Annotated in this window: 51 protein-coding genes, 1 tRNA gene and 2 pseudogenes (2 of these 54 cut by a window edge); 12 read left to right on the top strand and 42 right to left on the bottom strand. The window is 55.0% G+C overall.

Translation table 11 applies throughout. From position 1 onward, the window contains the following. The 23 genes and pseudogenes from C2U30_RS22255 to rfbB all read right to left on the bottom strand — a co-directional run. Positions 1 to 568, bottom strand: the start of a protein-coding gene (locus C2U30_RS22255; protein ID WP_103244598.1) for a DEAD/DEAH box helicase. Its footprint begins 3,263 nt before the window's first position; 568 of the gene's 3,831 nt are visible here — the first part of the coding sequence; the start codon lies at positions 566 to 568; its stop codon lies beyond the left edge, outside the window. Positions 569 to 754: 186 nt separating this feature from the next. Continuing rightward, positions 755 to 1,408 (bottom strand): YceH family protein, encoded by a 654-nt coding sequence (locus tag C2U30_RS22250; protein ID WP_049637067.1) that lies wholly within the window; start codon positions 1,406 to 1,408, stop codon positions 755 to 757. 136 nt (positions 1,409 to 1,544) lie between these two features. Next, positions 1,545 to 1,994, bottom strand: a complete 450-nt coding sequence (locus C2U30_RS22245) for a glycine zipper 2TM domain-containing protein (protein ID WP_052447009.1) — start codon at positions 1,992 to 1,994, stop codon at positions 1,545 to 1,547. Between the two features lie 172 nt (positions 1,995 to 2,166). Further along, positions 2,167 to 3,882 carry a PglL family O-oligosaccharyltransferase gene (locus C2U30_RS22240; protein ID WP_103244597.1) on the bottom strand — a complete coding sequence of 572 codons (1,716 nt, stop codon included), beginning with the start codon at positions 3,880 to 3,882 and terminating at the stop codon, positions 2,167 to 2,169. 90 nt (positions 3,883 to 3,972) lie between these two features. Continuing rightward, entirely contained in the window at positions 3,973 to 5,049 is a 1,077-nt protein-coding gene (locus C2U30_RS22235; protein WP_103244596.1) for an LPS O-antigen chain length determinant protein WzzB, read from the bottom strand. 142 nt (positions 5,050 to 5,191) lie between these two features. Continuing rightward, positions 5,192 to 6,621, bottom strand: a protein-coding gene (locus tag C2U30_RS22230) for an IS66-like element ISAeme23 family transposase (protein ID WP_103244595.1) whose coding sequence is annotated in 2 segments (ribosomal slippage) — positions 5,192 to 6,435 and positions 6,435 to 6,621 — 1,431 coding nt in all. Because the reading frame shifts where the segments join, the coding sequence is not laid out codon by codon here. Positions 6,622 to 6,740: 119 nt separating this feature from the next. Beyond that, complete coding sequence (gene wecA, locus C2U30_RS22225) at positions 6,741 to 7,793, bottom strand: UDP-N-acetylglucosamine--undecaprenyl-phosphate N-acetylglucosaminephosphotransferase (protein ID WP_103244756.1); 1,053 nt, start codon at positions 7,791 to 7,793, stop codon at positions 6,741 to 6,743. A gap of 140 nt (positions 7,794 to 7,933) precedes the next feature. Beyond that, on the bottom strand, positions 7,934 to 8,884 hold the full coding sequence (locus C2U30_RS22220; protein WP_103244594.1) for an IS1595 family transposase: 951 nt from the start codon (positions 8,882 to 8,884) through the stop codon (positions 7,934 to 7,936). A 218-nt stretch (positions 8,885 to 9,102) separates the two neighbouring features. Next, positions 9,103 to 10,002, bottom strand: coding sequence for a glycosyltransferase (locus C2U30_RS22215; RefSeq protein WP_103244593.1), 900 nt, complete (start codon positions 10,000 to 10,002; stop codon positions 9,103 to 9,105). A gap of 26 nt (positions 10,003 to 10,028) precedes the next feature. Next, a complete protein-coding gene (locus C2U30_RS22210; RefSeq protein WP_103244592.1) occupies positions 10,029 to 11,165 on the bottom strand; it encodes a glycosyltransferase in 1,137 nt (378 codons plus the stop codon). Continuing rightward, entirely contained in the window at positions 11,165 to 11,755 is a 591-nt protein-coding gene (locus tag C2U30_RS22205; RefSeq protein WP_199767310.1) for a DapH/DapD/GlmU-related protein, read from the bottom strand. Before C2U30_RS22205 ends, C2U30_RS22210 begins: the two co-directional genes overlap by 1 nt. Further along, positions 11,752 to 12,513: a hypothetical protein gene (locus tag C2U30_RS22735; protein WP_158654938.1), complete on the bottom strand. Its 762-nt coding sequence runs from the start codon at positions 12,511 to 12,513 to the stop codon at positions 11,752 to 11,754. Before C2U30_RS22735 ends, C2U30_RS22205 begins: the two co-directional genes overlap by 4 nt. Before the next feature lie 20 nt (positions 12,514 to 12,533). Further along, the gene (locus C2U30_RS22200; protein WP_103244591.1) at positions 12,534 to 13,532 is read right to left on the bottom strand and encodes an EpsG family protein; all 999 of its coding nucleotides are present in this window, start codon (positions 13,530 to 13,532) and stop codon (positions 12,534 to 12,536) included. A 160-nt stretch (positions 13,533 to 13,692) separates the two neighbouring features. Then, positions 13,693 to 14,733, bottom strand: a complete 1,041-nt coding sequence (locus C2U30_RS22730) for a hypothetical protein (protein ID WP_158654937.1) — start codon at positions 14,731 to 14,733, stop codon at positions 13,693 to 13,695. A 91-nt stretch (positions 14,734 to 14,824) separates the two neighbouring features. Beyond that, entirely contained in the window at positions 14,825 to 16,075 is a 1,251-nt protein-coding gene (locus tag C2U30_RS22195) for an O-antigen translocase (protein ID WP_103244590.1), read from the bottom strand. Further along, positions 16,072 to 17,175, bottom strand: coding sequence for a DegT/DnrJ/EryC1/StrS family aminotransferase (locus C2U30_RS22190; protein WP_103244589.1), 1,104 nt, complete (start codon positions 17,173 to 17,175; stop codon positions 16,072 to 16,074). Before C2U30_RS22190 ends, C2U30_RS22195 begins: the two co-directional genes overlap by 4 nt. Before the next feature lie 2 nt (positions 17,176 to 17,177). Next, positions 17,178 to 17,324 (bottom strand): annotated as a pseudogene (locus tag C2U30_RS23215) (DapH/DapD/GlmU-related protein); the annotation flags it as partial. 225 nt (positions 17,325 to 17,549) lie between these two features. Next, positions 17,550 to 17,639: pseudogene (locus tag C2U30_RS23210) on the bottom strand (N-acetyltransferase); the annotation flags it as partial. A gap of 2 nt (positions 17,640 to 17,641) precedes the next feature. Beyond that, on the bottom strand, positions 17,642 to 18,043 hold the full coding sequence (locus C2U30_RS22180) for a sugar 3,4-ketoisomerase (RefSeq protein ID WP_103244587.1): 402 nt from the start codon (positions 18,041 to 18,043) through the stop codon (positions 17,642 to 17,644). An 8-nt stretch (positions 18,044 to 18,051) separates the two neighbouring features. Further along, positions 18,052 to 18,594 carry a dTDP-4-dehydrorhamnose 3,5-epimerase gene (gene rfbC, locus C2U30_RS22175; protein WP_103244754.1) on the bottom strand — a complete coding sequence of 181 codons (543 nt, stop codon included), beginning with the start codon at positions 18,592 to 18,594 and terminating at the stop codon, positions 18,052 to 18,054. A gap of 97 nt (positions 18,595 to 18,691) precedes the next feature. Next, on the bottom strand, positions 18,692 to 19,567 hold the full coding sequence (rfbA, locus tag C2U30_RS22170) for a glucose-1-phosphate thymidylyltransferase RfbA (protein WP_103244586.1): 876 nt from the start codon (positions 19,565 to 19,567) through the stop codon (positions 18,692 to 18,694). 123 nt (positions 19,568 to 19,690) lie between these two features. Continuing rightward, on the bottom strand, positions 19,691 to 20,578 hold the full coding sequence (gene rfbD, locus C2U30_RS22165; protein ID WP_103244585.1) for a dTDP-4-dehydrorhamnose reductase: 888 nt from the start codon (positions 20,576 to 20,578) through the stop codon (positions 19,691 to 19,693). After that, positions 20,578 to 21,663 carry a dTDP-glucose 4,6-dehydratase gene (rfbB, locus tag C2U30_RS22160; RefSeq protein WP_103244584.1) on the bottom strand — a complete coding sequence of 362 codons (1,086 nt, stop codon included), beginning with the start codon at positions 21,661 to 21,663 and terminating at the stop codon, positions 20,578 to 20,580. Before rfbB ends, rfbD begins: the two co-directional genes overlap by 1 nt. Before the next feature lie 958 nt (positions 21,664 to 22,621). On the opposite strand from rfbB, the gene C2U30_RS22155 reads away from it, so the two are divergent. After that, positions 22,622 to 23,296: a response regulator gene (locus C2U30_RS22155; RefSeq protein WP_010675337.1), complete on the top strand. Its 675-nt coding sequence runs from the start codon at positions 22,622 to 22,624 to the stop codon at positions 23,294 to 23,296. A 23-nt stretch (positions 23,297 to 23,319) separates the two neighbouring features. Beyond that, a complete protein-coding gene (locus C2U30_RS22150; protein WP_103244753.1) occupies positions 23,320 to 24,678 on the top strand; it encodes an ATP-binding protein in 1,359 nt (452 codons plus the stop codon). A 376-nt stretch (positions 24,679 to 25,054) separates the two neighbouring features. Here C2U30_RS22150 and glk read toward each other — a convergent pair whose 3' ends face one another. Beyond that, complete coding sequence (glk, locus tag C2U30_RS22145; RefSeq protein WP_103244583.1) at positions 25,055 to 26,023, bottom strand: glucokinase; 969 nt, start codon at positions 26,021 to 26,023, stop codon at positions 25,055 to 25,057. A 348-nt stretch (positions 26,024 to 26,371) separates the two neighbouring features. On the opposite strand from glk, the gene C2U30_RS22140 reads away from it, so the two are divergent. Beyond that, positions 26,372 to 27,226 (top strand): MurR/RpiR family transcriptional regulator, encoded by an 855-nt coding sequence (locus C2U30_RS22140; protein ID WP_167332173.1) that lies wholly within the window; start codon positions 26,372 to 26,374, stop codon positions 27,224 to 27,226. A 160-nt stretch (positions 27,227 to 27,386) separates the two neighbouring features. Then, complete coding sequence (gene pyk, locus C2U30_RS22135) at positions 27,387 to 28,826, top strand: pyruvate kinase (RefSeq protein ID WP_103244582.1); 1,440 nt, start codon at positions 27,387 to 27,389, stop codon at positions 28,824 to 28,826. Positions 28,827 to 28,892: 66 nt separating this feature from the next. On the opposite strand, the gene C2U30_RS22130 is transcribed toward pyk, so the two are convergent. From C2U30_RS22130 to C2U30_RS22115, 4 genes are all read right to left on the bottom strand, one after another. Beyond that, a complete protein-coding gene (locus C2U30_RS22130; protein ID WP_103244581.1) occupies positions 28,893 to 29,939 on the bottom strand; it encodes an efflux RND transporter periplasmic adaptor subunit in 1,047 nt (348 codons plus the stop codon). Between the two features lie 15 nt (positions 29,940 to 29,954). Beyond that, complete coding sequence (locus tag C2U30_RS22125; RefSeq protein WP_103244580.1) at positions 29,955 to 33,020, bottom strand: efflux RND transporter permease subunit; 3,066 nt, start codon at positions 33,018 to 33,020, stop codon at positions 29,955 to 29,957. 161 nt (positions 33,021 to 33,181) lie between these two features. Continuing rightward, positions 33,182 to 35,506, bottom strand: coding sequence for an acyl-CoA dehydrogenase (locus C2U30_RS22120; protein WP_103244579.1), 2,325 nt, complete (start codon positions 35,504 to 35,506; stop codon positions 33,182 to 33,184). 47 nt (positions 35,507 to 35,553) lie between these two features. Continuing rightward, a complete protein-coding gene (locus C2U30_RS22115) occupies positions 35,554 to 36,207 on the bottom strand; it encodes a TetR/AcrR family transcriptional regulator (protein WP_103244578.1) in 654 nt (217 codons plus the stop codon). A 470-nt stretch (positions 36,208 to 36,677) separates the two neighbouring features. Here C2U30_RS22115 and C2U30_RS22110 point away from each other — a divergent pair, with 470 nt between their 5' ends. The 3 genes from C2U30_RS22110 (at position 36,678) to C2U30_RS22100 (ending at position 38,926) form a co-directional block, all read left to right on the top strand. Continuing rightward, the gene (locus C2U30_RS22110) at positions 36,678 to 37,418 is read left to right on the top strand and encodes a phosphatase (RefSeq protein WP_103244577.1); all 741 of its coding nucleotides are present in this window, start codon (positions 36,678 to 36,680) and stop codon (positions 37,416 to 37,418) included. A gap of 86 nt (positions 37,419 to 37,504) precedes the next feature. Continuing rightward, positions 37,505 to 37,580, top strand: a tRNA-Thr gene (locus C2U30_RS22105). A 314-nt stretch (positions 37,581 to 37,894) separates the two neighbouring features. Beyond that, positions 37,895 to 38,926 carry an IS630-like element ISAhy2 family transposase gene (locus tag C2U30_RS22100; protein ID WP_001809438.1) on the top strand — a complete coding sequence of 344 codons (1,032 nt, stop codon included), beginning with the start codon at positions 37,895 to 37,897 and terminating at the stop codon, positions 38,924 to 38,926. A 188-nt stretch (positions 38,927 to 39,114) separates the two neighbouring features. On the opposite strand, the gene C2U30_RS22095 is transcribed toward C2U30_RS22100, so the two are convergent. Genes C2U30_RS22095 through C2U30_RS22080 form a run of 4 tightly spaced genes read right to left on the bottom strand, consistent with a single transcriptional unit; the run spans position 39,115 to position 40,620 of the window. Beyond that, entirely contained in the window at positions 39,115 to 39,372 is a 258-nt protein-coding gene (locus tag C2U30_RS22095; RefSeq protein WP_103244576.1) for a hypothetical protein, read from the bottom strand. Beyond that, positions 39,369 to 39,956, bottom strand: coding sequence for a hypothetical protein (locus C2U30_RS22090; RefSeq protein WP_103244575.1), 588 nt, complete (start codon positions 39,954 to 39,956; stop codon positions 39,369 to 39,371). The genes C2U30_RS22095 and C2U30_RS22090 overlap by 4 nt, the downstream gene beginning before the upstream one ends. A 5-nt stretch (positions 39,957 to 39,961) precedes the next feature. Next, the gene (locus tag C2U30_RS22085; protein WP_103244574.1) at positions 39,962 to 40,195 is read right to left on the bottom strand and encodes a hypothetical protein; all 234 of its coding nucleotides are present in this window, start codon (positions 40,193 to 40,195) and stop codon (positions 39,962 to 39,964) included. Further along, positions 40,192 to 40,620, bottom strand: coding sequence for a hypothetical protein (locus C2U30_RS22080; protein ID WP_103244573.1), 429 nt, complete (start codon positions 40,618 to 40,620; stop codon positions 40,192 to 40,194). The genes C2U30_RS22085 and C2U30_RS22080 overlap by 4 nt, the downstream gene beginning before the upstream one ends. Before the next feature lie 252 nt (positions 40,621 to 40,872). Here C2U30_RS22080 and C2U30_RS22075 point away from each other — a divergent pair, with 252 nt between their 5' ends. Further along, positions 40,873 to 41,082, top strand: coding sequence for a superinfection immunity protein (locus C2U30_RS22075; RefSeq protein WP_103244572.1), 210 nt, complete (start codon positions 40,873 to 40,875; stop codon positions 41,080 to 41,082). 93 nt (positions 41,083 to 41,175) lie between these two features. On the opposite strand, the gene C2U30_RS22070 is transcribed toward C2U30_RS22075, so the two are convergent. Continuing rightward, entirely contained in the window at positions 41,176 to 41,418 is a 243-nt protein-coding gene (locus tag C2U30_RS22070) for a hypothetical protein (protein WP_103244571.1), read from the bottom strand. Between the two features lie 275 nt (positions 41,419 to 41,693). Here C2U30_RS22070 and C2U30_RS22725 point away from each other — a divergent pair, with 275 nt between their 5' ends. Continuing rightward, a complete protein-coding gene (locus C2U30_RS22725) occupies positions 41,694 to 42,290 on the top strand; it encodes a hypothetical protein (RefSeq protein WP_143237799.1) in 597 nt (198 codons plus the stop codon). Between the two features lie 213 nt (positions 42,291 to 42,503). On the opposite strand, the gene C2U30_RS22065 is transcribed toward C2U30_RS22725, so the two are convergent. The 9 genes from C2U30_RS22065 to C2U30_RS22020 form a co-directional block, all read right to left on the bottom strand. Then, a complete protein-coding gene (locus tag C2U30_RS22065) occupies positions 42,504 to 43,403 on the bottom strand; it encodes a hypothetical protein (protein WP_103244570.1) in 900 nt (299 codons plus the stop codon). 724 nt (positions 43,404 to 44,127) lie between these two features. Next, positions 44,128 to 45,132, bottom strand: coding sequence for a hypothetical protein (locus C2U30_RS22060; RefSeq protein ID WP_103244569.1), 1,005 nt, complete (start codon positions 45,130 to 45,132; stop codon positions 44,128 to 44,130). Between the two features lie 178 nt (positions 45,133 to 45,310). After that, a complete protein-coding gene (locus tag C2U30_RS22055) occupies positions 45,311 to 45,613 on the bottom strand; it encodes a hypothetical protein (protein WP_103244568.1) in 303 nt (100 codons plus the stop codon). Further along, positions 45,610 to 45,834, bottom strand: a complete 225-nt coding sequence (locus C2U30_RS22050) for a hypothetical protein (RefSeq protein WP_103244567.1) — start codon at positions 45,832 to 45,834, stop codon at positions 45,610 to 45,612. Before C2U30_RS22050 ends, C2U30_RS22055 begins: the two co-directional genes overlap by 4 nt. 413 nt (positions 45,835 to 46,247) lie before the next feature. Further along, positions 46,248 to 47,561, bottom strand: a complete 1,314-nt coding sequence (locus C2U30_RS22040; RefSeq protein WP_103244565.1) for a tyrosine-type recombinase/integrase — start codon at positions 47,559 to 47,561, stop codon at positions 46,248 to 46,250. Positions 47,562 to 48,030: 469 nt separating this feature from the next. Continuing rightward, on the bottom strand, positions 48,031 to 49,026 hold the full coding sequence (locus tag C2U30_RS22035; RefSeq protein ID WP_103244564.1) for a sulfate ABC transporter substrate-binding protein: 996 nt from the start codon (positions 49,024 to 49,026) through the stop codon (positions 48,031 to 48,033). 342 nt (positions 49,027 to 49,368) lie between these two features. Then, positions 49,369 to 50,784, bottom strand: coding sequence for an efflux transporter outer membrane subunit (locus tag C2U30_RS22030; RefSeq protein WP_103244563.1), 1,416 nt, complete (start codon positions 50,782 to 50,784; stop codon positions 49,369 to 49,371). Continuing rightward, the gene (locus C2U30_RS22025) at positions 50,777 to 53,926 is read right to left on the bottom strand and encodes an efflux RND transporter permease subunit (RefSeq protein ID WP_103244562.1); all 3,150 of its coding nucleotides are present in this window, start codon (positions 53,924 to 53,926) and stop codon (positions 50,777 to 50,779) included. The genes C2U30_RS22030 and C2U30_RS22025 overlap by 8 nt, the downstream gene beginning before the upstream one ends. A 17-nt stretch (positions 53,927 to 53,943) precedes the next feature. Next, on the bottom strand, positions 53,944 to 55,137 hold the full coding sequence (locus C2U30_RS22020; protein ID WP_103244561.1) for an efflux RND transporter periplasmic adaptor subunit: 1,194 nt from the start codon (positions 55,135 to 55,137) through the stop codon (positions 53,944 to 53,946). 152 nt (positions 55,138 to 55,289) lie between these two features. Here C2U30_RS22020 and C2U30_RS22015 point away from each other — a divergent pair, with 152 nt between their 5' ends. The 3 genes from C2U30_RS22015 to C2U30_RS22005 form a co-directional block, all read left to right on the top strand. Beyond that, positions 55,290 to 55,931, top strand: coding sequence for a TetR family transcriptional regulator (locus C2U30_RS22015; protein WP_059168626.1), 642 nt, complete (start codon positions 55,290 to 55,292; stop codon positions 55,929 to 55,931). A gap of 99 nt (positions 55,932 to 56,030) precedes the next feature. Further along, entirely contained in the window at positions 56,031 to 56,699 is a 669-nt protein-coding gene (locus tag C2U30_RS22010; RefSeq protein ID WP_103244560.1) for a class I SAM-dependent methyltransferase, read from the top strand. Between the two features lie 117 nt (positions 56,700 to 56,816). Continuing rightward, a protein-coding gene (locus C2U30_RS22005; RefSeq protein WP_059168628.1) for a dicarboxylate/amino acid:cation symporter crosses the window boundary here: on the top strand, positions 56,817 to 57,671 show its 5' portion. It continues 324 nt past the right edge of the window; 855 of the gene's 1,179 nt are visible here — the first part of the coding sequence; its start codon is at positions 56,817 to 56,819; its stop codon lies off the right edge, out of view.

Genomic DNA, 57,671 nt, shown 5'->3' with positions numbered 1-57,671 from the left:
CGCAGAGCCACTCCCACTCGGTGGCCAGCGCCTCGACCCGCGCCGCCAGTGCAGGGGCGCAAGGGGTGACCAGGGACGCCAGAGGCCAGCTCGCCTCCGGCTCGGCATCCAGCAGGGTCTGCAGGGCGAAGTGTTCGAGCAGCAGGGTTTGCCAGGCGGGGCTGGAGCCAGGCAGCAGGCGATGGGCGTCGGGCAGATCCAGCAGGCTCAGGAGCTCCGCGCTCTGGTAATAGGTCGGGATCTGCCCCGCCTCCCCCAGGCAGAGCTCGCGCACCACCCCTTGTGCCACCTCCTGCCCCGTGACCGAGGGCACCCGGCGCCAGTCCGGCATGGGGCAAGCCCCCGAGCGTACCGCCAGGATCAGGGTCAGGGTCCCCTCCGCCGTCAGGCTCCACTGCTGCTTCGTGCGCTGGCGGATCAGCCCGAGCCGCTCCAGCCGGTTCAGGGTGTCGGTCAGCGAATGCTGCCCATGCAGCGTGTCTTGCAGGTAACGGGTGCTGGCGGCGCGCTGCAGTTGCAGCTCGCAGAGCAGGGCATGGCAATCCGAAGAGAGGGTGAAGGCTGACATCGGAACTCACGGGCAGATGCAAAGGCGGAATTTTAACGGGAAAGCGGCGGCGGCTCGACCCTTAAGCGCGAATTAGCACAAAAAAAGCGGCGCAGGGATCTGGAAGCGCCGCCACGGCCAGGGCTCAGGCTGCCGGCGCCATAAAAAAAGCGCCGCAGCGCCTCTTGATTGAGCCAGGAGTCACCCTCAGCCTTCGAGCCGTGCCAGGCGGGATTCCAGCGCCTGCAACTGCGACTTGAGGCGTTCGACTTCCTCTTCCAGCTGGCTCAGGCGATCGGCGGCAGGAGAGGCATGGCTGACTGCCGGTGCGCTCTGTGCCAGGGCCTCCAGGTCTATCTCCCCGCCGAACAGGTGGGCGTAGCGGGACTCCCGCTTGCCCGGCTCCCGGGGCAGCTTGACCACATAGGGCCCCCGCTCGACGAGGCCGGCCAGCACGGCATCCACCTCGGTCACGTCGTCGAAACTGCACAGGCGATTGGTGCGCGAGCGCAGTTCACCCGGGGTCTGCGGGCCGCGCAGCAAGAGTTCGCAGACAATGCCGAGCTCCTGGGCCGTGAACTTGAGCTCGCCAAATTCGGTGTTGCAGAAGCGGTGCTGATAGCGCGGCACCCGGGCGTTGAAACCGGCGGTATTGACCACCAGGCGGCGGCGGATCAGCTCGTCGATCACGGCGCGGATGTCCAGCTCGGCGAGCTCCAGCACGGGCTCGCGGTTGCTCTTCTGGTTGCAGGCGTTGACCAGCGCATTGAGCGAGAGAGGGTACTGATCCGGCGTGCAGATCTCTTTCTCTATCAGGCAGCCGATCACGCGCGCCTCTAATGGGCCTAGTACTATCTCCATGTCATACTCCCTTGCCAAACAAGACGTTAAGACGGTTATCTTAGCCAAGACGCTCCCGCCGTCCAGCACTCAAGCCCGTTTTTGCGAGCCGATGACCCCCTTGGTGCAACCTTGTACAGCTCCTGCCCCGACGTGGCTATACAGACTTGTCGACCCGGGTGTCCGCTCCCGTGGTCAGGATGCGCACCCTGTCCCCCTTGGCGAAGGTGAGTGCGGGATCCTGCTCCTGCACGACGTTGAGCAGTTTGCCCGCCTCCGTCTTGATCAGCAGCTCGACCGTCTGCCGGCCCTGCCCGCTCTGCTGGTTACCCTGGCGGCGGCGGGAGACTTCGGCCCCCGCGACGGCCCCCACTGTGGTGGCGACGGTCTGGCCGGAGCCACCGCCAAACTGGCTTCCGACGGCGGCTCCCAGCGCGGCCGCCCCTATGGTGCGAAGGGGCCGGGTAGTTCCCTGCCGGGGCGCCTCCTGGGTGAGGAGGCGGCTCTCCTGTACCGTGCCGTATTCCACCTGGGCGCTGGTGCCCGCGACAGCGGGCGAACCCGTCAGGGCGAGCAGGCTGATGACGATGAATGCACTCTTCTTCACGATATCCACTCCGGTGACGACCAAGACCCGATGACGCCGACCCCGCCTTGGGCCACGCCATCCCCCCGGGGAGACTACACCACCAAAGCTGACTGCCAGCTTGCCCGAGGTGGAAATGAGCACGGCCGCGAGGCGGCCGTGATGGAAAGACACCGAGGGCTGTCACTCCGGACTATGAAGAGGGCTTGCGCTCCAGGGTCGCGGCAACGGATCTCGCCGCCGAGCCGGTGAGCAAGGGCTCACCTGGATAAAGCACCAGGGCCTCGGCCCGCAGGCGATCGGCCTCCTCACGCCTCCCCAGGGCATTGAGGGCGATCACCATGTTGGCGTAAATATTGGCCCTGGGGGTATGGCGCACGAACCCCTGTCCCCAGTCGAGATAGGCCTCCAGCTCCCCCTTGTTGTTGCTCTGCAGGCCCACCATCAGCCGCACCGCGTTCACGTCAAACTCCACCCGGGTCAGCCAGGCCATGGGATTGACGATGTCGAGCAGAAGCGCCGGCTGCTTGTAACCGCCCCGCTCATACTTGGTCACCACCCAGGCGGTGTGCAGGGCCGTCAGCATAAAGGGCACGACTATGAGGGGAATGGCGATGGCCGCGAAGCGCAGCAGCAGCCAGGGGCGACAGACATGCTCCCGCCAGTTGGCGTGGCCGGCCAGCCCCTCCTCCTCCACTTCCGCATCCACCACATGGATGAGCAGCAGCAGCGCCCACCACAGGGCAATGGCGTGGTAGAAGGGATATTCGGTCTGGGTATGCAGCAGGATGGGCGTGACCAGGGCCAGCAAGGCCGCCCCCCTGACGATGCCAGCACGACCCAGCCGCCACAGCAGGGTGCCCCCCATCAGCACCATGCCGAGCATGGGGGCCATCCCCCCCTCCACCGCCCAGTAGAGAAACTCGTTGTGGGGGTGATCCAGGTTGTATTCGATCTGCACCATGGCGGGGTTCAGCGCCTTGTCGGCCATGTAGTGCTGAAGAAAAACGGACTCGAAGCTGCCGTAGCCCCAGCCGGTCCAGGGTGCCTCGGCGATGAGCCTGGCAGCATAGGGCCAGTAGACCGAGCGCATGCCGCCGGACTGGTATATCTCTAGCCCCCGCTTTGCCCCTGCCATCCCGTACTGGGAGGCCAGCCCGAGCGCCACACCCAGGGCCACCAGACCCAGCACCCGGCCCAGCAACCGCTCGCGGTGCAACCGGGGCACGAGCAACAGCAAGGCCAACACCCCGCCGAGTTGCCCCACCCTGGATTGCACCACCACCAGCAGCAGGGACGTTGCCAGGATCACCCCATAGCGCAGCCCCCTGAGCCAGGGGTGCCCATGGCCCCGCAGCTCCAGCCAGATGGCCAGCGACAAGCCGGTCGCCATGAAGCTCGCCATCACGTTGGGTTGCTGGAAGATGCCGTAGGGGCGGTTGACCTTGGTGTCATAGCCTATCCAGTTGCCCGGCACCAGCAGGTAGTACTGCACCAGGCCGAGCAGCGCCTCTATGGCGACGGCACCCAGCAGCAGATAGAGCAGCCGGTCGCGTGCGCCGCGATCCAGCCGCCACTGGTAGAGGCTGGCGAGGAACAACAGGCCGGCAAACAGCCCCAGCAGCCGGGGAATGGCGTAATCCTTGAGCTCGAAGCCGGGATAGGCCATGGGCAGCAACAGCAGCAAGCCGCCAAGCCACAGGGCCGTCAGCAGCGGCGAAACCATCAGCCGCTGGTTGAGGGTGACCTGCCACAGCCCCAGGGCCATCACCAGGCTCGCAAAGATCCAGCCCCAGGCGTTGAACGGCAGATAGAGCCCGGCCCCGCCGGGGTTGTGCATAAAGAAATGCATGCCCAGCAGCCAGTACAGCACGCTGATCACCCCAAAGGCCCTTGCTGTTGAAGTCATCTTCCCTGACCTCCATGCATTCATGTTCATAACACTATCCCCCAGGCAACAAAAAGGGGGCAGAGCCCCCTTTGATGCACTTGGCAACGATTATGCCTGTTCTGGCTCGGGCTTGCGAAACGCATGGCGCACCAGCACGATGCCCACCCCCAGCATGCCGCCGAGCAGGGTGGCCAGCACCACGACCAAGGGGCGCTTGGGCTTGTCACGGCTCTGGGGTTCGTCGGGTGCGTCCAGATAGGAAAATGGACGAAAATCAATCCCCTCCAGAGAGATGCGCTTCAAGCGATCCATCTGTGCCTGCAACTTCTGCAACTCGGGTTGATAGACGGACAAATCAAGGGACTTCAGCAAGGCCAGCTTTTCTTCCAGTCCCTTGGACCCGAGCAAGATGGAGAAACGTTCCTGACTGCTAGTCCGTTCCAACGGCGTACTCACACCCGCAGCCTTGGCCACGCGGTTGGCAAGCGCAACCTCAGAGACCTCCTGCTGCAGCGCACGCTTGGCCTCTTCCAGCATCACGGTATAGCGTGTATTCATCTCTCCCAGTTGCAAATCACGCTGTGCACCTAGCCGCTCGATCAATTTCTGCTGCTGTAATTTGACGATGTAACCGACATATCCTTCCAGCATCGCCAGCGACGTTTCAGCGGCAGGAGCCGCAAAGGTAATGGCAATCCCTGGCTCTTCTCCCTTCTTATCTACAGGTTTAGCCGTCGCCAGATTGGCCCAGTCACGCAGCCAACGTCTCTGAGCCTTGGCATCCAAAGCTGATTCCTCTATCTGCTCAGCAAACAGCGGGCTGGTTTTCAGATAATCCCGACGATTTTCATAGGCGTTGAACTCTTGTACAAATTCCTGATAGAGGCTTTTTTCATCTGGAACCCCTGTGAGCCCCAGTGCAGAGGCTTGTACCGATATCTTATTCAACGGTAGCAAATCTTCCGGCTTGGGCTCCGCAATCACCGCCTTGGCGGACCACTGTTGGGGAGCTGTCAACGCATAACCTACACCCACAGCGGCGAATAACACCGTAATCAGCAGAATTAGCACCTTCTCACGCCACAACACCAGGATCAGCTCGTGCAGGTCGATTTCATCAGAAGTGGCTTGCCAGCACTGTGGCAAATGAGCTTCAGATTTGGGGGTTATCTCTTTGTTGGTCATAACAGCTGTCATTTCCTAATCAGTTTGGAGAGTGAATAAAAGGGGCCTGACGATCTTTTTCAGACAAAATAGGCGTGCTATTTTCCATAAGCGGCCAGGCAAAAGCCTGTGTGGGAGTAACCGTTCACCGGCCCCGGCTTGACTAAGCCGAGGTCAGGTTGAATACGTCAGGATAGGGCTGGCCTGTCATGACCGCTGTGACGATCCGGCACAGCACTTCGAGTGCCGACAGCTGGCGCTTCTTGCTCGTCTCAATCACCGACAGCACCCGCGAGCGGAACTTGTCTCCCCGGTCTGAACTCGTGCCGAAACAGATCTTCCGCAGGATCACACTGCCGCGAATACACCGCTCCGCCTCGTTGTTGGTCAGCGGTGTCCCTGGATGCTGCAAGAATACCCACAGCCCGGTTTCATACTTGAGAATATGCTGGCAGCGACCGGCATAACGTCGCACGGGAACCTCGGCACCCTTGCACAGTACCGTCTTGATACTGCGCCGTAATCGCTCCATCCGTCTGAGTCTGATCTGTTCACCGATCAGCCCCGACTCGTAACGGTGCTGGGTGCGAAAGACCGTCTTCAACAGCACGACCAGCCGATGTCCTAGGTAGGCTGTCTGACCGCCGCCGCCATAATCCGCCATCTCTTGCAGGTTGCGCTGGACATGCGCCAGGCAGAATTGATGCCGTGTCGGATCCAGCCAGTGGTAACTGGCGCACTGGTCGGTAACCACAACGCCGTGGGGTGCCGAACCCAGCAGATGCTTGGCATTGTCCTGACTGCGGAAGTAACGAATGTTCTGGAACACCGCATCGTTGCTGGCCATCAACCACAACCACCGGGTATTCGACTCGCCATTGCGCTGATGCGTGGTCTCATCGGCATGGATGATCGGCGCCTTCTGAATATGTTGCTTCAGCGCTTGATGGATGGGGGTCAGCATCGAGCTGATACGCCCCTGGGCTTCCGAGATGGCGCCCACCGAAAAGGTCATGCCGTACTGATCGTGCAGCAAACTCTGAATTTTGCGCACACTCAGATGATATTTCCCTGCTAGCACGGCGATATGGCTAAGCAACCGCGGTCCCATTTGGCCGTTGGGTGCCGAATTGGGCAGTTCGCCTTTGCTGAGCGCATCGCAGTGCTGACAGTGGCCGTGGAATACCTGGTATTCGGTGATTTCCAGCGGCAACTTGGGCAGTTCAAACACCTGGTGACGGAAGGATGGCGCGGCATTGGCCACGACCTCTCCGCCACATTCAGCGCAGCAGGATGCCGGTTTGCAAGCAACCACCTGATCGGTGGATTGCAGCAGACTTAGTTCTCGTCGATGCCCCGGGTGTCCAGGTTGAGCGCCAACCTGATTTCGGCCACGAGGCGTCGCAACTTTTTTCGCTCCGCCTTAGCCGCGGGCGAGTCGGAGGATGGTGATTTGGACGAGTTACGAGAAGAGAGAGCCAGACGGTCCTCGTACTCGCGTAGCTTGTTCCATAGCTCCTGGATGATGCGGTTGGCATCATGGAGGTCGTGCGCCTGAGGCGCTGCATTTTCGAAGAGTTTTTTCTTGTTCATGGACTTATGTTGACGGACTGGGAGGATCTATCAACCCCCGAAAGTGGATCAAGAGATGATCGTCATATTTGACTGTCAACGGGGGGCTGGTGAACGGTTACGTGTGGGAGAGCCCCAATTTAGTTAGGCTCACTGGCAGTTTTTGGCTTAATCTTGGCGAGAATACGCCAGATATTATTAAGCAACTGGTAATAGAGGAAAAATACCAGAGTAAATAACAACAAGCTGATCCACTCCGGCACTCCACCATATTCAAGGGCAATACCCACAACGGCCAGCAGGGTCGCAGTACCGCAGATCACCACCAAGGCTTGATGGGATGAAAGCCCCGCACGTAGGCAGATATGATGCAGATGTTCGCGATCCGGCTTGAATGGCGAGACGCCTTTCCGAATACGCCTAACCATGATGCAAGCCATATCCATCAACGGAATAGCGATTAGCCACAATGCCGTAACCGGGTTCATCTGCGCCTTTGGCCCCTGAGTACCCTGCAATAGCACCCAGATCACGGTAAAGCCGATCAGCATACTGCCCGCGTCCCCCATAAAGACCTTCTTGCGAACACCAAAGGGGAAGCCCAGATTCAGGCAGATATAGGGCACCACCACGATCATCATCAACAGACAGAAACGGGCCAACGGTAGTTGCCCATTGGCGTAGTGGATATAAGCGAGCGCCCCGAAGGTCACCATGGTCAACCCACCCAATAGCCCATCGATGCCATCCACCATATTAAAGGCATTAATAGCGCCAAGCACAGCAAAGATGGTGAAAATATAGCCAAGCGGCCCCAAGTCGACTTCATAACTGAATAAAATATGACCCAGGCTTTTTAAAGAGAGTCCGGCGGCGAAGATCATTGCACAAGAGATCAGGATCTGAACAACTAACCTAATACGATAATCAACATCATATTTGTCATCAATGGCGCCCATCATCACCAAGACTGAGGCACAAAGCACATAGACATCCGAATTAACAAGTAACTCTGGTTTCAGCCATACCGCCAACATCAGCGCAAAATAAATCGAAATCCCACCAACCAAAGGAACAAGCCCTTGATGTAATTTACGTTCATTAGGACGGTCCACCAGATTTATTTTTTTTGCCAACTTTCTAAAACAGAAAAGAATAGCGAAAGAAAAAATAAAGAATAAAATATACTCCATTCCCGACTCCATAAATATCATAAATATCATAAATATCATAAATATCATAAATATCATAAATATCATAAATATCATAAATTATGATTATAATCTCTCCATCATTCCCGACTAAATGGATTAATCACTTTTAAGTTACCTGATTACCCATGACCCTCAGCCAGCTTCAAGAGTCGATATGGCATCGGCGGGCTTGCCACGACGGCATGCCCCAATTCAACCAACATGCTCTTGAGGTCAAAACGATGATTAAACCGGAAGCAATACTCTGCAAGGTGCCTCGGTAAATGCTTCGCTCCGAGCGTATGGCAACTGCCCCACAGCGAGTTCTTCACATTCCCTATCATCGTGTTTACCCAGTTGAATGCCGGATGATCCAGCAAGTCCAGGTTGCCCCCGGTGACAACACCCAGGTGTTCACAATTGGCCTCCTTGACCGCTTTGAAACAGGCCAATCCATCTGATATCACCGCGCTACCACTGGCAACATGCCGTTTTGCCCAATCAGCAATGGACTTGGTTTTGAAACCATCGACCACCGTCATCCGCATCTTGATTGGATGCCCTTCCTTGTTCAGGGCCACTGCCGCCACAAACGGCGTCTTGCCTGTCGCGCCCCGACCTCGTTTGCCACCACGGCGCTCGCCACCCCAGTAAACATCATCGAGCTGAATGATGCCGTTGATGGGCTGCTTGTCATCGGACTCTTTCATGACTTGCAGCAGCTTGTGCTTGAGCATCCACGCGGTGTCATATTTGACGCCCAACTGGCGCTTTAGCTCCATCGCTGACAAACCGGTTTTGGTTTGTGACAACAGGTGCATTGCCAGAAACCACTTGGTCAGCGGGAGCTTGGTGTTTGCGAAAATCGTGTTTCCAGTCAAGGACATCTGATGACGGCAGTGATTGCATTGCCACACACGTGGCCGCTTTTTCAGGCGACAACAGGTCTTGTTGGCACATTCAGGGCAGACAAAGCCGTGAGGAAAACGCCAAGTGAACAGCGCGTTTTCGCACTGAGCTTCAGTGCCATAGTCCTTGAGAAACTCAAACAGGCTGTAGCCTTTCTGGAATTGGACTTTGCTTTTGGCCATGATCTCGCACCTCGATAACTGTACGTAAGATCAGTATAGTTCGTGGTGACTGCTGATCATGGGTAATCAGGTTAAGTTATTAGATAGAAAATATAAGTTTATCGCTTATCTGTATAGGTATAGGCTTTTTTGTTTTTCATCCTAAAAATCATTATGTTGGTGATAAACCATCATCGAGAAATTTTTTAAATGGACGGCACTGGACACTTTCAGCCCAATTAAAATAAATTTAACAATAAGAAAAATGCCAGTGCTAACCTATCTCTCAATCTGCGTCTTAATTGACCGACATGAAAAAATAAATAAACATTGCCTTTATAGCCATTTTTTAAACCGAGTTTGACAATTGGTGTGTCACATAAGCCTAAACGTTCGGAAATACTGACTACTTGATTTCTATACCATTTACTACTTACCAATTTCAGTCGCTTTTTGGCTGCAGCAAAGCTATTATTGGTACCAACTTGATTATTCGCATGTTGCCGATAGCGCATCATAGGCTCAGGATCGATAAACCAACGATACCCACGGTTACGGGAAAAAGCATAAAGCAGCCAATCGTGTAGCGCAATATCTTCACCTATTTGCTCATGGCATTCAAGTAACCAAGTTTTAAACTTGATTGCTACTTCCCGCTTAAATACATAGGTACAGCCAGGTCCGGCGGCTTCAAATAAAAAATCCCACTCACGTTGTGGCTGAGCTTTATCAATTAATGCCTCTCTGCCATCTTCCCAAAACGCAGTTACATTGGCCGAATAACAATCATACTGCTGTAGCATTTGAACAGCTTTAGCTAATTTATTATCAGGCCATATGTCATCCTGGTCACTAAAGGCAATATAATCATAGCAACTAACATCAGTATCTTTTAACAGGCGATAAAAATTCTTGCCAGCCCCACCAAAACTCTCACCATAAGGCAACAATCTAACGTTGCTATATTTTTCAACATAATTACTACAAATATCAAGGGTATCATCATTGCTTAAATCAACACTAATAACAACATCTACAACCACATCAGTTTGCCGAAGGATTGTTTCAAGTTGTTCACCTATCGAACTACAGCCATTGTATGCGGCGAGCAGAATCAAAACATTATTATGACCATTCATGTGTTTATCGCTCTTTTTATTATAAATTAGCATTTATTTTTATGATCAAGTAGCTTTGTAACTAACGAATCCCAATCAGGAAATATATCATTGTCATCGGATGATGATGTTTGATCATAAACCAAATTACCGTTAACAAAACCAATAATCAGCTCCGCCAACGCCATCGGATCATTTACATCAAAAAACTTGGCCTTGTCATAAATGCCTAGTGTTTCATAGGCATAAGGTAAATCAGCCAAAAATATAGGCTTCTTGAACTCTTTAGCTTCAACAATAGGTAATCCCCAAGTCTCTAATTTAGAGGGAAAAACAACTAAGTCGGATGATTGATAAAAATAGTTAACTTGCTCTCGTGTAAGTCGTCCGACAAAGTTCACTGAGCTTAATGAACCATATTTATCATATAACCATTTCACGTATGCAGAATCATTTCTATTATCAAGAGTTAATATCAGTTCAATTTTTTTTGATAAAGAAGACATGTATTTACTTTCAATTATCACCATCGCATCAAGCAATAATTCGAAATTCTTAAATGTACGAGGTAACGCTGGATAAAATATTTTTATTTTATCGCTATTCACACATTGATGTATCGACTCGTTAGCAATTATACGTTCAACTTTACTTGTATTTGGCCTTGCCACATACACTTGATTAGCACCGTATTCATTTGCAAATAGTTCTGCAATCCATTTCTGTTGACAGATTACTGCACAATTCGCTTTGATATTTAATTTATAAAGTAATTTATATAATTTTGAAAAAAGAAAAAATTTTTTATCGAATCTAAAATCTTTAAATGTTGCCTTATATGCAGGAGAGGGATTATGACAATAGACAAACTGCTTTATCTTTGCAGCCGCATATAAATATGGTGTCATATCATGCATAGCAAGCCAAATGTCAGGTTTTATTTTTTTTGATAAAAACCAACAGTAGATATATTCAAAAAAACACCTAAATAGCCAGTTTTTCTTTACTAAAGGAAATTCTAAAAATATAATGTTTTCCTTAAAGAGTTGGTTAAACAACTCTCTGTTATTAACCAAACAAATCAGTTCAATATTATCTTTTTTGGCCAATGCTGAAATTGCGTCTTGGAGCACCTTGAGTGGTCCACCTTCAACAAGGTTAACGCCAGATATAACAACTTTCATTATACGTCTTTCCAAATAGATAACTCAAAATCATATTTCTTTATTACTTTAGCTGGATTGCCAACAGCTATGCAATACTCAGGAATATTTTTTGTCACTACAGCACCCGCACCAACAATAGAGCCTGTACCAATCGTAATACCGGGTAATACTAAAACCCCCTCACCCAACCAAACCCTATCACCAATCGTCACAGGTTTAGATGTTAACTTTCGCCTAATCGGCGCAAGGAAAATCTCTTGCTCATCCGGAAAACAACCATGGTTATGATCTGTGATAAATACTTTGCTTGCAATCAAAACATCATCACCAATAGTAATACTTTCAATACAACCAATGTGTACGTAATCATTAACCTGACAACGCTTCCCAACTCTCAGTCGGGGCGTGACATCACTGATTTTTATGCAATCGATGCGCAAACCAACGCCAGAGGTAAACCCATCATCAATTTGAAAATAGCGAGCTCCTGTAAAATAAAAAGGATAGCGTAAAACTCTAAACTTTGGATAAAAAAATACAGTTACAACCAAGTCTCTAAATAATCTAAGTATACCTATAACAGTGTGCTTTTTTATTTTATCAATCATCGAATAACCTTGCATGAAATAAATGATAAAAACACTTTATATAAAAGCTTAATCTGAACTTCTTTTATAGCCCACAATACAGAAGATCCCACTTGAAAAATCAACTTCACATTGAAGTATTTTATTAATGCTGCTGCGTTTGCCAACAAAACTTCTTTCTTTCTAAATTCACCAGATGAGTCATTTACATGCGATAATTGATGTTCTAAATACGCATTAGATATAGTATATTGGTATCTTTCTTTATTTAAGAAATAACAAAATGCAGTGTCAATACCATATAATTCAAACGACTCATCAAAAACACAGCCATTTATATCCTTAATCTCTTGAATTGCAAAATTTGATATAGCCAAACCACTTGTTATTGTTTGAACCCCAGATGAAGTAACTGTGGGATAATACTCCATACCTTGGCATTTTATTTTTGGCATGAGTACTTTAAAATCAACTTTTAGAATATCAAAAAGATAACTTTCAGTTACATTTGTGTCATCATCTAAAAAAACATACTTATTAGCCCGATAAAGCTCAAGCGTTTTATTATATATTTTGGAGAGCGAACCATTAATAAGAACCTGATGGATTGTTATAAAATCAGGCAAATTATCATTTTTAGATATTTCAGGACCATTATTAAAAACCACGACAATACTATTAGTTTTTAAAATAGGCAAATGACCAATTAAGGATGAAATAGTTTCACTCTCTACTGGCTGTTTTTTATAAAGGACAACACAAAAACACAAATCAAACATTTCTCATCCTCTTATATTTTTTATAAGTTGGAAAAATCATTTTTTCCCTGAATGAAAAGCTCATGTGAGTAATATAAGCTTGAAAAAAAGAACAAACATAAAACGATGTTAATGTATTTGCTTCTATAGTAATTCCTTAAGGAAGACATTAATAACAAATAAAAGGGGCCCGCTATTTCAATAATTCTCAATGAAATAATAAATAGATCTCTTACAATGAAAACTATAGTATAAAATGAAACTCCAAGAACTAAAAGCACCTTGTGCCGATACTCTAATGCATTCCATCTTAAAAAAAGAAGAAATGTTGTAAAATAAAAAATGATAAATCGAATAGAGAACAAATTAATGCTTTCTCCCGTTACCTTTTGCATTTCCATATATGTTAAAATTTTATATCTGATAGATGATATCGGAACCCAATTAAGTATAGATTCCAAAACTGACAGACCGTCATAAGACAAAATAAAAAATAAAAATGAAGCCGTCAATATGAAATATTGTAATCGCAGCCCAACAATTAAAACAGAAAAATAAAAGACAAATGGAAACATTAATGTGGACTGATGAATAATTGGAGCTAAAGAAATAACTATCACCCCAGCCAGCTTTTTATTTTCAAAATATAAAAACACCCCAAGAAATAAAACCGATATGGCCAAACCAATCCTGATTTGAACTAACTCATGTAAAAAGAGATACGATGATATGTATAATATTGCAAACGTATATTTTTCTTTATATTGTTTTAATGCATATACCTTTATCATGATTGATAAAAAGGCATACATAAATATTAGAAACGAAAACCCCAACCCAAGATATACTGATATTAAAGACAAATAGACATATGATTGCTCAATTACAACATCACGTCCCATGATAGCATCTATATAAAGGTCATAATAGACAGGCATATCTGGTAGTAAATAAAGCGGTTTATTTGCTGTGAATATACTGACAAAAAGTGCAAAAAAAAATGCAACAAAAACAAACTTTGATATTTTAAGACTTTTCATCTCGTATCATCTTTTTGTATTTTATAAGGAAGGTGAGAACAACATTAGATGCGAAATAGTGTCACTATAACCTATTGATTTTCAATTAATAGATTTTCACTTTCAGCGTAATGGGTACTTAATCACCCCCACCTTAAAGCTGGTTCAAGGTTGAAAACTATTACCCTATATGATGGTGCAATACATCATTCATTTTTTTACCAATGATATTCCACGATAAATTTTTTATTATAGATTGATTAACCAAGACTTCTCTCTGAATATCATGCCGATTCATTGTTAAACATTTGTTTATGCCAGATATAATTCCTTCCTCTGAGAAATGAGTGATTTTTAACTCACTTGATGTATTACTTAATGGCGCGTAATTAGATATCACTAAGCATCCAGCAGCCATAGCCTCAGCACATGGGTAATGAAATGCACCATCTTCTATGAGTCCTGTTGCAATAAAAATGTCATTTAATTTATAAAAACTCGCCAAGTCTGCGTCATTTTCAACTGAGTGATACATCATATTTTTTATAGTAAAATGCATGTCTGGCATATGCACTGCAACATTAACATTTACCTTATCTGATAAATGGTTTTCTTCTATAAAATTAGCAAGAACTTGTAATATTTCTTTTGTACCTTTATAAGGTTCTTTTCTACCAACAATACCAACATTAATAACACCATCAATATCTGGCAGTACCGAATCATAAAACAATTCATAATCGATACCGGCTGGGACTACTGCCGAATAATTATTAATAATTTCAGGTAATAACACCTTGCTATTAACTATTTTATTAAATGGAAGCAGGTATGTCATCAGAGCAACTAATTTAAATAGTGGTCTTTTGTAGAATAAAACCTCATATGCTTGAATATAATAAAATCGCTGTTTTTTGGTTAACAAAAAAGCAGCAATGTATGCAGTTATATGATAGTTTGCAACAACGATATCACCATCTAACTCTCTGCATTTTCTCCATATCCCATAACAATTTTCGATAAATCTTGATATTTTGTTAATACGTTCTGATCTTTCACAAAAAATAATATTAGCACTAGTATTATAATAGGGAGGCAAATCTGATTTTAAAGTCACAAAATAAACATCATTACCTTGTGTTACTAACTCTGTGGCAATTTTAGATAAAACTCTTTCGCCTCCAGATCGCCCCATACCTAAGACTGGAATGATAATTTTCATCAGAAACAACCTATTATATGAATTATTTTGTCAATGAAAAACTACTTTTATATCTTTTTATATCTAAGAGCTTAGACAAAGCATCAAGTCATTACCTAGCAAATTTCTTAACATTAAAAGAGATGACAAAAAAATACGCTATATAATTCACCAAATAAGCAACAACTGCTCCACCAACCCCAAGTTTCGTCACAAATAAAAAGCTTAACGCAACAAATGATAGTGAAAATATTATCTCCGTACTTATAAACCACTTCGTTGCACCACGAGATAACATCGGATAGGCATACAACCAACTAGCAATTTTAATAACATCGCCGCAGAGTTGAACAGCAAACAGATCACGGGCAGCACTAAATTCCTTGGTAAATAGTAGCCAAATAGCGACATCACGCAGCAGATAGACACTCCATGCCAAGATTGCAACAATAGGCAATACAATGCGAGATGTTTTATGTATTTCACTCACAATGGCATCAGCCCCCACTAACGATGAAAGGCGCGGTAAATAATAAGTGCTCAACGCCATGGTGATTACGCCAAGATAAACTTCTGATATTTTCCATACCGCCTGCCACTGGCCAGTGGCTTCCCAGCCTACTTGGTCGATCAGAATATTTCTGACCAAGATCAGTGATGTCGGAACCGTCAATGCAGTGGTGATGGCCATCAGCATATAGCCACCGATCGCCTTTCTGGCTTCTCTATCGGTCGTGCCCCACCAATAACGCAATTTAAACCAGGATTGACGCAGGTTAGCTGCCAACATGATCACGCCAATTAAGGCGGCCTGCACCGCCGTCGCCAACAAGGCCCCTTTGATATTGGCCTGAAGGATCATGGTTAACATCATAGCGCCAGAGATCAGGACTGATAGCATTCCTAGGCTAACATAACGGCGATACTGTTGTTGACCATTGATCACCGAATTACACAGCGTACCTATTGCTGAAAGCGGTAGCACTGCCACGGTGACCATCACAATCCAGGCAAGGGTTTTATCTTTAAATAGCCAGGTTGCGATATGATCCGCTAACAATAATCCAACAGGTATTGTAATTGCCGAAATCATCAGTACCCATTGCAGAGATGCTCGCCACCAAGGGGCACAGGCCTCAAATCCCTCACCTTGCTTTTCTGCGGTATAGCGAACAATGCCGCTGCCCACTGGTGCATTGATAATGCCATTGAGGCTAGTCACCATACTCTGGACTTGGCCCAACATTGCCATGCCGGTGGGGCCAGTATAAACGGCCACCACCTTGGCAATCACAAAGCCCATCGCCATCCTGAGCAGTGTTAGCAACCCAGTCATGGCAGTGACTTTCAGTAAACGTTTCATACTTTGAAGCCATTTATCGCATGAATAACAGCCTCTATCGCTTCATCGCTCATGGTGGGATCTATGGGAAGCGATAATACCTGTTGGTGAATTTGTTCGGTCAGTGGCAATTGGTAATCCCGGAACTGCGGATAAGCCTGCTGCTTGTGAGGGGGAATAGGATAGTGGATCAAGGTTTGAACCCCTTGCTCGGTCAACCACTGCTGCAATGGTTCACGCACCTCAGTTCGCACCACAAATAGATGCCAGACATGGGCACTTTCTGTTTCAACGTGGGGCAATGTCACCAACGGATTGTTGATGCCAGCGCGGTAAAGTCGAGCAATTTCCTGACGACGGGCCGTTTCTTTCTCCAGATAAGGCAATTTAACCCGCATCATCGCAGCCTGGATCTCATCCAGACGGCTATTTACCCCTTGATAGAGGTTTTCATATTTTTTGTGGGAACCGTAATTGCGCAGCGCCTTCAGCGTCTGGGCCAGCTCGTCATTATTCGTGGTGACAGCCCCAGCATCACCAAGCGCTCCTAGGTTTTTGCCGGGATAGAAGCTAAAACCGGCTGCATAGCCCCAATTACCGGCGCGCTTGCCCCCAATTTCTGCCCCGTGAGCCTGAGCACAATCTTCGAGCACCAACAGGCCATACTCTTTGGCAATGGCCATCAACTCAGGCATAGGGGAAAGCTGACCATAGAGATGCACCGGCAAAATGGCTTTGGTATTAGGGGTAATGGCTGCGCGAACCAGTGCAGGATCGAGGTTATAGGTATCCGCATTGGGCTCAACCAGCACAGGCACCAGATTGTTTTCGGTAATGGCTAGCACAGAGGCAATATAGGTATTGGCCTGAACAATCACCTCATCACCGTCCTTAAGTTTGCCAAGTTCTTTCCAGGCTCTCAGCACCAAGATCAGCGCATCCAGACCATTGGCAACACCGATGGCATGTTTGACACCACAGTAGGTGGAAAATTCAGTTTCAAACTGAGCCAGCTCGTTTCCCATAATATACCAACCAGAGTCGATAACACGGGCACAGGCATCTTTCAGTTCTTGTTGATATTGAGCGTTAACAGTCTTCAAATTCAGAAATTCAATCATTTTTAGTTCTCTATATAACGAATAATTTTAGCTGGATTACCAACAACAACGGCATAATCGGGAACATCTTTGGTTACCACTGCACCGGCACCAACCATGGCATGGCGGCCAACTGTAATCCCTGGCAACAAAGTTGCATTTGCCCCTATTGAGCAATTTCGCTTTAGGTGAATGCGAGAAAATTGTGCAGGATATACTTTTGAACGGGGTATTTTATCATTGGTGAACGCAACACAAGGGCCGATAAATACGTCATCCTCTATCGTTGTGCCATCCCAAATAAAAACACCAGATTTGACGGTAACTCGATCGCCAATCGTTACATCATTCTCAATAAGAGTGTGAGCACATATATTGCATTCGGCACCTATTTTTGCGTTTTCTAAAATGACAGAAAACTGCCAAACTCTCGTTCCTTCACCAATTTGATTAGATTGAACATCGCTGAGAGGATGAATATACATATTTACAGTTTTCCACTTAATGCAATAAAGCTCTCATAGTCCCTAATATAATCAGACTCATCATATACATCGCTTGCCAATACCATCAGCACACAATCAGGGCTAAAATCATACATTTCATGCCACTGCATGGCGTCAATGAATAGTCCTCTGACGGCTGAATCAAGAACTATGCTTTCTTTGTTAACACCATCATCCATGACAAAACGACAAGAACCGCTGACACATATAGCAACCTGTTGAAGTGCTTTATGAGCATGAAAGCCTCTAGCTATATCAGGCTTGGTACCGAACAAATAATAAACACGCTTAATATCAAATGGTATTTGACGATTGCCCTCTATCGCAACTAGCTGCCCTCTTTCGTCACCGAGAATATTAAAATCCAATAACTTTATGAGCATAATATACCTTAAAATAATTCCGCGCTTTTAAATTCTGTCGCTAGCTTATCTTTATCCGACATAAATACATTATCAGATAGCCAATCAATGCCCAGATCTCTATCATTCCATAAAATCGCGCGTTCACATTGTGGATTGTAATAATCAGTTGTCTTATAGAGAAACTCCGCCGTTTCACTCAAGGTAACAAACCCATGAGCAAACCCTTCCGGGATCCAGAATTGGCGTTTATTCTCGGCTGAAAGGTGAACTCCGACCCACTGACCAAAAGTGGGGGAACTTTTGCGAATATCGACCGCGACGTCAAATACCTCACCAGCAACACAACGCACCAGTTTGCCTTGGGCGTTAGGGGGGAGTTGATAATGTAAACCTCGCAGCACGCCTTTGCTAGATTTGGAGTGATTGTCCTGAACGAAATTCACCATGCGGCCAATGGCTGTTTCAAATTGCTGCTGGTTAAAACTTTCAAAGAAAAACCCGCGCTCATCACCAAAAACTTTGGGTTCGATAATTTTTACGTCGGGGATTCTAGTGTCGATGATGTTCATTTTGATCTCGAGAATCAGGATTCGGGAGCAGGGAATGGGGAGTAGGAAGTCGGGAACCGTCAGTGACAAATCCCAATGCGCATTCACCAATCCCCTTTCACTTGCCAACCATCTTTAGTAGATATTGACCATAAGCATTCTTGGCCAACGAAGCCGCGAGTTCACGCACTTGGTCGGCAGTAATAAACTTCTGGCGATAGGCAATCTCTTCCGGGCAGGCCACCTTCAACCCCTGACGAGTTTCGATGGTTTGAATGAAGTTGCTCGCTTCAATCATGCTTTCATGGGTGCCGGTATCAAGCCAAGCATAACCACGGCCCATCATTGCCACCGACAGATTGCCTTGCTCCAAGTAGATGCGATTCACATCGGTAATTTCCAGCTCACCACGCGGCGACGGCTTCAGGCTCTTGGCAATCTCGACCACGCTGCTGTCATAGAAGTAGAGCCCCGTCACCGCATAGTTGCTCTTGGGCTCCACCGGCTTCTCTTCCAGGGAAATGGCCGTTCCCTGTTTATCAAACTCCACCACCCCATAGCGCTCAGGGTCATGCACGTGATAGGCAAACACAGTGGCTCCATAAGGCTTGGCCGCGGCAGCCTCCAACTGTTTCTGCAGGTCGTGACCGTAGAAGATGTTGTCGCCTAATACCAGGGCACAGGGGTCCGAACCGATGAATTCTTCACCCAGAATAAAGGCTTGTGCCAACCCGTCCGGACTTGGCTGCACCTTGTATTGCAGATTCAGGCCCCACTGGCTGCCATCTCCCAGCAACTGCTCGAAGCGGGGGGTATCTTGTGGCGTACTGATGATCAAAATATCGCGGATCCCCGCCAGCATCAGGGTGCTCAGCGGGTAGTAGATCATCGGTTTGTCATAGATGGGCAGCAACTGCTTGCTGACAGCCATGGTGACGGGATAGAGACGAGTGCCTGAGCCGCCGGCCAGAATAATACCTTTACGTTTAGTCATCGTGCTTGATTTCTTATCTTTGAATTATGTAACCCAGCAAAGTGAGTGCGCTTAAATGGCACTCATTTTGCGTTTTATCCCTGTTGGAGCGTGGGACTGTATACCCACGCTATCTCTATTTTCTTATTTTCCGAGGATCTCGGTCAGCATCCGCTCAACACCGACAGTCCAGTCCGGCAGGCGCAGGTTAAAGGTGCGCTGGAACTTGGTGGTATCGAGTCGTGAGTTGTGGGGACGTTTGGCTGGCGTTGGAAACGCGCTGGTCGGTACCGCATTGAGTTGCGTGACTGCCAGTTCAACCCCTGCCTCTCTGGCTTTGGCAAACACCAGCTGCGCATAGTCAAACCAGGTCGTGGTGCCGGAGGCGATCAGATGATAGAGACCCGCCACCTCAGGTTTGGTTTGCGCCGTACGGATCGCATGGGCCGTGCAGTCGGCCAGCAACTCCGCGCCGGTTGGCGCACCGAATTGGTCGTTGATGACCGACATCTCGCTGCGCTCCTTGCCAAAGCGCAGCATGGTCTTGGCAAAGTTGGCGCCACGAGCGGCATACACCCAGCTAGTGCGGAAGACAAGGTGACGAGAGCACAGCGTGGCTGCCTGCTCCCCCGCCAGCTTGGTCTCGCCGTAGACGTTGAGTGGAGCGGTTGCATCGGTTTCAACCCAGGGCCGCTCGCCACTGCCATCGAATACATAGTCCGTGGAGTAATGCACCAGCCAGGCACCCAACGCCTCAGCTTCTTTGGCAATTGCAGCCACGCTGGTGGCATTGAGCAGTTCGGCAAACTCCCGCTCGCTCTCGGCCTTGTCGACGGCGGTGTGGGCCGCAGCATTCACAACCACATCCGGCCTGAGCAGGCGCACCGTTTCCGCAACGCCGGCCGGGTTGCTGAAATCACCGCAATAGTCGGTGGAATCAAAATCAACCGCGGTAACCTGGCCCAACGGGGCGAGTGAGCGCTGCAACTCCCAGCCTACCTGGCCGTTTTTGCCAAACAGCAGAATATGCATCAGGCACGCTCCCCGTAGTTTTGCTCGATCCAGGATTGATAGGCCCCGCTCTTGACATTGCCGACCCACTGCTGGTTTTCCAGGTACCACAGCACGGTCTTGCGGATACCGGATTCGAAGGTCTCTTGCGGCTGCCAATCCAGCTCGGCGCTCATCTTGCTGGCGTCGATGGCATAACGACGGTCGTGACCTGGGCGGTCAGTCACATAGGTGATTTGATCGCGATAGGACCCGGCTTTTGGCACCATCTCATCGAGCAGATCGCAGATGGTGTGTACCACCTCCAGATTCTGCTTCTCGTTATGACCGCCGATGTTGTAGGTCTCCCCTACCACGCCCGTGGTCACTACTCTGTAGAGCGCACGAGCATGGTCTTCCACATAGAGCCAGTCACGGATCTGGTCGCCCTTGCCATAGACAGGTAACGGCTTGCCATCCAGCGCGTTAAGAATGACCAGCGGGATCAGCTTCTCGGGGAAGTGGAACGGGCCGTAGTTGTTGGAGCAGTTGGTAACGATGGTCGGCAGGCCGTAAGTCCGACGCCAAGCGCGCACCAGATGGTCGCTGGAAGCCTTGGAGGCAGAATAGGGGCTGCTGGGGGCATAGGGGGTGATTTCGGTAAAGAGCGGCAGTGCAACACCGGGGGCGACTTCATCCGGATGGGGCAAGTCACCATACACCTCGTCGGTGGAGATATGGTGGAAGCGGAAGGCCGCCTTGCGTACCTCGTCCAGACCGTTCCAGTAGGCGCGAGCCGCTTCCAGCAGCATGTAGGTGCCGACGATATTGGTCTCGATAAAGTCGGCAGGGCCTGTGATGGAGCGGTCAACATGGCTCTCGGCGGCCAGGTGCATCACGGCATCAGGCTGGTGCAGGGCAAACACCCGATCCAGCTCGGCACGATTGCAAATATCCACCTGCTCAAACACATAACGCTCGCTTGACGATACATCGGCCAAGGATTCCAGATTGCCGGCATAGGTGAGTTTATCGAGATTGATAACGGAATCTTGGGTATCACGGATAATATGGCGAACAACAGCCGAACCGATAAAACCGGCACCGCCGGTTACAAGGATCTTCATTGAAAGGTTCCCGATTGCAATCTAATGAAAAGGAAAGATTTTTGGTTAGGGTTTGCTACTGTGCATCACTCTGGCTGGTTTTTCTCTTCATAGGGCAAAGTGATTGCGCTGAGTTCACAAATGCTTAGACCCACTCAACGAAATTCGTTGGGTGATGTTTGTCTGTCTGCATGCAGAAAGACTCTCAAAGCAAGAGGATTAACGGCGATGAACCAACGCAAGATTGAAATGGATAAATGATCACGCTACCGCCCGTAGGTTACAGCTCCCAACATGCTGCTTTTCACCTGATTGTGCGCGCTGTTGGCCATCATATCCTCCAGCTTCTTGTTTTGATTGATGTTTAACAATGTTGTCGCATCACATTGCACACCCAGGCCATCTACCAGCCTGCATTGCTCACATCTTGGGCAATTGATGCACCAAACCCGATTTTGGACCAGATTCTATCTCGTTTGGTGTGGGGATGAATAGTCATAACCGCAGAAAACCTCTCGTAGGGTAGGGATTCAAAATTGCCACTCATTAGACCTTCTGACCCTTCTCGCGCAACAATCATCCCTACGCCACACCGGGGGTTGTTCCCAATCACCGGCATCAAACAATAAAATTGAATATGTTCAGGCGATTACAACTGCATGCCTGCGTTACCCCGATGCTCGGAGCCGAGTTGTGACGACGAGCACTGCTGCAACAGCATAGCGAGTCCCCATACCCACCGGTGCGATCAGAACAGTCGCAAGTAGTCACCAATGAAACCCCGACAGTCCTCATCTGATTCGACAGCATGACTCACAATAAAGCACGAAAGGCATGACTGCCGATGCAAGGACGGGTAGAGGAGACAAAGGCTGGCATGATTCAGTCCCGATACAGGGGGGTCAAGTAGGATCCGCATTGACTCTCCTTCTTGTTGACCCTCTAATTGACAGCCTGGACCCTTATCATCATGCATCTTATGAAAATTCTACTGGTCGAAGACGACAAGCTGCTCAATCACCACCTCTCCACGCTGTTGACCGAGGCCCAGAATCAGGTTCACAGCACGGACAACGCCCAGGTGGCGCTGCACTATGCGACCGACTACCCCATCGACGTGGCCATCATCGATCTCGGCCTGCCGGACATGGACGGCCTGCAGCTCATCAGCCGCCTGCGCGAGCAGCAGATCCCCTTCCCCATCATAGTGTTGACCGCGCGGGGCAACTGGCAGGACAAGGTGGAAGGGCTGGAGGCCGGGGCGGACGACTACCTGGTCAAACCCTTCCAGAAGGACGAGCTGCTGGCCCGCCTCAATGCCCTGGTGCGCCGCAGCGCCGGTTTCATCTCCCCCAGGGTGAAGGCGGGTGACTACGAGCTGGATCTCTCCCGCAAGGAGCTGACCATCGCCGGCGAAGTCACCGTGCTCACCAGCTTCGAGTATCTGATCCTGGAGTACCTGATGCGCAACGCCCGCCAGGTGGTCTCCAAGCAGCAACTGCTGGACCAGCTCTACGGGGATGGCGAAGGGGATCCCAACACCATAGAGGTGATGGTGAGCCGACTGCGCAAGAAACTGGATCCGGAGGGGCTCATCCAGCCCATTTCCACCATCCGCCGCCAGGGTTACATCTTCAACCTCTCCTGCAGTTGATGCCCCTTGCCATGCTGCACCCCATGACACTGATCCATCGCTCGCTGCACCTCAAGCTGATGATGAGCGCCATGCTGGTCATCGCGCTCATCATGGCCTTCTCCGTCTATATCCTCTACCTCGGCCACGCCGAGGAGCAGGCCCAGAAAGCCAGCATCCGCATGCAGGAGAACCTCTCCAAGCTGTTCTCCTCCAAGCAGCCGGAGCCCCACGCCATCACGGATCTCGGCGGCCTGACCCCGGATGCCATCGACCCCAATCTCGACACCCTCATCTGCCGCTCCGATGGAGAGCTGAGCTGGTCCAGCCTGCACATGCCCGAGGTGATCACCATCAAGGAGACCATCTGCCGGGATTTGATGAAGTACCTTGGGGGCCTGGATCAGGACTATTTCTTCAAGCTGCACACCATCAAGAATGGCGAGAGCTACTTCATCTACAGCCTGCGCTTCCTGCGCAACCACGGCGACGGCCCCACGACCTACTACGTGGTGATGGTCGATTCCGCCAAGCGCTACCAGGCCCAGACCCGGGACTATCTCTACCGGTGCATTCGCCAGGCCTTGCTCGCCTACAGCCTGCTTGGCGCCCTGCTGCTGCTCACCAGCTTCTGGAGTCTCTCTTCCCTGCGCACCATGGCGCGGCAGATAGACGAGATCCGTGCCGGCACGCGGGAGGCGCTCTCCAAGGACTACGAGCGGGAGCTGACGCCGCTGACCGAATCCGTCAACCAACTGCTGGAAAACGAGCGCCAGCAGACCCAGCGCTATCAGCATGCGCTCAACGATCTCGCCCATAGTTTGAAGACCCGGCTGGCCCTGATCCAGATCACCGCCCAGGAGCTCAAGCTCGGCCACGACATCCATGACAACATCAGCGAACAAATCACCACCATGGACCAGATCATCCAGTACCAGCTGCGCCGCGCCGTCACGGGTCGAAAGCGCCTCGCGAGCAAGGGCACCGAGCCGGTACCGCTCATCGAGAAACTGCTGGCCAGCCTCGCCAAGGTCTATCGCCACAAGAAGCTGCAGACCGACTTCCAGTTCGATGACGATGTCTTCTTCCACGGCGAGCAGGGCGATCTGATGGAGTTGATGGGCAACCTGCTCGACAACGCCTGCAAGTTCGCCATCAGCGAGATCCGGGTCCATGTCGGCCACCAGGACAACGGCCTGCTCATCGTGGTGGAGGATGACGGCCCCGGCATCGCCCCCGGCAAGTCGCAGCAGATCTTCCAGCGCGGCGTCAGGGCCGACAGCTCCCCGGGCCAGGGAATAGGGCTCGCCGTCGTCACCGAAATCGTGCACAGCTACGGCGGCAAGATCCGGGTGGATGAGTCTCCCCTCGGCGGCGCCCGCTTCCATATCACCCTCCCCTGACAGATCGGGGCCAGGCCAGTGCCTGGCCCCTGCCGCATTCGGGCATCGCCATCCCGGCGCTCACCTTCTCCCACCCTTTCCCCTGTGCTGCCGGGCGATGCCTTGCCGAGTGCAATGGTGCTGACAAGCTGCACCCCATCAGAAACCGACGGGCCTCTCCCCTCACCCCCTGCTCGAGCAGAAACGACGGGCATAAAAAAACCGGCCGCGAGGGCCGGTGAAACAGTTCAGGCTTGTCAGGTGACAATTCGCACCCAGCGGATGAAGACAGCTTCCAATTCCCTGTGAAACCCTGTCCTCTTGAGTACGTGAGCCTACTCTACGCCAGGGCCACTGAATCAGGGCTGAACCGCGATGAAATCGTTTCCCTAGCCTGTCAGAGACGGATCCCGAGGGACTGGCGCAGATAGGCGCCCGCACCGAGCAGGCCCGGACCTTCGTGGGTGATGAGGAACACGGGGATGTCCTTGAGGTAGGACTTGAAGCGCCCCTTGTCCTCGAACGCCACCCGGAAACCGGAGGCGATAAAGAACTCCTGGAAGCGCGGTACTATGCCGCCGGCGATGTAGACGCCGCCAAAGGTGCCCATGTTGAGGGCCAGGTTGCCGGCAAAGCGCCCCATCAGCACGCAGAAGAGGCTCAGGGTACGGCGACAATCCAGGCATTCCCCCGCCAGCGCCCGCTCCGTGATGTCCTTGGGTTCGAACGCCTCGGGCTCCCGGCCGTCGGACTTCACCAGCCCGCGGTACAAGTTCACCAGACCCGGACCGGAGAGGAAGCGCTCGGCCGACACATGGCCCAGCTCGCCGCGCATCACCTGCAGCACCGCATCTTCCTCTTCCGTGTTGGCGGCGAAGTCCACGTGCCCGCCCTCACCCGGCAGACTGAGCCACTGTTCGCCGGCCTGCACCAGGTGGGCGACCCCGAGGCCGGTCCCTGCGCCATAGATGGCGATGGGCTTGCCGGCCACCGGGGCCGTGCCCCCCAGCTGGATGCGATCGCTCTCGCCGAGCACGGGCACCGCCATGGAGACGGCAGTGAAGTCGTTGATCACCTGCAGGCGCGCCAGGCCCAGATTGGCCTGCATCTCGCTGATGGAAAACTCCCAACTGTGGTTGGTCATGGCGACCCAGTCGCCGTTGATGGGACAGGCGATGGCGATGCAGGCCTCGCCCACCTTGGCGCCATGTTCTTCCAGATAGAGGCGCACCACGGCCTCCAGGCTGGGGTGGGCCAGCCCTGAATAGGTCTTTGCCTGGGAAATGGCGCCGGTCGCCAGCTCGCAGAGGGCCAGCCGGGCATTGGTACCGCCTACGTCGCCCACCAGCGCATGGGTATGCTGCATAACAAACTCCTTCGTTACCGACTCGGGGCGGCCCTTACCGTCCCGACCTTGTTATTTGGCTGCAATACTACTCGAGCCCGCTTCCCGGCGGCGCGTTTTATGAATGCAACTGTGCGCCCGCTCACAGTGTTGTTGCTTTGCAACATTTGTAAGCGTTTTCAAGGGCGGAATGGAAGTTTGTAACTAAAAACACGAAATAATTAGACATGAGTCATACTTTGTATGGACGAGATTAGTTCCGATAAGCTCTTGTCTTGTATAGTCATCGCGGAGATTGGAAACCTGCTTGAGCTGTGAATTTAGTGCACAGACACTGAAGTTAAATTACAAAAATGCCTGGTGGTAATGATGAATACCCTCGATAAAATTACGAACAATTTGGAAAGTTTCAGTAAATCAGAGCGTAAGGTGGCGGAAGTGATCCTGGCATCCCCCCAGACCGCCATTCACTCCAGCATCGCCACCCTGGCCAAGCTGGCGGATGTCAGCGAACCCACCGTCAATCGCTTCTGCCGTCGCCTCGATACCAAGGGCTTTCCCGACTTCAAGCTGCACCTCGCCCAGAGCCTGGCCAACGGCACCCCCTATGTGAACCGCCACGTGGAAGCGGAAGACGGGCCCGACACCTACACCGCCAAGATCTTCGAGTCCACCATGGCCTGTCTCGATGCCGCCAAGAACAGCCTGGACATCTCCGCCATCAACCGCTGCGTCGACATCCTGACCCAGTCCAAGAAGATCAGTTTCTTTGGTCTGGGCGCCTCCTCCGCCGTCGCCCGGGATGCCCAGAACAAGTTCTTCCGCTTCAACATCCCCGTGGTGAGCTTCGAGGACATCGTCATGATGCGCATGAGCTGCATCAACAGCAGCGAAGGGGACGTGGTGGTGCTCATCTCCCACACCGGCCGCACCAAGGCGCTGGTGGAAATTGCCGCCCTGGCCCGTGAAAACGATGCCACCGTGATCGGCATGACCGCCAAGGACTCCCCCCTGGCCCGCGAGTGCAACCTGGTACTCTCCATGGACGTGCCGGAAGACACCGACGTCTACATGCCCATGGCGTCGCGCATCGCCCAGCTCGCCCTGGTGGATGTGCTGGCCACCGGCTTCACCCTGCGCCGTGGCATGAAATTTCGCGAAAACCTGAAAAAAGTCAAAGAAGGTTTGCGCGAATCCCGCTTTGATACCCCGCACTCCTCCTGATCATTCGGGGGTTCGCCCCCGACTGTCTAAGCCACCGGGCTTGGTGTAGTATCGAAATTCAATCAAACAAGGCCACCCAGATGGCCTGCAAGCCGGCGCCATGCCACATGCTTGACGGGGCAGTATTTCAAGTCATATCAACTTCACATTGGAGTCTTTCATGCCAAGACGTACAAAGATTGTAACCACACTCGGTCCGGCGACCGATCGCGACGGCATCCTCGAGGGGATCATCCGCGCCGGTGCCGACATGGTGCGGATGAACTTCTCTCACGGCACTCCTGAAGACCATATCCAGCGCGCCAACCAGGTGCGTGAAATCGCCGCCAAGCTCGGCCGCCACGTGGCCATCATGGGAGACCTGCAAGGTCCCAAGATCCGCGTCTCCACCTTCAAGGATGGCAAGATCTACCTCGCCATCGGTGACAAGTTCATCCTCGACGCCGCCCTCGGCAAGGGAGAAGGCTGCCAGGAGCAGGTCGGCATCGACTACAAGAGCCTGCCAAACGACGTCGTGCCAGGCGATATCCTGCTGCTGGACGATGGCCGGGTACAGTTGAAAGTGGAACAGGTGGAAGGCACCCGCATCCACACCACGGTCACCGTGGCCGGGCCGCTCTCCAACAACAAGGGCATCAACAAGAAGGGGGGCGGCCTCTCCGCACCGGCCCTGACCGACAAGGACAAGGAAGACATCAAGACTGCCGCCCGCATGAGCGTGGACTACCTGGCGGTCTCCTTCCCCCGCAGCGGCGATGACCTGCGCTACGCCCGCGAGCTGGCCCGCGAAGCCGGCTCCAACGCCAAGATAGTGGCCAAGGTCGAACGCGCCGAGACCGTCGCCAGCGACGAGGCGATGGAGGACATCATCCTCGGCTCCGACGCCGTCATGGTGGCCCGGGGCGATCTCGGCGTCGAGATCGGTGATCCCGAGCTGGTGGGTGTGCAGAAGAAGCTCATTCGCCACTCCCGCCGTCTGAACCGCGTCGTCATTACGGCGACCCAGATGATGGAGTCCATGATCAACGCCCCGTTGCCAACCCGTGCCGAAGTGATGGACGTGGCCAACGCCGTGCTGGATGGCACAGACGCTGTGATGCTCTCCGCCGAGACCGCCGCCGGCCAGTTCCCCATCGAGACTGTCATGTCCATGGCCAGCGTCTGCGTGGGCGCCGAGAAGCACCCTAGCCTGAATGTCTCCAACCATCGCATGAGCTATACCTTCACCTCGGTGGAAGAGGCCGTCGCCATGTCCACCATGTACGCGGCCAACCACCTGGAAGGGGTCAAGGCGATCGTGGCGCTGACCGAATCCGGCACTACCCCGCTGCTGATGTCCCGCATCAGCTCCGGCCTGCCAATCTTCGCCATGTCTCCCCACAACAAGACTCTGGCATGGACCAACCTCTACCGTGGCGTGACCCCGGTCCTGTTCGACGGCGACGAGAGCAAGCCGGTGTACGAGGTGTGCCGCGAGGCGCTCGACGTGCTCAAGGCCAAAGGCCTGGTCCAGAGCGGCGACATGGTGCTGCTGACCCATGGCGACAAGATGGAAACCGTGGGCAGTACCAACACCTGCAAGGTGATGATGGTCGAGTAATCGCTCGCCTGGACATCGACAAAAACGGCTCCTGCGGGAGCCGTTTTTTATGGCGTCATATCCGGTTCAACCACGAAACAGCTCCACCTTGTCCCCATCCTGCAGACTACCTGCCCCGCGCACCACCACCCTGTCCCCCAGCTTGAGCGCCCCGCTCACCGCCACCTGCCGGTTGTCGCCAAACAGCACGGTCACCGGCACCCGGTTCACGGTCAACGCCTCGCCGCGCTGCTCCACCTGATAGACCACGCTCCCCTCGGTGCCGAGCACCAGGGCATCCCGTGGCAGCAGCATGGTCTGCTGCTCCCCCAGCGGCAGCGCCACCCGCACCGGCGAGCCGATGATGAAACTGCCCGGCTCGGGCCTGAGGCGCAACTCGATGAGCCGCGACTTGGGATCGGCGCTGGCCGCCCGCTGGTAATAGGTGGCGTGGCTGCTGATCTGCTCCCCCTCGACCCGCAACCTGGCCTGATCTTCCAACTGACTGGCCCAGACAATGGGGGCCCGCAGCCGGATATCCGGCTGATCCGGATTGACCAGCTCCAGCGCCTGCTCCCCCGCATCCACGTGCTCTCCTGGCTGGATGAAGTGCTCGTTCACCACACCGTCGAAGGGAGCGAAGATGTGGGTCCTCTGCAGTTGCGCCTCGATCTGGCGCACCTGTACCCGTGCCAATTGCTCGGCCAGTTCGGCCTGCTCCACGTCGTAACGCGCCTTGTCGTACTGGCTCCGGGAGGCGCTCTTCTGCTGGTGCAGTCGCTCGAGCCGCTGGAACTCGGCGCGGGCGTAGCGCAGGTTGCTTGCTTCTCTGGCCTGTTCTGCCCGTGACTGTTCAAGGGAGAGGCGCAGGGTGGCCGCGTCCAGACGCAGCAGCTCATCCCCCTTGCTGACCCGGCTGCCAAACTCGGCTATCCACTCCACCCGGCCGCTCACCTCGGCGCTGAGCGCCGCCTGCTGGCGACTCGCGACCGTGCCACTGACCCAGATGCTGGCCGCCGCATCCCCTTGGGTCACGTCGGCAAGGGTCACCATCTTGCCTTGTGCCAGGGCGGGAAGTACGCCCCCCGCCAGCAGGGCCGCACCCAGTACCATCCTTGTGAAAATTCGTTTCATCGATGAGCTCCTTGCTCAGGCCCGCTGCCGCAGGGCGAGCAGTGGCAGTTCAGTCTGCTCCCCCAGCCGCAGAAAGGCGGGTAACAGGATCAGGGTGAACAGGGTGCTGCAACTCATGCCGCCGACGATGACGGTGGCGAGCCCGCGGTAGATTTCGCTGCCCTCGCTCGGGCTCAGCATCAGCGGCAGCATGCCGAAGATGCTGGTGAGGCTGGTCATGGCGATGGGCCTCATCCGGCTTTGCAGGGCATCGGCCACCGCCGACTGGCGGCTCATCCCTTCCCGCTCGGCCATGCGGGTCTGGTGCACCAGCAGGATGGCGTTGTTGACCACCAGCCCCAGCAGGATCACGAAGCCGATGATGGTGAGCAGGTCCATCGGCAGCGGCACCAGCAGGCCGCTCAGGTGCAACGCCAGCACGCCGCCCACTGTGGCGAGCGGCAGGGTCAGCAGCACCAGCACGGCATCCTTGAGGGAGGCGAAGACCCCCCACAGCAAGATGAGCAGTATCATCACGGCGAACAGGAAGATGCCGCCGAGGTTGTCCAGGGCCTGTTGCAGGCTGTCGGCGTTGCCGGCAACCCTCAGCTCGCCCCCGACCGGCAACAGCGGCCGGATGGCGGCAAAGCTCCTGGTCTGCAGGGTCTCCAGCACCTGCTCCATGCTCATCCCCTCAGGCGGGGTGATCTGCAGGCGGATGCTGCGCCGCCCGTCGGCCCGAAAGATGCTCTCCGGCCCGAGGCCGGGCTCCACCCGCAGCAGCTCACCGAGGGGGACTATGCGCCCGGACGGAGTCGCGAGCGGCACCGCCTTCAGCTCGTCCGGGTTGGCGGAGGCCTGGCCCATCAGCAGGATGTCGAGCCGCTCCTCCCCGTCGAAATACTCGCCGACCCGCAGGCCGTCGCCGAAGGTCTGGATGATGGCGGGCAAGGGGCTGCGATCCCAACCCACCTCGGCCAGACGCCGATCTTGCGGCACCAGTTTGAGCTCGGGGGCGGTGAAGTCGAGCCCGGGCTCAGGCCTTATCTGGGCCCCCGGCAAGTCCCGCTGCACCATGGCCATGCTCTCTCTGGCTGCCTGATAGAGCGCCGGCAGCTCGCCACCCTGGATCAGCAACGAGATGCCGTTCTCGCTGTCGAAGCCGCCAAACAGGGAGCCCTGACCGCCGAAGACCCGGGTATCGGGTATGCCCACCAGCAGCTGTTTCATCAGGAGCTGCTCCAGCGCCTTGATCCGGGTCTCGTCCCTGGGGCGCACCCCGATCTGGGCGCCGCCCGGGTAGCGCAATATGTAGTAGTTCTTGAGGGCCGGCTCCTGCTCCCCCTTCATGTAGGGATCGAAGCGGGCGATCAGGGTATCTATCACCTCCTCTCGCTGGGCCTTGAGGTTGACCCCTGGGGTGAAGCTCATCCACACATCGATGGCATCCCGCTTCACGTCCGGCAGGTAGTTCATCTTGGGCAGCAGCAGCCAGCTGGCCAGCACGGGCCCGCTCATCATCAGGACGATGAGGGTCCAGCGCCGGGGGGCAGTGCCGGTCCAGCGGATCACATGGCGGGTGGTGCGCCGCCAGAGCCCGTCATAGGGATCGACCAGCCGCTCGCCCCCCATCCAGCGCGCCGCCACGGCAGGCAGCACTGTCACCGCCACCAGCATGGAGACGGTGACGGCGCAGGCGATGGTGAGTGCAAGGTCGGCAAACAGCTGCCCCTCCACGTCGTTGAGCAAGAGCACCGGCAGGAAGATGGCGACAGTGGTGAGGGTGGAGGCCACCAGGGCGGTCCACACCCGGCTGGTGCCTTCCAGCGCCGCCTCGGCCTTGCTCAGATCCCCCCGCTCATGGCGCCGGTAGATGCTCTCCAGCACGACGATGGCGGCATCCAGCACCATGCCGACTGCGAAGGCGATCCCCGCAAGGGAGATGATGTTCAGCGTCCTGCCCATCACCTTGAGCAGGCAGAAGGTGAGCATGATGCTGATGGGGATGGCGATCGCTATCATCAGGGTCGCCTTGAGCTGGCGCAGGAAGACCCAGAGGATGGCGCAGGAGAGCAGCACCCCCAGCCCCAGGTTGGCGGTCACCATGCCCACCGCCCGGTTGATGTAGAGGGAGGCGTCGAACGACTGCTCCATGTGCAGCCCGACCGGCTCCAGCACCTTCAGGTTGAGCTCCTCCACCTTGAGCTTGATCCCCTCCAGCGCCGCCAGGGCATTGGCCCCGCTCTCCTTGAAGATCTGCGCCGCTATGGCGGTGTTGCCGTTCTGGATGCGCAGTACCGGGTTATCCTCCCGGGCCAATCGCACCTCGGCCACGTCCCGCAGGTAGATGGGCAGGCCGTCGCGCCAGTCCACCACCTTGTCCCCCAGCGTCTCCACATCGTAGCGCCCGGCGAAGCGCAGCTTGTACTCCCAGCGGCCGATGTCGAGGGTGCCGGCGGAGACGTCCCAGCCAGTGGTTGCCCGGCTGGCGAGCACGGGTATCTCCACCCCCAGTTCGGCGGCACGATAGGGGTCAAAGCGGATCTGGATCTGGCGCTCGTTGATCCCCTCGATGTCGACCATGGACACCCCGGGGATCCGCTCCAGCTCGGGCTTGACCCTCGCCTCGATCAGCGCCTGGTGATCGTCGATCGCCCCCTTGGCGCCGGGCAGTTGCTGGATGAAGAAGAAGGTCAGGGTGTCGTTGCTGCTGTAGTTGTTGACGTAAGGGCCACCGATCTTGTCCGGCAGCCCCGAGACCCGGTTCAATCGCGAAATCACATCGAGCTGGGCCCGTTGCATGTCGGTGCCGAGGGCAAACTCCATGTCGATCTCGGTAAAGCCGGGATAGCTGTTACTGGTGAGGTTTTTCAGCCCCTGTACCCCCTGCATCTCCTGCTCTATGGGGTCGGTTATCTCCGACTCCATCTCCTGGGGCGAGGCCGAGCGCCAGTCCACCGAGATGTTAAGGTGAGGACGATCGATGTCGGGAAACAGCTGGACAGGCAGTCCCCGGATGCTGAGCAGGCCCAGCAAAAAAATGAGCACGACCGAGACCGCCACCCAGATGGGGCGTTCGATCGCCGTTTTGGCGAGGTTCATTCACTCTTCCTGAGTTGTTGTTATCGGCCATTCCGCTGGCCTTGCTTCCTGCCCCAAGGGTGGGGGCCATTGCATTTAACTGGAATTAATCGAGGTTGTAAATGCCTGGTTAACAAACAAAAAACCGGCCACATGGGCCGGTTGTCGGTTCACTCTCGGGGTCAGGCAGCGTGCACAACCGGGTTCGGTTGAGACAACCCTTCCAGCTCACCGGGGGCGAAGTTGTCCACCTGGATGGCCTCGTAGCGCAGGGCATCGGCGGCCAGCAGCTTGTCCGCCTCCTCCTTGCCGAGGATGGACTGGGACAGGGCCGCGGCCACCAGCTCCGGCAGGGCCATCTTGCGGGGCAGCTTGCCCTCTTTCTGGGCCTGCACCAGCTTCTTCTCGATGGGTTGCACCGCCACCATGGCCTGGAAGGCGCGCTCCATCAGACCCACCGGATCAGCGTCATCCTTGCCCACGTAGCAGAGCGCAGTCAGACGGTCGCGGAACTCGCCCGGGGTCATCATGGCCAGACAGATGGCGTGGCAGCGATCGTCTGCCGGCATCTTGTAGCCCACGCCGAATGGGAAGACCACCCGTTTGAGCACGGCGCCCACCACCTTGTTCGGGAAGTTCTGGAAGAAGCCCTCGAACGCCTTGCCAATCAGGTAGAGGTTGCGCTCCACCGCGTACTGCACGAACGGCAGATCCGAGACCATGCGGCCCTGATCCTCGTAGTGCTTGAGGGTGGCGGAGGCCAGGTAGAGGTGGCTCAGCACGTCGCCCAGACGGGCGGAGATCATCTCCTTGCGCTTGAGATCGCCACCCAGCATCAGCATGGAGACGTCGGCGCACAGGGCCAGCCCTTTACTCATGCGAGAGAGCTGCTTGTAGTAGCGGGCGGTTTCGCCAGCCACAGGGGCATTGTTGAACTGACCCAGGGTCAGCCCCTGGAACAGGGCGCCGAAGAAGTTGCCGGTACCGAAGGCGATGTGCTTCATCAGCAGGGCATCGAACTTCTCGAGGCCACGCTCCACGTCGGTGTCGGCGGCCGCTTCCAGCTCGGCAAACACGTAGGGGTGGCAGCGAGTGGCCCCCTGCCCGAAGATCATCAGGTTGCGGGTCAGTATGTTGGCCCCTTCCACCGTGATGGCGACCGGAATGCCCATGTAGGCGTAACCGGTGTAGTTTTTCGGGCCCAGCTGAATGGCGCGACCGGCGTGGATGTCCATGGAGTCATCCATGATCTGGCGCGCCATTTCGGTCATGTGGTACTTGGAGATCGCGGTGACGATGGCAGGTGCCTGACCCAAGTCCAGGGAACCTGCGGTCATGCGACGGGCCCCTTCCAGCTGATAGGTGAGGCCGCCGATGCGGGCCAGCGCTTCCTGCACCCCTTCAAACTTGCCGATGGACATGCCGAACTGCTTGCGCACGTAGGAGTAGGCCCCCACTGTGCGGCTCGCCATGTGACCGCAGGCGGTGCCGAGGGCAGGCAGCGAGATGCCGCGACCGGCGGAGAGGCACTCCACCAGCATGCGCCAGCCACGGCCGGCGTAATCCGGGCCACCGATGATCCAGTCGAGCGGAATGAACACATCCTTGCCGAAGGTCGGGCCGTTCAGGAACGCCAGCCCCATGGGGTAGTGGCGATCGCCAACCCGCACGCCCGGGTGGCTGGTGGGGATGAGGGCGCAGGTGATGCCGAGCTCTTCCTTGTCACCCAGCAGCTTCTCCGGGTCATAGAGCTTGAACGCCAGGCCCAGCACTGTGGCGCGCGGCGCCAGGGTGATATAGCGCTTGTTCCAGTTGAGGCGAATACCCAGCACCTCTTCACCCTTGTACATGCCCTTGCAGACGATCCCCTTGTCCGGGATGGCGCCCGCGTCCGAGCCCGCTTCCGGCCCGGTCAGGGCGAAGCAGGGCACTTCCTTGCCGTTGGCCAGCCCCGGCAGCCAGAAGTCCTTCTGGGCCTGGGTACCGTAGTGCATCAGCAGCTCGCCCGGGCCGAGGGAGTTCGGCACCATGACGGTGACCGCCACGCTCAGGCTCTTGGTGGCAATGCGGGTGACTATGGTGGAGTTGGCAATCGCAGAGAATTCGCGGCCGCCGTAGGATTTCGGGATGATCAGGGAGAAGAAGCCTTCCTTCTTCAGATAGTCCCAGACCGGCTCTGGCAGGTCTTTGGTTTCGTTGACGATCTTGAAGTCGTCCACCATGGCGAGCAGGGTCTCGACCTGATTGTCGATGAAGGCCTGCTCCTCGGCGCTCAGTTCGGCCTTGCCGTAACCGTGCAGTTTCTTCCAGTCCGGGTTGCCGCGAAACAGCTCGCCATCCCACCAGACGGAGCCGGCTTCCATGGCCTCCCGCTCGGTGGCCGACAAGGGCGGCAGTATCTTCTTGAAGATGCCGAACACAGGACGGGTTACCACCTTTTTACGGATGGCGGGCACGCCGAGCACCACGGCTATCGCCAGCACCAGCAGGACAAGCAATGTGATCATACCGAAGTTCCTTCTATTTCACTGTTTCCGTTGATTATTGTTAGGTGTTACACGGCCAGGGAGAGCCTGGTCGACTCCACGGGCGCCCCGACACCGGACGCCAGATAAGGAATAACGTTGCGCACCAGCCCTTCCACATCGAGCTGCTGGCCAAAATCGGCCTGGGCGATGTCACGCAGGGCATCGGCGGAAGCCATGGTGAACACCACTGTGCCCAGGGTGAAGTGCAGGCGCCAGAAGAGATCCGCCGGCGACAGGGCCGGGTTGGCCTTGGAAATCGCCTGGGTGATCCCGTGCAGGGTCGCCCCGTAGTGGGTGGTGATGAAGCGACGCAGGTGGCCCTGGCTGTCGATGTAGCCGCGCCCCAGCAACTGCATGAAGAGCGCCGGGCCGTTGGCCCGCACCGCCACCAGCTTCATCAGGGGCTCGACGAAACTTTCGAACACCTGCAGCAGGCTCAGCTGCTCCTGGGCCATCAAGGTCTGCAGGCGAGCATCCAGCTCAGGCATGAAGATACTCAGGTAGCGATCGAGCACCGCCTGGATCAGCTCCTTTTTGGAGCCGAAGTGATAGTTGACCGAGGCCAGGTTCACATCGGCCTCGCTGGTGATCAGACGCAACGAGGTATCGGCGAATCCCCGCTCGGCAAACAGCACCTCGGCGGCGTCGAGAATACGGTTTTTGGTATCGATTTTACTCACTGGACACCTCACTTAAACGAATGTTTAAAAAGTACGTTTCACGCCCAGTCATGTCAAGAGAATGTGAACAGGTGTTGGCGAAATGTTTTCAACCAAAAAAGCGGGAACAAGATGGGAACTTAGCGGCCAGGCAGGACTCTATATCTATGCCACTGCAATTAAACATTAAGTCTCGCCCAACCTGCGTCATGCTAGTTGGGCATTTTTTTGCCCTGCCGTCACCCGATGCGCCGACAGAGAACCAAAAAAAAAACCGTCGCAGGTGCGACGGCGGGGAAAACGGGTCTGACTATCCAGTGTCGACCCATCGATGAGAGTTCAGGCTTGCATCGATGGGGCTATGCTCGCAGACAAAGATGGTCAGACTTTGTCAGTCCTGGCGTAATTTGTGACAAAGTATGGCAGGCCGCCACATGGCCCGACTCCGCCAATCTTGCTATGCTGGCGCCTCATGCCAGAGGGGAGAAAAGATGAAGTACCAAGTCGATACCCACACGCACACCGTCGCCAGCACCCACGCCTACAGCACCATCCACGATTACCTGCCCATTGCCAAGGCCAAGGGGATCAAGCTCTTTGCCACCACGGATCACGGTCCCGACATGGCCGATGCGCCCCACTTCTGGCATTTCGTCAATCTGCACGTCCTGCCACGGGTGGTGGACGGGGTCGGCATACTGCGCGGCATCGAGGCCAACATCAAGAACATAGACGGCGAAATAGACTTCCCCGAACGCTACGAGTCGCGCCTCGACATGATCATGGCCGGCTTTCATGAGCCCGTGTTCCCCCCCTGCGATCAGGCAACCCATACCCAGGCCATGATCAACGCCATCCGAAGCGGCCGGGTCGACATGATAAGCCACCCCGGCAACCCCGCCTTTCCCATCGACATCCAGGCCGTGGTCAGGGCCGCCGCCGAATACAGGGTGGCGCTGGAGATCAACAACTCCTCCTTCAGTCACTCCCGTCCGGGCAGTGAAGGCAACTGCCGCGCCATCGTCGAGGCGGCGAGGGATCTGGGTGCTTACCTCACCTTCGGCTCAGACTCCCACGTGGCCTTCAGCCTGGGGAATTTTGACCACTGCCACCGGCTGGTGACAGAGGCTGGCTTCCCCGAGGAGCGGATCCTGGCGCGCTCCCCCCGTGCCCTGCTCGCGTTTCTCGAGAGCCGTGGCCGCGCCCATATCCCGGAATTCGTCGATCTCTGAGGTGTACCCGTAACTCCATGAGCAGGCTCATAAAAACAGTCCTGGCTCATTGACTTGCCAGCACATTTTCGGGAATCTAGGGACAAGCCGGTGTAGCTCAGTTGGTAGAGCAGCGCATTCGTAATGCGAAGGTCGCAGGTTCGACTCCTGTTTCCGGCACCAGATAAAACAAAGGGTTAGCATCATGGTGAGGCCAACCCTTTGTGCATTCTGACTGTTTGGCCCAACAGGGGGCCCAACAGGTGGCAATCGGTAGGGCTTTTCATAGAGTCAGCGAGATAGCCTTGCTTTCATCACCTCAAACACGGCGCGATACTCTGGAATCAATACCTTCACCTCTGGCGACTCAATGCGAACAGAGAGACGCCTAAATAGCTGTTCCGAATAGTAGATCACCGGAGGAAGGGAACTCAGTCCAGTTTGTGCGATCTGATTAGTCGCTAAACAAAACAAGCCACACCCAAAGGACTGAGTTGATGCCTATCCTACCACCTCTGCCACGACCACAACGGCGCCGCATTCACAAAATCATCCATGCCACCCGTGATAAAGGACATGCTCGTCGCTTGATGGCCATCTTGCTGTTACATGAAGGACGCACGATCACCGATGTTCATCACCTTACCGGCGCTGCGCGCTCGACCATCGGTCGTTGGCTTCGGTGGTATCGAGATGAAGGCATAGATGCGCTAGAAGCCTTACCGGCTGGCCGTGCCCCAGTCTTACCTATCGCCAAGATTGTCACCTTACTGGTGCTGCTCATGCAGTTTTCTCCGCAAGATTTTGGTTATCAGCGCAGCCGTTGGTGTACTGAACTATTGGCTATAAAAATCAATCGGTTAACAGGGCTCAATGTGGCAGCCTCCACGCTCCGCCGATGGTTACCTCGTATGGGCATTGTCTGGCGCAGGCCCGTGCCGACCTTGCGGATAAAAGACCCAGCCTATCAGGAAAAAATGGCGAATATCGACGCCGCGCTGGCCCGCTGTGATGCCGATAATCCGGTGTTTTATGAGGATGAAGTCGATATAGACCTCAATCCCAAATTAGGAGCCGACTGGATGTTCAGAGCGCAGCAAAAGCGGGTTGTCACACCGGGGCAGAATGCCAAGCATTATCTGGCAGGCGTTCTCCACGCAGGCAACGGAAGGGTACTTTACGTCAGCGGGATCAAGAAAAACTCATCGCTGTTTATTGCCATGCTGGAAAAGCTGCGCCACCACTACCGACGAGCCAAAACCATCACGTTGATCCTCGATAACTACATCATTCACAAAAGCAAACAGACCGAGCGATGGTTGAAGAAGAATCCCAAGTTCTGCCTGGTGTTCCAGCCAGTTTACAGCCCTTGGGTTAATCACATAGAACGGCTATGGCACAAGTTACATGAAACCATCACGCGCAATCATCAATGCAGAGGGATGGCAAACCTGCTGGCCCGAGTGAAACACTTCATGGATACCGTGTCTCCTTTCCCGGGGAATGGCTATGGCACAGCGAAGGTGTAGCACTATTGGGATCAGTTATTTAGTTCCATTGTATCCAGCCATTCCGCCAAACTTTGACATCCACCTGCGCGGCCCCATGCCCTTCTCTGCGGCAACCAGAGAGCGAACCAGCATTTCCTCATCGCGTCTTATGTCGCCACGATCATCTATCAGCATTCAGCCCCCAACAAAAAAGCCCCGTCAGGGGCTTAACAATCATCGGTAATAACCACCTGATTCATGATCCCAGCGAACCGGATTAGCGTCTCAGGCTCTACCCCCTGCTTGATGGCGTGGGCTGCAATCTCTTCATCGGTAGCGATGATTAGATAGTCTTGCTTTCTCAGGCCATCCAGCGCACGAAAGTATCGCCCGCATTCTTCGATTGAGTCGCCATTACATCGGCGGGAGACGGCCTTCTCGACCGCCTCCACTCGCTTCAGGAATCCTCTGGTTCGGGCGCTCATTCCTCTGCGCCCTTGCCAAGCTGGCCAAGCATCATTTTCCACAGTGCGAGATAGTTGCCCTCGGCATCGCCAAGGTTACGCAAGCAGCTTTCCAACTGGTCGACCTCTCGCTGTGCACCACCGGTGGCAACCTCAATCGCTTTTGCTCGGGCCTCAGAAGCAATGCCAGTGCGGCCAAGTTGCTCGGCGAGCAGGGCCAAGCTGTTCAGCTCACGGTAAGAGCCCAGCTCGAAAAGCAGCTGCTCAAAGCTGGCCCCGGCAATCATCCGGGTTTGTAAGGCCATTGCAGACTTCAGGTGATCGGTCTCGGAGATTGCCTGATTAGCTGCGGCAACTCCTGCGCTCAGGCGATCCTGTGCGGCCTCCCTGGCCTTTTCAAGCTCTGCCCTGAATCCGGCGATGTCAGGCTTCGGAATCTCTCCCATCAGCTTTTCACGCAGCGCTACAAGCTCCTGATTCATCCGCTCGGCTACTTTCCCGACCAAAGCGTCGGCCCTATCTTGATGTTCTGCCAATGTCGCGATCATGCTCACCGGAGCGACGTAACGGCTACCCATATCGAATTTAATGGCTTCAATTTTCATTCTGTTCAATCCCCGATCTTGTAGTTTGCGAAAATATCTTCATCAGCACTTGATTTGCTTTCTGCTGATTTGTTCTGTTTTGCGAGTGCCTCGGTCACAGTCTTGGTGATATGGTTCTGAATATCCCGCTTCTGCTGGTTAGCTGCGATTTTCGCCTCAACCTTGACCGCCAGAATATCGACGAACTTATCTAGGTCTGCGTTTGTCAGCATTTGAATGTTACCGTGTAATTGGCTCATGTCTTATCCCTCTGGTTTAGTTTCAACTCTAAAGCCTCGAACCGCTCACACAATTCGGTGCTTTCTAAAATTCGATATTCACGCTCAATTCCATCGAGTAGAAGAAGCGCAATATCAGCGGGCAATCTGCCAGTGATTGCAGCCTGATTAATCAATGCCGCTCTCTGGCTTGCTGTCATACCTTGCAAGGCATCAGCATCGATCAGTGTTACTGCCTCATGGCTGGAGCGAATGGGCGGGATGGTCTTTGATAGCAAGAGAGCGCAGGCTTGCAGGTCGCCACCTTTTGCCAACTCTGCCACCGCTTGGATTGCCCCATCTTCGCTACCAAAAACGCCTGCAATGACTCGTCGAACTATTTGCGCTTTCCCTGTACCAGTAGGGCGCCCATTACTATTTCCGGTCTGGCCTTTCTGCCAAGCCATATTAAACCCCCATTGTTTTCGCTCTGTTTTTACAGTGCCTTTATTTTACCATATCGAAAAAGAAGAATGCGGGGCGCTAAAATATTACAAACACAAACTAAAGGTGCATATGCGTATGTTTTATCAGACCCTTGGGATAATGTTCCTGATAGGCGTGTTCGCTTGCTGGTGTGTGGTTAAAACGAAAGTAGAGTAAGCAGCATAAACAGGTTAGGATTACCGAACCTGAAACGGCTTCAACGTGGGGATTACATGGACTTGTTTGATAGTGTGGGAACTCTGGCGTTCATAGTCATCGTTTACTTTCTGCCGCTATTCATTGCCGTATTGCGAAAGCATCGCAACGCAACCGCGATCTCTGCCCTGAACTTGCTGTTAGGCTGGACGGTTCTGGGCTGGATCGGTTCTTTCGTGTGGGCACTGACTGCCAATGTCGAAGGCAGCCAAACAAAGAGCAGCTAGCCAAGGGGAAGGGCTCAGACTGATTGCATAAGCCTTGGTTAGCTCTTCATAACAAAAACCCGCAAAGTGTTCTACAGTGCGGGTTTCATGGGTTTATTCAGCAGCCTGAATCTCTTCATAGTCTTTGAGGATACCAGCCTGATTCATCCATTGTGGCAAATCAATATCCTTGGCAATAACAGCCCCAATCGATTCATCTACCACATAAAAGCGCCCCAGCTCACCATAGTCGCCGCTGACTTGTGAGAATCGGGAGCGGCACACCTTCTGCTGTTCCTTTTTCAACTTGCGATTCAAGCGCAGCAGTGCGGCGTGTTCAGTGATCATTTTCTTCATCGACTCACCTCAATATCATATTATCACTTTATTACAATATCACTTTATCAATGCGTGCTGCTCGTCGTCAAGCTCTGCATTTTCAGGAGGGTCAGTAAGGCTGGTTCCGATGCTGATGTAGTAGCATCGGCAGCGGCTGACTTACCTGTGACGCTAGCCAAGGGGTGAATCGCCAAGTGCATTACACACATCAAACTTATCAGCCACATCGATTGTCGCTTGACCCCCCAAAGTGATAACCTTCCAAAAAATCTTCAACATGGAGTGATAGCGCAATGAAATTTTATCTAATTCTCGGTATTGGTCTCGGCCTGGCCGGATGTGCAACTAATCAAATTAGCAGCAACTTGAATGGCGTTGATGGCTTAACGCTTAAGCAGGTTAATGGAAATAGTTTCTTAGATCGCTATGAGTTTTCTTCCCAAGCATCAGCATCTTCAGACCTTGCTTTCTGCATTGCCTCAAATTTGTCTAATAAAGATGTTCAACTAAGCGACACATCTAAGAGCTTTGTGGGGCAGGCTTCAGGTAACCTTTACATTGCTGGCGATAAGAACAACTCTGCGGGCGGTGAAGTCATAAAATACAAATCAGATGATGGGTCAAAAGTTGCCGCGCAAGGAAGATCTGATTATTCATTCACATTCGGATTCGCGCCAATTTCCCGCACTGTGCAATTTGATGTCGTAGCTAAAAAAGAGGGTGGAAAACTACTCCTTTCTTTCAGTGAAATTATGCAGGCACAGAAAGAGACAGGCTTTAGTACTAACAATGGATTCCAGCCTGTCGGTGCTTGGGATGGAGCCAATCCAGATATGGCGCTATCGACACTGAAAGATATGGCGACAAAAATTCAGAGCTGTATGAACTAAGTATGGTTGTCAGCTCATTTAGTGGGTCGGGTGTCTTGCAATACAGGGCACCTGTTATGGGTATCGAAATCCAATCAACCTCATGGCTAACCATTTGAATTTTGGTTGCTGTGAACCGGAATTAAAATCCGGTGCCACGAACCCAAAGTAAAGCGATTCATAACCTACAGAAAACCCAGTGGGTTATTTTGGGTTTGCTTGGGTTCGGTTTGGTTAGGCCCTCAGCAGGTTCGATATGATCTCATGGCAATCAACAAGCGCCTGCCTATCATCGCGCTCAAGCATGAATTTAAACGCCGATGCGGCCTCTTCCTTGCTTCTGGGGCGAATCTTAGCCATTAGCCGCCATAGGTACTGCTCACGCTCGTAGGACTCTTGGCACGTATCATCATCAACGGAACTTTTTAATCGCCACAGGTCTCTCCAGAATGTGAACTCAAGAATGCAGCCTTCAATTGTGCTGGGGATTAAATGGGGGTACTGCTCAAAGCGAGAATCCACCTCTTGCGGGTCAAGAAAGCCAAATTTCCCACGCTCCAGCCCCTTTAGCGCCTCAATGCAAAAATACTCTTGCTTTGCAGGCTCGTGAATATCATCACCGAATATGGCTACAGCCTCACAGGCACGAACCCTTTTCTGTATCGCCCTTTCCGCTCTGCCCTTCAAGTCATCCCAACCAAGGCCAGCAAAGGCGGCGGCCATAGCGTTCCCAGTCTTAGCCAGTACGGAACTTGAATAACGCTTCGCCAGCTCTTCAGGGGTTGATTCCATCCTTTCAGCGGCAGTCATCGCCTGACCAATCAATACAGGGTCTCCGCCGTCAATAACCTCAAGCAGCCATAGAAAGGCGTCAACCTCTCGATCACCTGTCTGGGTTCGCTGTTCAGGCAACTGAAACGCCACTAACTGCGTTCCCGCCGCTTCTTGGGGCTCTGGTAGCACAAAGAATGCTGCGTGTTCAGAATTGGGCACAGGAGCTTTAACGCCTGCACGAAAACAGATTGTTCTGACTGTCCCCAGTGGTATCTCGGTGATTGCTGCAATCTCTTTTAGCGAATGCGTTCGCCGCATTTCAACAATCCGATCTTTCTGCTCTTGCGTCAGCCTAACCATGCTTTCCTCTAATGAATATGGGGTGTATTCATTGTATCAAATTTAGGATTCCAATTTGCTAGAAAACCATTTAGCTGTATCGCAAGGTGTACTGTCCGCTGTATCACCAGTTAACCAAACCAGCGCCAGATAAGGGCGTGATGATGGCTCTAAGCTGTACCGCCTGCTGTATCAGTCACCAGCTAACCAACGCAATAATGCGTTCGTTATGCGTTCGCATTGCCTTTGCATTGCAATCGCTCAGGAGGCGGCAGAATTGCGCACTCCATTTGTGTTCTTTCACGCTGGCAAAGTATGCTTGCCTTCTGCCTGCCCTCAATAACTATCAAAAACCTCGTAAGCCTTGCGCACCAATGTTTCCAGCCTGCCCTTTGCCTGCCCTAATCTGGCAGTCTGCTGGTTGTTTGCTGGTTGTTTGCTGGTTGTTTGCCTGTTAAACGTGGTTTTTTGGAATCGCTGTAAGCATTGCGGCGCAAGGGCTGGCAGCCTGTTGTTTGCCTGTTAATGGTCGCGGAAAGTTGTTTATGTGACGTACCAGCCGTTAACCAGTCGTGCACGATTCGTGCTCGTTAGTGTGGCCGGTTGCCAGGGGAGGTTATTACCGTTCATCGTTTTGATATGCGATTAACGGCTCTGTAGCAGCCCTAGAATCAATCCTATTTTGTGCTGGTGGGTCTGTATGGACTGACGCATTAAAATTGAATCTAGCGGCTCCTGTGACTTGTTAGTAGGCGTAACCATCGTTATCAAATCCGTGGCAGTCTACCAGTAGGTGCAAATGGTCAAAGTTACTGTCGTTCGTGAATGTGGCGCACAGGTGATTAAGAGTGACGCGCTTCGCCTTAGCCAATGGGCCATCCAGCATGTCAAAGAAGTGCTGTTCCATATGCCCAGTGTTCGCTCTATCGTTGAAGATGGACGCCAATGCGTATTCACACTCCTGCCATTGACGCGTGTGCATTCTGTTTGTGTAGATATTGGTAAGACCTTCCTCTCTTCGTAACCGATTCATGATTTTAATGGCTTGCTTGCAGAGTGGGTAATCATCACCAAGCTCGTCAGGCAATGGCAAACCTTCCTTGCTGTTCTTCTCTGCCAAACCGTCTTTGCTTTCATGGCCTTCAGCTTTGGATGAATCATCATCCTTTGAATCAGCAGTCGAGACAGATACGTTTTTTGCTGGCAAAAAATGCCATGTAGTGTCGGTTACATCAGTGATTACAGAAGAGATTACATCTGGTATTGGTCGGACAGATTCGGTAAATGCATTCACCGTTTTTGACAAATGCATTTCCCGTTTTTGACAAATGGCCTCTGGTGCGGGTTGTAGGCCGATTTTCATTTCTTCTCCGCCGCAACTCTCACTCTCACCCACTGATCCATTGCCGCTATCATCATTGGCTGACGTGACAAACTCAGGCTCATTGATTGAAAACCATTTTGTCCGGTCGTATTGCTTCCGGTTGTAGTTTGCGGACAGTAGGATTCCGCTAGCCTCTAGGGCAGCAGTAATTCTGGCGATCTTTCGCTCATTCCAAAACGGGAAAATCTCAGCAAACGCCCTTGAGCTATTGAACGTCCAAACACGGCCATCGTGGATGTTTGATTGCGCCTCGATGTTCTTGCGAAGCCAGAAGCGAATGTTACTCAGGAAAACGGCCCCTTCAACGCCATGTGCTATCGCGTCGCAGACCTCAAAGTGGAATTTCTTTGCTGATTCATCAGTCATTCGTTGTCACCTGCAAAAAAGTGGCTACCACGCCACAGATAAAAAAAATGCCCCGTTGGGCATGTGGTAGTCTCGACGGGGCAGCAGGTAACGCGCTTATCTTACTCCGCCCAACTAATCCAGACAACCGCACGCAACGGGAAAAAAGGGTAGGAAATCCTACCCTTTTGTTTCTTGTTTACGCCGCCTTGCCATCAACTGCTGGTAGTTCGACTAGGAACCACCCCCACGACTCGTTATGTTTCGTCAGCACCTGCTTTTCAATTTGCAGGCCAATGGGAAGCAGCTTCTTGTTCAGCATCCGGCTTATGCCCGCAGGATTGTTTGACGGCCTGAGCATGGCGGGAAGCTCGTGCGTCAAGATGCCTGGATTTCGTGCCACAACGCGCACCCAACTTGCGTATTTGGTGCACAGCAGCTTGCACACTCGATCTAAATCCTCATCACTCAGGATGACAATATTGTTAGGAATCATGCTCATGACATCACCATCCCCAGCAGGTTCAGCCCTGCGGTGATGAGTGCAAGTGCGGTGATGGTACGATCAAGGTTGATTGCATCAAGAATTCGAGTAAACTTCATAAAGCCCCCTAAGGCATTTGGTTTGTGTGACGCTCTAACGTCACTCACATTCAGGATTGAAGCGGGTTGGCGCCCGTTTCCCTCCATCTTAAGGCCCGTCATCATGGCGGGCTTTTTCATTTGCCGCCCTCACGAAGCGACTCTTGCCATGCCAAGAAATCAGCGACCGTCACCCCCAGTACTCGATCCCCCTGCATCAGGCACTTGGGTGCCCTGCCCATCTTACGGTCTCTCCAGAACTTCGATCTGCTCGACTGCGTCAGCTCCAATACTTGCCCGATCTTCAGAATCGTGTGACCGCTTAGATTCTCAATTTGCATAAAAACCCCCAAAATGGTTGTAATAGTTTAAGTGGTGTATTACTATTACAGTCGGACATGTCTTTACCGACTGACAGATGGGATAATAACACATCTTTTGTCGGTTTCGTGCAATCTGTGCCACTTCGGATCTATTTGCCTGTTTTTTATCCAGCCATACGCCAAAACGGCCCACGCAATCGAGCTGTGAGCCGCCAATACTTTCCTGTAATCCTATCTACTCGCGCCCAATTGCACTACGTTATCCGGCACTGACTCCGGCTCTTTGGCTACGTTGGCGGCTATCCAGTCGCCCCACCCCAGAAACAGCGCCCGCAACTTCTCGCTCATGCCACCCACTTGATAGGTGCGGATCAATCTATCTTTCGGCAAATGGTTGAGCATCAACTCAATCAGGCGTTCTGGGGCATCCAAATATTCCGCCGCGCCCGTTGCTACAGTGCGGCGCAGGTCGTGTACGCTGAAAGGCTCAAGCTCGGCAAGGTGCTTGTTTCTGACTCGCTCTAGCGCTTTGGTGAGAGAGTCACCTGTAATCGGGTGCCCTGCCTTGCTGGTGGACTCAAAGATAAAGGGGCCACCAGAGAGCGACCTTTGTTTTTCGATAATCTCTAGCGCCAGCGGGCTCAAGGTTACAACGTGGGCGTGCCCGTTCTTGGTCTTTGGGATTGTCCAGCGGTCTCCATTGATTTGGTCAAATCGCATCTGGACAGCCTCAGAGCGTCGAACGGCGGTAAGTGTTATCAAGCGCAAGCAATTAGCCACCGCTGGCGATAGAACCACGTTAGATGCAATCCCGCGACCACCAGCAGCCACAGAACCACCGCCAGAGGTCGCCTGTTCAAGTGCTGCCCATAACTGGCTCAATTCATCGCGATTCAGCCAGCGCTTGCGAGGCTTACCCATAGACGCGCCAAACATGGCTGGTTTGAGTAGGCGGGCGGGATTCAATTCGATATGGCCTTGCAGTACGGCATGGTCAAGGCACTGGTTCAGCAATATCAGCCCTTTTCGTGTTCCCTCAGTGCTGCCTACATGGCGGAAATGTTCATACAGTGAAGCGCGGCTAATGTCACACACCCGCTTATTGCCTAGCGCCTTCTCGATGTGGCGGGTAAACGTGCCCTCATAATCGCTCAGGGTGCGCGGGCCTATCGGTTTTTGTGACTTGGAACGCATCGCCAGCCAGTCACGGTAACAGGCGGCAAGCGTGGGCATCTCAAGATTCGCCAGTTTGGTTTCTTGTGCCACCTGTCTAGGGTCTATGCCTTGCCGCACAAGCGCCGTAGCTTCTTTGTGTGCCGCTCTGGCTTCTGCAAGTGTGACTCTTGGGTAATAGCCAATCACAAGATCGTGCTGCTTATCGGCTAGCCGGAATCTGTAAACGAATCTCTTTTTGCTATTGGCGCGAACTTCAATATGCAAGCCTCCGCCATGCTTTGATTGCACACTGAACCGCTTAACGCTCTTGCCCTCATCGACGGCTAAAGCGCTGATTTCACGATCCTGCTTGATTATCTTGCCACTCATCACAGCCCCCAGATTTGGCCCAACACTGGGCCCAACAAAGGACATGCTATTAAATGAAACATGACAAGACAAGATGAGATGCAAAATTAGAAACTATTACAGCAATTACAGGGCCTTATGGTGTAATTTGTGGTGTCTCTGGAATAGCTTGATACACAATGAAACGTCACTATTGCGCATTCGTAATGCGAAGGTCGCAGGTTCGACTCCTGTTTCCGGCACCATGTAAAACAAAGGGTTAGCTTCGTTCAGACGCTAACCCTTTGTGCTTCTTGTGATGTGGGCCCCGTCAGGGACCCTGATTATCCCGCGAGCGCCCAGCCCATTTCTTTCATATACCGGCGATGTCCGGATCTTCCATTCTGCCCCTGACACGCCCGCCGGGAGGCTGAGCAATCAAGGCGTGAGCCCCAGGCGAATGGCCCCAAGATGGCGGCACCTGGCCGGGCTTTGGCCGCTCGGGTGCGTCTTATTGCACGGCATAGATCTGGTCGAACACCCCGCCCTCCTTGAAGTGGGTGCTCTGGATAACAGGCCACTCGCCAAAGGTCTTCACCACGTTGAGGAAGGTGGCGTTCGGGAAGCGATCGGCAAATTCGGCGAGGATAGCAGGGCTTCGCGGGCGCAGGTAGTTGTTGGCGGCGATGCGCTGGCCTTCGTCAGACCACAGGTAGGCCAGGTAAGCCTCGGCCTCCTTGCGGGTGCCCTGCTTGTCGACCACCTTGTCGACGACCGCCACCGGGAGCTCGGCCACGGCGGTGACGCTGGGGTAGACCACCTCGAAGCTGCCGCGGCCGAACTCGCGGGCGATCATCTCGGCTTCGTTCTCGAAGGTGACCAGCACGTCGCCTATGCGGTTCTGGATGAAGGTGGTGGTGGCCGCGCGGCCACCGGTGTCGAGCACGGGGACTTGCTTGAACAGCTTGCCGACGAACGCCCTGGCCGCCTTCTCATCGCCCCCCTGCTCCAGTACATAACCCCAGGCCGACAGGTAAGTGTAGCGGCCGTTACCCGAGGTCTTGGGGTTGGGCACTATCACCTGCACCCCCTCCTTGAGCAGATCAGGCCAGTCCTTCAGCCCCTTGGGGTTGCCCTTGCGCACGATGAACACAGTGGCCGAGGTGAAGGGCGCGCTGTTGTCCGGCAGGCGGGCCGCCCACTCTTTCGGGACCAGGCCGCCATGCTCGGCCAGGGCGTTGATGTCGGTGGCCATGTTCATGGTGATGACATCGGCGGGCAGGCCGTCGATGACTGCCCGCGCCTGCTTGCTAGAGCCGCCGTGGGACATATTGATCTGCAGCGGCTCGCCGCCTTCCGCCTGCCAGTGTTTCTGGAAGGCGGCGTTGTAGTCCTTGTAGAAGTCGCGCATCACGTCGTAAGAGGCGTTGAGCAGGGTGGCGGCCTGGGCCATCGGGGTGAGGGCCAGTCCTGCGGCGAGCAGGGTGGCGGGCAGGAGTCGTTTCATTGCACGTCCTTGGAATGAGAGTCGAGTGACCAACTATAAGAGCCACCCATTTATTCTTTGAAAGAATAATTAGTGCGCAGCTTATGCGATTAATGGCATCCCCTCGGCCGGACTCAGCGAACGAGCCGGATGCCGGCTGCGAGTCGGTCGCCGGTTTTCTCTGGCCGGTGATTACGGTAAGGGCCGGTGCACATCATGGAAGGCGCTTGTGCAGCGCTTGCTCCCGGTCTGGGCGGGTTTATCCCCGCAACCAGGCTGGGCTTTGCATGGTCAATCGCACCTAAAAAAACAGGGCGAACCAGATGGTTCGCCCTGTGGCTGTCACGCTGTCAGCGAGAGAGACTAGCCCTGCCCTTCGGATGCCGCCGGGGCCTCCTTGGGGGCCTGCCAGCCGCCACCGACCGCCTTGTAGAGAGCAACCTGGTTGCTGAGCTGAGCCAGGCGGGTGCTGATGAGCCCCTGCCGCGCGCTGAACAGGGAGCGCTGGGCATCCAGCCTCGTCAGATAACTGTCCACCCCCTGCTCGTAGCGGAACTCCGCCAGCTTGAAGTAGGTCTGGTTGGCATCCACCAGATCCTGCTGGGCCTGCAGTTGCTGCTGGTAGTCCGCCTGGGCGCCGAGCGTATCCGCGACCTCCTTGAAGGCGGTCTGGATGCTCTTCTCATAGCTCGCCACCGCCTGTTTGGTGCCGACCTCGGCCACATCCAGATCCGCAATGCGCTTGCCACCGTCGAAGATGGGCAGGTTTATCTGGGGCATGAAGGTCCAGGTGCCGGTGCCGCCGTCAAACAGCCCGCTCAGCTGGTTGCTGGCGGTGCCCGCCGTCGCGGTCAGCGAGATGGTCGGGAAGAAGGCGGCACGGGCCGCGCCTATATTGGCGTTGGCCGCCTTCAGGCTGTGCTCCGCCGCCAGTATGTCTGGCCGCTGTTGCAGCAGGCTGGAAGGGGCCCCCACCGGGATGGCGGCCAGTTGCACCTCGGCCAGGGTCGCCGGTTGCCCCTCCAGCACCGGCACTTCTGTGCCGAGCAGCAGAGCCAGACCGTTTCGGTCCTGTTTCACCTGACGCTGGTATTGCGCCTGGCTGACCCGGGCGTTCTCAAGGGCCGTGCGCCCCTGCGCCAGCTCCATCTCGGAGGCCGCCCCCAGCCGGTACTTGTGCTGGGTCAGGGCATAGCTCTCCTGCTCGGTCGCGAGCGTCGCCTGGCTCAGCGCCAGCAGCTCCTGATCCGCCAGCAGGGTGAGGTAGGCATTCGCCACCGAGGCGATCAGCGCTATCTGGGTGCTGCGCTGGGTCTCGATTTGCGCCAGGTAGTTCTCCAGCGCCTGATCTTTCAGGCTCTGGATCCGGCCAAACAGATCCAGCTCATAGGCGGTGATGCCGATGTCGGCGCCGTACTGGCTGCTGATGCTCCCCTGCCCCGTGCTGCTGAGATCGTCGGATCCCTGCTGACGGGTGCCGGAGCCGCTGGCGGCCAGGGTCGGCAACTGGGCCGCCCGCTGGATCCGGTATCTGGCCTCATAGGCCTCGACGTTGAGGGCCGCGAGCCGCAGATCCCGGTTGTTCTCGAGCGCGGTGTCGATCAGCTTTTGCAGTGCCGGATCCAGAAACTGTTGCTGCCAGGGCGCCAGCGCCCCCTGGGTGGATAGGTTCTCTTGCCAGGAGGCGCCTTGCGGCACCTCGGGGCGTTGGTAATCGGGGGCCATGGAACAGGCCCCCAGCAGCAGCGTCACACTCAGGGCGACCAGGGTCTTAGTCATGTTGGGTCTCCTTGGTCAGCGCGGCGCGCTCCTCGACTGAACTCTGCTTGGTGAAGTAACGCATCACCAGCACGAAGAAGAGCGGCACGAAGAAGATGGCGAGCACTGTGGCCGTGATCATCCCCCCCATGACGCCGGTGCCGATGGCGTTGCGGCTGCTGGCGCCGGCACCAGTGCTTATCACCAGCGGCAAGACGCCGAGGATGAAGGCAAGGGACGTCATCAGGATCGGACGCAGACGCTGGCGGGAGGCTTCCACCACCGCATCGCCGAGCTTCATCCCCTTGTCATGGAGCTCCTTGGCGAACTCCACGATCAGGATGGCGTTCTTGGCCGAGAGCCCGATAGTGGTGAGCAGGCCCACCTGGAAATAGACGTCATTCTCCAGGCCCCGCAGGGTGGCCGCCAGTATGGCGCCCAGCACCCCGAGCGGCACCACCAGCATGACAGAGAACGGAATGCTCCAGCTCTCGTAGAGGGCCGCCAGACAGAGGAAGACCACCAGCAGCGAGATGGCGTAGAGCGCCGGCGCCTGGGAGCCTGCCTGACGCTCCTGGAAGGAGAGCCCCGTCCACTCGATGCCGATACCTTCCGGCAGCTGTTTCACCATCTGCTCTATGGCAGCCATGGCGTCACCCGTACTCTTGCCGGGGGCCGCTTCACCGACTATCTCCATGGCGGAGACGCCGTTGTAGCGCTCCAGACGGGGCGAGCCGAAGCTCCACTCGGTGCTGGCGAAGGCGGAGAAGGGCACCATCTGGCCCGCACTGTTACGCACGTACCACAGCTTCAGATCCTCCGGGTTCATCCGGAAGGGGGCATCCGCCTGCAGGTAGACCTTCTTGACCCGGCCTCTGTCGACGAAGTCGTTCACGTAAGAAGAGCCCCAGGCCGCCGACAAGGTGTTGTTGATGTCGCTGATGGAGAGCCCCTGAGCCAGCGCCTTCTCGTAATCTATCTTGATGTCGAGCTGGGGGGTGTCTTCCATCCCGTTCGGGCGCACCCGCACCAGGTTGGGATCCTGCGCCGCCATGCCGAGCAACTGGTTACGGGCCTGCATCAGTTTCTCGTGCCCCAGACCACCGCGGTCCTGCAGGAAGAAATCGAAGCCGGTGGCCGTGCCGAGTTCCGGGATGGGAGGCAGGTTGAAGGCGAAGACCTGCGCCTCCTTGATGCTGAACAGATAGCCCATGGCGCGGCCTATGATGGCATTGGCACTGCGCTCCTCGCCTTTACGCTCGCTCCAGTCCTTCAACTTGATGAAGGCCATGCCGCTGTTCTGGCCGCTACCGGCGAAGCTGAAGCCCGCCACCGTCAGCACCGAATCGACGTTGTCCTTCTCGTTCTTGAGGAAGTAGTCGCGCATGTCGGCCAGCACCACCTCGGTACGCTCCTTGGTGGCCCCCACCGGCAGCTGCACCATGGACATGATGACCCCCTGATCCTCTTCCGGCAGGAAGGAGGTGGGCAGGCGCATGAAGAGCACCGCCAGCACCGCCAGCATGGCCAGATAGATGATGCTGTAACGGGTCCCCTGCTTGATCACCTTGCGCACGCCGTTCTGGTAACGGTTGGCATTGGTGTCGAAGAAGCGGTTGAACCAGCCGAAGAAGCCGCGCTGGGCACCGAACTCCCCGTGCTTCATGGGTTTGAGCAGGGTGGCACAGAGCGCCGGGGTCAGGATCAGGGCCACCAGCACCGACAGCACCATGGCCGAGACTATGGTGAGGGAGAACTGGCGATAGATGGCGCCGGTCGAGCCGCCGAAGAAGGCCATGGGCACGAATACCGCCGACAGCACCAGGGCTATGCCCACCAGGGCGCCGGTGATCTGGGTCATGGACTTGCGGGTCGCTTCAAGAGGGGAGAGCCCCTCCTCGCTCATCAGCCGCTCCACGTTCTCCACCACGACGATGGCGTCATCCACCAGCAAGCCGATGGCGAGCACCAGACCGAACATGGTCAGGGTGTTGATGGAGAAGCCGAAGGCCGCCATGACCCCGAAGGTACCGAGCAGCACCACGGGCACCGCTATGGTCGGGATCAGGGTCGCCCGGAAGTTCTGCAGGAACAGATACATGACGCAGAACACCAGGAAGATGGCCTCGATCAGCGTCTGCACCACCTCCTCGATGGAGATCTTCACGAACGGCGTGGTGTCGTAGGGGTAGACGATCTTCATGTTGGCCGGGAAGTAGCCCGACAGCTCATCGAGCTTGCCGCGCACCTCGTCCGCGGTATCCAGGGCATTGGCCCCGGTGGCCAGCTTGATCGCCAGCGCCGCCGTGGCCTGACCATTGTAGAGGGCGGAGGCATCGTAGCTTTCGCCGGCGAGCTCGACCCGGGCTACGTCCTTGAGCAGCACCTTGGAGCCGTCCTGGTTCACCCGCAGCAGTATGTTGTTGAACTCCTCCGGGGTGGAGAGACGGGTCTGTCCCATGATGGTGGCGGTGAACTGCTGATCGTTCACCGCAGGGGTGCCCCCCAGCTTGCCAAAGGCCACCTGGGCGTTCTGGGCCTGGATGGCGGCCTGCACGTCTCCCGGGGTCATTTGTACCCGGTTGAGCTTGTGGGGATCCAGCCAGACACGCATGGAGTACTGACTGCCGAACAAGGTGATGTCACCCACCCCATCCAGTCGGCTCAGGGGCTCCTTGATGTTGGAGACCACGTAATCGGCGAGATCGTCGTTGGTCATGCTGCCATCGGTGGAGATGAAGGCGGCCACCATCAGGAAGCTGCTGGAGGTCTTCTGAACCCGCACACCCTGCTGTTGCACCTCTTGGGGCAAGAGCGACATGGCCTGCTGCAACTTGTTCTGCACCTGCACCTGGGCGATGTCGGGATCGGTGCCCGGCTTGAAGGTGAGGGTCACGCTGACGTTGCCGGAAGAATCGGACTGGGCAGACATGTAGAGCAGGTGATCCAGCCCCGTCATGTTCTGCTCGATGATCTGGGTCACCGAGTCTTCCACCGTCTTGGCGGACGCCCCCGGGTAGCTGGCGGAAATGCCGACGGCCGGCGGGGCTATGGTCGGGTACTGGGCGACCGGCAGGCCTATGATGGCCATGGCCCCGGCCAGCATGATCACCAGGGCAATCACCCAGGCGAAAATGGGTCTGTCTATGAAAAATCGTGCCATGAGGCGACTACTCCATCCTACTGCTTGGTGACCTGGGTCTGATCGGCTTGTGCTGTCGTGGTGTTGCTGGCGCGCTCAGCGGGCGCCACCAGGGCACCGGGTTTGACCTTCTGCAGACCAGCCACTATCACCTTCTCGCCGGCCTTGAGGCCGGACTCCACCACCCAGCTGTCGCCAACCACGCGGCTGAGCTGCACTTCCCGCAGCTCGACCTTGTTGTCCGCGGTCACCACCATGACGGTGGCGCCGCCTTTGGGTGTGCGGGTCACGGCGGTCTGCGGCACCAGCAGGCCTTGCGGGCGCTCGCCCTCTTGCAGGGTGGCGCGCATGAACATGCCGGGCAGCAGCAGATCATGGGGATTCGGGACCAGGACCCGCAGGGTCACCATGCCGGTGGTCTCGTCCACTGTCACGTCGGAGAACTGCAATGAGCCCTCTTCGCTGTACTGGCTGCCATCTTCCAGCTGGAAGTGCACCTTGGCGCCCTTGCTCTCGTCCTGGACGAGCTTGCCGGCAGCAACCTGGCGCTTGAGGCGCAGCAGATCGGCGGTGGACTGGCGCACGTCCACATACATGGGATCGAGCTGGGAGATGGAGGTGAGGCTGTCCGCCTGCTGGGCGGTGACCAGGGCACCCTCGGTCACCGCAGACTTGCCGATGCGACCGCTGATGGGGGCGGTGATCTTGGTATAGGCCAGGTTGATGTTGGCGCTCTGCAGGGCGGCCTTGGCGGCCCCGATCTCGGCAACCTGCTGTTTCCAGGCTGCGTCGGCGTCGTCATACTCCTGACGGCTGATGGCTTTCACCTTCACCAGCTCGGCATAACGCTGGGCCTTGAGACGGGCGCTCTGCTCGTTGGCCTGTGCCTTGGCCAGGTTCGCCTTGGCGCTGGCGACGGCGGCCTGATAGACGGCGGGATCGATCTGGTACAGCAACTGGCCGGCCTTGACGTCGCTGCCTTCGGTGAACAGGCGCTTGAGGATGATGCCATTCACCTGGGGACGCACCTCGGCTACCCGCAGGGGGGCGGTGCGGCCGGTGAGCTCGGACATGAGTTGCAGCGGTGCGGCATGGAGAGTGACCACGTCCACGGCGGCAGGCGGCATCTCGCCCGCCCCTTGCCCGGCCTCGCCCTTGTCGCCACAACCAGCCAGCAGGCCGCTTGCCAACAAGGCAAGGCCCACCGAACGTGCGAGAATGTGTTTATGCATGGAGTTTCTGAGCCTCTGTTTCAAACAAAAAAAACCACAAAACCACAGGGTTTATAGGGCCCCTGTTGGTAAAACTGCGAAGATGAGGCAATATACATACATTCATAAATGTATGTAAGTAACTTTTTCCCCTTTTAACAGGTACAGATCCGATGGCCAGAAGAACCAAAGAAGAAGCGCAGCAGACCCGCTGCCACATCATGAGCACGGCCCTGAATCTGTTCTGCCAACAGGGATTGGCGAAGACCAACCTGACCGACATCGCCAAGGCGGCAGACCTTACCCGGGGTGCCATCTACTGGCACTTCAAGAACAAGGAGGAGCTGTTCGTCACCCTGTGGGAGGAGCTGTGCGCCCCCCTCTCCCACCAGCTCGATGCCTGTGTGGATGAGCAGGAGCCGGATCCCCTCGGCAAGCTGCGCCTCTTCCTCAAGGAGGTGATATGCAAGATCAGCACAGAACCCGCCCACCAGCAGATGTTCACCATCATGTTCAATCTGGAGTCGCTGGAAGGAGAGGCCATCTCCCTGCGGGATCACATGCGTCAGCAATCCATCAACTTCTTCCGGGATCTGGAGATCACCCTGGGCAACGCCGTGCGCCTCGGCCACCTGCCCCAAGGGCTGGATCTGCGCCGCGCCACCACGCTGCTTCACTGCACCCTGGATGGCTACATCATCAACTGGCTGCACTTCCCGGAGCGCATCAACCTTGTTCAGGAGGCCGACTTCCTGCTCGACACCCTGTTCGGCCTGCTCGCCAACCCCTCGCCCTCGCTTCTGCGCCGTCCCTGATGGCGCTGGTTGCGCGCTGGGCCGGGGAGGATCCTCAGCAGATCTGAACAGAGCGGGGCAAATTTGCTAGAGTAGCCGCCCACCTTAGAGACGAGCCCTATGCCACTGTCACTCTCACCCGCCCAAGGCACCCAAAGCGCTGCCCTTCAGGCGCCCCGCCCCGCCCTCATCGGCCAGGCCCACTCCCCCTTCCTGGCCCGCCTGCAGCCGGGCGCCCATCTGCTGGAAGCGGGCTGCGGCGCGGGGGAGGATCTGCACCATTTTCGGACGCTGGGGTTCATGGTCACCGCCTTCGATGCCAGCCTGAGTCAGGCCAGCGCCGCCTCGCGCCTGTGCGGCCAACCGGTGCGGGTCTGCCGCTTCGAGCAGATGCACAACGTGCTGCCCTATGACGGCATCTGGGCCAGCGGCTCGCTGCCCTGCCTGACCGAGGATGAGCTGGCCCCTGCCCTGATGCACCTCGCCGGCCTGCTCAAACCCCAGGGGCCCCTCTACTGCTCCTTCCCCTATGGCGAGAGTGAACCCGCCAGCCCCTTGCCCCCCTCACAGGAGGAATATCCGCTGCTGACCCGGCTCGATGAGGCCCGGATGACGCAGCTGATCGCCCCCCTGCCGTTTGAGCTGCATCAGAGCTGGTGCAGCCAGGATGCGGTGCACGGCCGCTGGCTCCATGCCCTGCTGATCCGCGACCCCAATCCAGCCACAATTAATCAATATCGCGGCCGTCGATCCAGACAGGGTGCCCGACGTGATTCAGCATCCAGGTAACAATATTTAACTCTGAGTTAACCAGGTGATGGCAGACAAGATGCGGCATTTGTGTTAAAAGGCGGCATTAAAATCAAGATTAAATAACAAAACAGACACCAACACCTGGATTCCCCCATGAAACTCGTCCTCAATCTGATTGCCGGCATCCTCGCCGGTCTCCTGCTCGGCCTCTACGCCCCGGAATGGGTCGCACGGGTGCTGTTCACGGCCAAGACAGTGATAGGTCAGCTGATCACCTTCACCATTCCGCTCATCATCCTGTTCTTCATCATGAGCGGCATCGCCAGCCTGCCGAAGAACTCCGGCAAGCTGCTCGGCAAGACGGTGGCCCTCTCCTACTGCTCCACCATACTGGCGGGCCTGTTTGCCTTCACGGTGGCGAGCCAGCTGATCCCGCAGCTGACCACGGCCGCCGAGCCCACGGCGCAGGCCGCCATCAAGCTCAGCTCCTACATCAATCTGGAGATACCGCCGCTGTTCGGGGTGATGTCGGCCCTGGCCGCCGCCTTCGTGTTCGGCATCGGCATCAGCGCCACCCAGGCCACCGACCTGCGCCGGGTCGCCGATCAGGGCCGTGACATCATAGACCGCCTGCTGGCCCGCGTGATCATCCCGCTGCTGCCCTTCTACATCGCCGGCGTCTTCGTCGAGATGACGGTGGAAGGCACAGTGTTCGCCACTCTCAAGACCTTCGGCGTGGTGCTGGTGATGGCCATCGTCATGCACTGGCTCTGGCTCTCCGTGCTCTTCATCGGCACCGGGCTGGCGCTGGGCCGCTCCCCCGCCATGCTCATCAAGAACATGCTGCCCGCCTACTTCACCGCACTCGGCACCATGTCCAGCGCCGCCACCATCCCGGTGGCACTGCAGGCCAGCAAGAACAACGGCGTGAGCGACGGCATCGCCAACTTCACCGTGCCCCTGTGCGCCACCATTCACCTCTGCGGCTCCACCATCACCCTGGTAACC

Source organism: Aeromonas sp. ASNIH5 (assembly GCF_002902865.1).
Lineage (GTDB): Bacteria > Pseudomonadota > Gammaproteobacteria > Enterobacterales > Aeromonadaceae > Aeromonas > Aeromonas caviae.
The sequence above is the reverse complement of the archived record's forward strand: the minus strand, read 5'-3'. Positions and strand labels throughout refer to the sequence as shown.

Excerpts from the sequence above, each read along its gene's own strand:
- C2U30_RS22020 (WP_103244561.1), bottom strand. The coding sequence starts at position 55,137 with ATGCATAAACACATTCTCGCACGTTCGGTGGGCCTTGCCTTGTTGGCA.
- C2U30_RS22070 (WP_103244571.1), bottom strand. The coding sequence starts at position 41,418 with ATGAAGAAAATGATCACTGAACACGCCGCACTGCTGCGCTTGAATCGC.
- C2U30_RS22210 (WP_103244592.1), bottom strand. The coding sequence starts at position 11,165 with ATGAAAGTTGTTATATCTGGCGTTAACCTTGTTGAAGGTGGACCACTC.
- C2U30_RS22735 (WP_158654938.1), bottom strand. The coding sequence starts at position 12,513 with ATGTTTGATTTGTGTTTTTGTGTTGTCCTTTATAAAAAACAGCCAGTA.
- C2U30_RS22235 (WP_103244596.1), bottom strand. The coding sequence starts at position 5,049 with ATGACCAACAAAGAGATAACCCCCAAATCTGAAGCTCATTTGCCACAG.
- C2U30_RS22065 (WP_103244570.1), bottom strand. The coding sequence starts at position 43,403 with ATGGTTAGGCTGACGCAAGAGCAGAAAGATCGGATTGTTGAAATGCGG.
- C2U30_RS22075 (WP_103244572.1), top strand. The coding sequence starts at position 40,873 with ATGGACTTGTTTGATAGTGTGGGAACTCTGGCGTTCATAGTCATCGTT.
- C2U30_RS22025 (WP_103244562.1), bottom strand. The coding sequence starts at position 53,926 with ATGGCACGATTTTTCATAGACAGACCCATTTTCGCCTGGGTGATTGCC.
- C2U30_RS22015 (WP_059168626.1), top strand. The coding sequence starts at position 55,290 with ATGGCCAGAAGAACCAAAGAAGAAGCGCAGCAGACCCGCTGCCACATC.
- C2U30_RS22090 (WP_103244575.1), bottom strand. The coding sequence starts at position 39,956 with ATGAAAATTGAAGCCATTAAATTCGATATGGGTAGCCGTTACGTCGCT.
- rfbA (WP_103244586.1), bottom strand. The coding sequence starts at position 19,567 with ATGACTAAACGTAAAGGTATTATTCTGGCCGGCGGCTCAGGCACTCGT.
- C2U30_RS22220 (WP_103244594.1), bottom strand. The coding sequence starts at position 8,884 with ATGGCCAAAAGCAAAGTCCAATTCCAGAAAGGCTACAGCCTGTTTGAG.
- rfbC (WP_103244754.1), bottom strand. The coding sequence starts at position 18,594 with ATGAACATCATCGACACTAGAATCCCCGACGTAAAAATTATCGAACCC.
- C2U30_RS22040 (WP_103244565.1), bottom strand. The coding sequence starts at position 47,561 with ATGAGTGGCAAGATAATCAAGCAGGATCGTGAAATCAGCGCTTTAGCC.
- C2U30_RS22010 (WP_103244560.1), top strand. The coding sequence starts at position 56,031 with ATGCCACTGTCACTCTCACCCGCCCAAGGCACCCAAAGCGCTGCCCTT.
- C2U30_RS22200 (WP_103244591.1), bottom strand. The coding sequence starts at position 13,532 with ATGAAAAGTCTTAAAATATCAAAGTTTGTTTTTGTTGCATTTTTTTTT.
- C2U30_RS22725 (WP_143237799.1), top strand. The coding sequence starts at position 41,694 with ATGAAATTTTATCTAATTCTCGGTATTGGTCTCGGCCTGGCCGGATGT.
- wecA (WP_103244756.1), bottom strand. The coding sequence starts at position 7,793 with ATGGAGTATATTTTATTCTTTATTTTTTCTTTCGCTATTCTTTTCTGT.
- C2U30_RS22250 (WP_049637067.1), bottom strand. The coding sequence starts at position 1,408 with ATGGAGATAGTACTAGGCCCATTAGAGGCGCGCGTGATCGGCTGCCTG.
- C2U30_RS22100 (WP_001809438.1), top strand. The coding sequence starts at position 37,895 with ATGCCTATCCTACCACCTCTGCCACGACCACAACGGCGCCGCATTCAC.
- C2U30_RS22215 (WP_103244593.1), bottom strand. The coding sequence starts at position 10,002 with ATGAATGGTCATAATAATGTTTTGATTCTGCTCGCCGCATACAATGGC.
- C2U30_RS22120 (WP_103244579.1), bottom strand. The coding sequence starts at position 35,506 with ATGATCACATTGCTTGTCCTGCTGGTGCTGGCGATAGCCGTGGTGCTC.
- C2U30_RS22130 (WP_103244581.1), bottom strand. The coding sequence starts at position 29,939 with ATGAAACGAATTTTCACAAGGATGGTACTGGGTGCGGCCCTGCTGGCG.
- C2U30_RS22125 (WP_103244580.1), bottom strand. The coding sequence starts at position 33,020 with ATGAACCTCGCCAAAACGGCGATCGAACGCCCCATCTGGGTGGCGGTC.
- C2U30_RS22095 (WP_103244576.1), bottom strand. The coding sequence starts at position 39,372 with ATGAGCGCCCGAACCAGAGGATTCCTGAAGCGAGTGGAGGCGGTCGAG.
- C2U30_RS22140 (WP_167332173.1), top strand. The coding sequence starts at position 26,372 with ATGAATACCCTCGATAAAATTACGAACAATTTGGAAAGTTTCAGTAAA.
- glk (WP_103244583.1), bottom strand. The coding sequence starts at position 26,023 with ATGCAGCATACCCATGCGCTGGTGGGCGACGTAGGCGGTACCAATGCC.
- C2U30_RS22150 (WP_103244753.1), top strand. The coding sequence starts at position 23,320 with ATGACACTGATCCATCGCTCGCTGCACCTCAAGCTGATGATGAGCGCC.
- C2U30_RS22155 (WP_010675337.1), top strand. The coding sequence starts at position 22,622 with ATGAAAATTCTACTGGTCGAAGACGACAAGCTGCTCAATCACCACCTC.
- C2U30_RS22190 (WP_103244589.1), bottom strand. The coding sequence starts at position 17,175 with ATGATTGAATTTCTGAATTTGAAGACTGTTAACGCTCAATATCAACAA.
- C2U30_RS22180 (WP_103244587.1), bottom strand. The coding sequence starts at position 18,043 with ATGCTCATAAAGTTATTGGATTTTAATATTCTCGGTGACGAAAGAGGG.
- C2U30_RS22730 (WP_158654937.1), bottom strand. The coding sequence starts at position 14,733 with ATGAAAATTATCATTCCAGTCTTAGGTATGGGGCGATCTGGAGGCGAA.
- C2U30_RS22030 (WP_103244563.1), bottom strand. The coding sequence starts at position 50,784 with ATGACTAAGACCCTGGTCGCCCTGAGTGTGACGCTGCTGCTGGGGGCC.
- C2U30_RS22085 (WP_103244574.1), bottom strand. The coding sequence starts at position 40,195 with ATGAGCCAATTACACGGTAACATTCAAATGCTGACAAACGCAGACCTA.
- C2U30_RS22240 (WP_103244597.1), bottom strand. The coding sequence starts at position 3,882 with ATGACTTCAACAGCAAGGGCCTTTGGGGTGATCAGCGTGCTGTACTGG.
- C2U30_RS22055 (WP_103244568.1), bottom strand. The coding sequence starts at position 45,613 with ATGAGCATGATTCCTAACAATATTGTCATCCTGAGTGATGAGGATTTA.
- C2U30_RS22205 (WP_199767310.1), bottom strand. The coding sequence starts at position 11,755 with ATGATTGATAAAATAAAAAAGCACACTGTTATAGGTATACTTAGATTA.
- C2U30_RS22110 (WP_103244577.1), top strand. The coding sequence starts at position 36,678 with ATGAAGTACCAAGTCGATACCCACACGCACACCGTCGCCAGCACCCAC.
- C2U30_RS22080 (WP_103244573.1), bottom strand. The coding sequence starts at position 40,620 with ATGGCTTGGCAGAAAGGCCAGACCGGAAATAGTAATGGGCGCCCTACT.
- C2U30_RS22060 (WP_103244569.1), bottom strand. The coding sequence starts at position 45,132 with ATGACTGATGAATCAGCAAAGAAATTCCACTTTGAGGTCTGCGACGCG.
- C2U30_RS22195 (WP_103244590.1), bottom strand. The coding sequence starts at position 16,075 with ATGAAACGTTTACTGAAAGTCACTGCCATGACTGGGTTGCTAACACTG.
- C2U30_RS22035 (WP_103244564.1), bottom strand. The coding sequence starts at position 49,026 with ATGAAACGACTCCTGCCCGCCACCCTGCTCGCCGCAGGACTGGCCCTC.
- rfbD (WP_103244585.1), bottom strand. The coding sequence starts at position 20,578 with ATGCATATTCTGCTGTTTGGCAAAAACGGCCAGGTAGGCTGGGAGTTG.
- rfbB (WP_103244584.1), bottom strand. The coding sequence starts at position 21,663 with ATGAAGATCCTTGTAACCGGCGGTGCCGGTTTTATCGGTTCGGCTGTT.
- pyk (WP_103244582.1), top strand. The coding sequence starts at position 27,387 with ATGCCAAGACGTACAAAGATTGTAACCACACTCGGTCCGGCGACCGAT.
- C2U30_RS22050 (WP_103244567.1), bottom strand. The coding sequence starts at position 45,834 with ATGAAAAAGCCCGCCATGATGACGGGCCTTAAGATGGAGGGAAACGGG.